Here is a 57,671-nt window from a genome sequence, read left to right as displayed (position 1 = left end):
GAAATGAGGTGCTTGCCCTGAGCCATTTTCGGTGAGGGATTGCCGGAAAACCGGACACAATGGCGCCATCTTCCAAGTCACTGGTGACACCGGATTTGGCTGCAATGGTGACCCTGTTTCCGATTTCAAGGTGACCGCTCAGAGCAGCCTTTCCTCCCATTACCACCCCATAGCCGAGACGGCTGCTCCCCGAAATTCCTACCTGGGAAACAAGGATTGAATTCTCACCAATCTCGACATTATGAGCAATCTGGACAAGATTGTCGATCTTGGTTCCACGTCGGATCCAGGTTTTGCCGAATGTGGCGCGATCCACACAGACATTGGCCCCGATTTCCACATCGTCATCAATCTGCACAAAACCGACATGGGGCCGCTTGACATGGTTCCCGTGCCGGTCATGGGCATAACCAAAACCATCGCTCCCGATCACTGTCCCGCTGTGGATAATCACCCTTTCACCAATCAGCGAACCGGCAAGTACCGTCACATTGGGATGTAAAAATGTGCCATCTCCGATACTGACACTATCACCAACAACGGTTCCAGGACCAATTGTTACCCTGGAGCCAATTCTTACATTGTTGCCGATAACAACCATTGGCGAAATCGTCACTTCAGCAGCTATGGAACACTCTGTGCCGACAAATGCTCGGTCGGAAATCCCCGCGGCGACAAATTCATCGCCAATAAAATGGCGATGAATAATCGCCGCAGCCAAAACTGGATCGTCAACATAAATAACAGGGATTTCACAATGCCCAAAAGCTCTAGGAACGATCAGGGCCGACGCATTTATTTCTCCCGCGGCCTTGTTCTTATCCACCAGGAAAGAGATTTGGCCTGCAGTAGCTGAACCGATATCCGCCAACCCTGTCAGAACTACATCCGTGCTCCCTGCCCACTCTCCATCAACCATGGCAGCAAGTTCAGATATATGCGTGGCTGTTTTACCCATAGAGATAGATACTTATAAAAATTAGTGCTATTGGGCAAGACAATTAAGTCCTATCTGCCATCTCTCAATTCTTTCAAGACTGCCCTACCCGTGCATATAATGCGAACAAATTGAAGCTTCGCGTCAAGGAATGCATCATGTTGAAGGGTGCTGTTATCAAATCATCAAATTTAAAAAATCTTGCAGGGAGACAACAAAAAACGGGCAACTCCGACAAGAAGGAGTTTACCCGTTTGGGGATAAAAATCGGAGTGTAGATGTTTATTCGTTAATCCTGTCTCTCAAAATTCCGGAAGGTTTAAACGTAACCACCTGCCTTGCATCAAGTATCAGATCATCTCCAGTCTGGGGATTACGCCCCCTTCTGGATTTTTTCTTTTTCACGTTGAATTTCCCAAAACCGCTGATAAGCAGGTCTTCTCCGGTCACCAGACATTCCTTTGCAATCTCAAGAAACGCCTCAACCGCCTCAGCTGCCTCAGCCTTGGTTAAATTGTGTTTTTGATAAACACTCTGAACAAGATCAGCTTTTGTCAGGGTCATGTCCCACCTACTTAGAAATTAATACCACAGCTAAGTTACTAGAATTACTAATATATGTCAAGAATTCACACTTGGCATCCTTTACGAATACCGGTTATTTGACAACGTTTCCCATCTCGAAAATCGGCAAATACATGGCGACAACCAGACCGCCGATCATTCCTCCCAGGAACACCATCATGAATGGTTCGATCATGGCCGTAAGATTCTCAACGGCCTGGTCTACTTCTTCGTCATAGAAATCAGCGATTTTTTCCAACATGGCATCAAGGGCGCCTGTAGATTCACCTACACTTATCATCTGAACAACCATGCTCGGGAAGACACCCGTTTCCTCAAGAGGTTCGGCGATTGACCGTCCTTCACTGATACTCTCGGCCACCCTGAAAACAGCCGTCTCAATGGTCCGATTACCGGCAGTTCTGGCAACAACACTCAGCGCTTCCAGTATGGGAACGCCACTCTGCAGCATGGTCCCCAAAGTTCGGGAAAATTTGGCAACCGCAACTTTTAAAATCAGATCACCAAAAACCGGAAGTTTAAGCATCATGGCATCAATCTTCCTGTTCCCGTAATCGGTCTTGTAAAGTTTCTTGAATCCGAAAATCAGCAGCCCGATTAAAGCGACTCCATAAATTATGTTGTGTTGCACAAATTTACTCATACCGACAACAATCTGCGTTGGAAGAGGAAGGGCCGCTCCGAAATCGGCGAACATTTTCTCAAAAGTCGGCACGACAAAGATCAGAATAACACCAAGAATAACAACTGATATGCAGAGGCATATTATAGGATAGGTCATTGCGCCCTTCACCTTCTTCTTCAGGGCCATGGCTTTTTCCATGAAAACAGCCAGACGGGCGAGAATGGTGTCAAGAATACCGCCAAGCTCACCGGCTTCGATCATATTACAGAAAAGATTGTCATAAATGTTGGGGTGTTTCTTCATTGCATCGGCAAAGGTCGTCCCGGTCTCAACATCCGACTTGATCTCCCTCAACACTCTTTTAAAAGTGGGGTTCTCCTGCTGGTTGGCAAGGATATCAAGACTCTGCACAAGAGGCAGACCGGCATCAATCATGGTCGAAAGCTGCCGGGTAAAAATCACAACATCCTTACCCGTAACCTTAGGCTGAAAAATGGGAATGTTTTCAAGGATATCTTTCGGTTTTTCCTTTACCTTGATCGGGGTAATCCGGATTTTTTTCAGATATGCATGGACTGCAGCTAAATCGTTTGCTTCGTACTGGCCACTTCGTTTATCACCGTATGAATTCTTACCTTTCCAGAAAAAAATAGGCATAAACCATTCTCCAGACCAATATACGCTAGGTTCGTCAGGGGTAACCACTGTATAGTCGCACAACAATACGTAAGAACAAATGCAGATATGTCGCTGCGCAAACTTCTTCGAAAAAAACACAGCAAAAGCACATCTCAAATTACAAACTGTTTTTCTTATATATTAATAACCCTTTAAAATCAATAGGATTTTTTTCAATAATATCATGTTAATAGATAATCTTTGGATCTCAATTTCCTCACAGCCTTTCCCCTTTAAACATAAATTATTCGAAGTCCCCAATAGCAAAACACCACACAAGACTACGCAAGTTACTAATATTATTGAAACAATTCGAAAAACAATCCGTCTTTCCCTGCTCAATATGCCCGAGATTAAAATTCCCAAAAAAACGTTGTTTATTAATTATTTAGACCGAAGCTTTTCATTGACAGATTCATATTTTTCTTTTATGAAGTTTCTTCTTTAGAAATCTCAAAGTTCAGAGCGTCTGGCTTTCCAGAATTTTTATTTACGAAGAATCAAAACACCGGGTAGAATAAATTCGTCCGGGTCATACGTCGGAGGTAGGGAAAATGGCGGCAAAATCAGAAAGCATCTCAGCTGAAGCCAATGCGAAATACACCAGCGGTCTTTTTAACCCGGTCATTGAGAAATGCGAAGGGTGCGAAAGAGTCGTTGCGGTTGAACAGACGAACTATTGTCACACTTATATATCGCCAGAAGCCAAATGGAAACTGGGGATCTGCAATTTTGCTACGCATGTGAAGCCGGAGATCATTACATCCAAGATCAAGGTCAATCCCCTTAAAGCTTCTAAAAGGGCAATGGCCAAAAAATAATCCGCTCCACTTTAGAAAAGTAATGATACACAGGGGACCTGCAAACCAGGCCCCCTTTTTTATTGTTCAGGCAATATTCAGTATCACAACTTTCCGAGTTTGGCTCATCTCCCGATAAAGCTGAGTTGAGCAGCTTGCCTGCTCGCACAAAACTTATACCCGAAGGGTGAAATAAAGGGGTTTCGGTGATTTGTTAGTGCCTGTGTTCCACAAGTATCCAGAAGCCAGGAGTCAGAAGTCAGGAGAAAAGCTTTAAAATCAGTCATTCTGGCTTCCGGCTACTGGCTTCTGGATTCTCATCATGGAATGTCACTACGACTTTGAACCATTTTGTAACAGCAAATCAACATCATAAGACATGTCGGAAAGTTGAGTCAGTATGATTCAATTTCTGAAAGCGACACCTGAATCATCTTCAGCAACAGGTTTGGCAACAGGGTAATCATCCATAGGGGCAGGACCATCTGGCGGTCGGTTTTTCATCTGGCCTTCGGATAAAGAATGCTTAAAATTTCTTCATCCATCATTATCTCTTGAAATCTCTTGTAATTCTTAGCGAACCCGTCCGGAATATCACTACTCGCAAGAACACTCTCCGCAGACCTCTCGAGAAGATCACCACCGCACTCGTTGATTGAATGGAAAACCCGATCAATCACCAGAAGAGGGCTCTTTTCATAAGGCGGGGGAACTTTTTTCAAAGCCGCCATCGCCAGTTCCCTGCTCGGTTTACAGATCATCCGGATGAGCTTGGGCACATCATAAATATCCGTACACTCCATCAGGAGCGGCAACAGCTCAACAGGAATCTTTTTAAACATCTCCTGTAAAGGTGCAAACTCCTCTCCTCCCTCTGCAAGAGCCTCTTCTGCTGAAGAGTTCGCTTCAAGAAACAGCTTTATATATGGAGTTATCTCTTCTTTAGACAGCCCATCTTTTCCGGAAAGACTCTTTTCTCTAATCCGATCAAGATTTCTTGAAAGCCATTCAATCTGCATTTCCGGGCTTCTGGCAACAAACGGCAGATACTTGTCGTACCATTTCCTCCGCCCACCATCTTTCCTGCTAGTCTCTTCCACAATTTCACCACGCGGAACAAGTGCTGAAGCCCATTTCAAATATAAAGACCTTTCCATAACTGCATCTGTCGGCAATCAAAATGTTCACGGACAGATCCTTCCTGCCTTGACCTTCCGATGTTTATCAGTCAATAATATAAAATTCAACTCCGGACATCAGTAAACTCCATGGACTTATGCCTATCACTCGAAAAAAACACATCCGTTTCATGGAACTGACTGCACAACCTTCCACCCCTCACCGCCAATTTTCTTCCATCATTGCAGACATTTCCACAGAATCCTTTTTCGCAGACAAAGCTATAACGACCTGAAGCGAGTAACACCGGGAACTGACTTAGCACTACCATAGAGCACCATACATTGAAGAGTTGAATACAGTGTGATCACTTTTCAACCGGTTGGATCCTCGTCTGTTGCAAACAACGCTCCCACCGTATTCTCTCTCTCTGCTTTCTGGCATTCATATAATCTACAACGACATTCACCGATCGGAGACACAACTCCTTAAAATACTCCTGGGAGTCATTCACACCAATTCGGCAGGAAGCAAGGAAACGTTTTTTGATAATTCTGGATACGCTTCTTTTGCAACTCTCTGGTCAACAGCAATAACATCTGGATCAATTTCATCAGCTATTTATTGGCACTAACACTTTTTTGCCAGTGGATAGAACCGGAGATCTTTTAAACCCTCTGTTTTCTCATAGAAAACCCAGGAATGTAACATATTGGACTCAACATTTCATTTGAACAAGTGTCGATAGCATGATAAGCTGGCTTTGTTTCATAAATAATTTGAACTAAAGCACTCTTCCTGCAAAAGGTTTACCATCCATAAACCTGCAAAAATTAATAACAGGGAGCAGGTTTGCTATCCCGTTCCGGCACGATCGGAGCTTAATATATAACATGCCATGTCAAGAAAAACACCTGCCGGCCCAGCCAATATAAGAACAACCCTGATTATCACCACCCTCATCCTTTCTGTCATTGGCGCCCTGTTTCTGAACTGGGAGTCAATAACCGAAACATTCTCCAACAAAGCTGCACTTGAAGAAAAAAAAGAACTTCAGGACGAGATAGAGAATTTAAGAAGAAAAAATGAAGAACTCGCGGTAAAACTTGTTGAAGCAGAAAGTCCCCCCGAAGAGGAGCCGATTGTCATAGATGAGAGATTGATCCCACCGATTAATCTCAACCAGAAAACCTGCGAGCAACTTGATGCCAGAATACAGCTTTTTTTCAGAGATCTTGACGACAAAGAATATTTTAAGTCATATGGCCTCAAAGAAAACAGCCACGATCACTTCAAAAAACTCATAGACAAACTGCTATCAAATCCGCCCATAGTTGTTCGGGAGACCGACAGCCTTTTTACCATTCTGACCAACACCGCCCATTTCTACAGGGTTCTCGGCAAAGACAATGTCCTGCTACTGAAAGACATTCTCACCCGTGAGTCCGATTCCCTCGAGCCACTTCTGGCCCTTTTTGATCAATGGTCGAGATCGGGACACACCTGCCAGAACGCAACGACCAGAATCGACCTTCCCCTTCAGGGCCTTTACGAATATGCCGGGTTCTTCATCAACACCCTGGGCGGCCAGGCTTATCTATTCCGTCGCGAATCGAATATTCGCCTGCTTATCAAATACTATTGCATTATGATACTCGACAGAGCGAATGCAAAAATTGTAAACCGACACGGGATAGACATCATCCCTCCGCTAAATTCACTTGTTAAAGAACTGGAAACTTCCGACACCCTGGTCTACCGCGAACAATATCTCCGAATACTGCACGGCCTTCAGGACAAGTATCAGGCGAGTTACAATCCAACTGACACCCCCTCTTTCATGGGAAGGGAATAATCAATGAAGTCCAACTCCCATGCGCTTCCATCATGCGGACACTTTTCACCTTGCACATTAGCATTAAATGATTAGTTTTATGTGCCGCAGCACACTGTATACGACAACTCGACAAACAAATAAATCACACTGTTTCTGTGGAGGAACAATATGTTGAACGATTTTAGCAACCACCATCAAACTGTAGCAGCGACCGCTGTATCATCTCACGAATCAACCCTGTTTCTGGCCAAAGTATTCAACTGGATGGCTTTGGGCCTGGGCCTTACTGCCCTCGTTGCCTTTATGGTGGCAAACTCAGCCGCAGCCCAGCAGATGATATTCGGGAATAAACTTGTATTCTATGGACTGATTTTCGGCGAGCTGGGGATGGTTATCTATCTATCAGCCAGGATCGAAAAAATCTCGGCGGGGGCCGCCACATCACTCTTTCTGGTGTATTCAGCCCTGAATGGAGCCACCCTGTCAGCAATCCTCCTGATTTATACGGCCTCATCGGTGGCAGCAACCTTTTTCATTGCCGGAGGGATGTTTGCCGCAATGGCAGTTTACGGCACAGTCACCAAAAAAGACCTTACCAGCATGGGTTCATTCATGATGATGGGACTTATGGGGATGATCATCGCTATGCTGGTGAACATTTTCCTCCGCAGTTCAATGATGGAATGGGTTATCTCAGCCATCGGGGTAATCGTGTTCACCGGATTGACGGCCTATGATGTTCAGAAAATATCCAATATCGGCGCCGCAGGGATTATGAATGGCGGGGAAGCCATAATCAGAAAAGGCGCGATTATGGGGGCCCTGGCTCTCTATCTTGACTTCATCAATCTCTTCCTCAGTCTGTTGAGGCTCATGGGTGATCGTCGCTGACCTGTCTCTGTTGACAAATGGTTCATTGAAGCTCCGCGGGGCAGATAAACGCTAGACTTCGAGCCACGGGGAATCTCCGTATGGAAGGTTAAACATCAGATTCACTCTCTAACCCCACAGCAGATAACGCAGACTTTGAGCTGCGGGGAATGCGTTCGCTGTGCATGTTCAAGACAAGAAAAGGCCGCCGCAAACTGCGGAGGCCTTTTCGATTGATCATCAACTATCAAATACCAGGATTTCAGGCGGATCCATTCAAGTCCGGACAGACATCTGCCGCAGCCATGCCCTTCTGACTCTCAACAAGACTGAATTCCACCTTCTGTCCTTCTTCCAGATTCTTGAACCCGTCCCCACGAATTTCGCGGTAATGAACAAAAACGTCATCTCCGGATTCTCTGGTAATAAACCCCCACCCTTTGGCTGTATTGAACCATTTCACTGTACCACTCTGACGCTCTGACATCGCTCTCCCTCATCTCTCTGAATATTAATGCCCCCTCATCACAACAAACCACAATAAATTCATCTAGCAGTTAGAAAAAATATAGGCAAGAAAAAAATATAAATCCCCCATTTTTTTGCCCTTCAAAACAAATTTCATCGCCAGAATAGACCACCGATATTTTCGCCATCGTCGAATCATTAAACTCAATGTGCAATTTTATATTCACAGTAAGGATATTTCCCCTAGTGTAATAACTTAACGAACACACCCGGATTGATAAAGATGTGCATGCTCACCGAAAAGACTCCTTTATCAAACCAAAGAAATTGTTTTAATGGTTCTTCATCAAAGCAACTTGCTGGTTGCCTTTTCGAGAGTTTTCCAGTTAAATTTCTTGGCAATTTCCATTGCCTCTTTCTCATCCAGATTAATGAATCTGAAAATTATCAAAGCATGGGTCTGACTGTTTTGGGAAAGAACAACATAGACCTCACCTACTTTCGTTTTATTATTATTGGTAGTGCTCACCCAGAAACCGTCTATCTTGCTTGTCCTTACGATCTTCTCTTCATTTTCCATAACGGACTCTTTCAGCCTATGAGCCGGTGGCGGGCCACTATTCACCAGCACATCTACAACAATCTGTTGTTTTTTTCCTTTATTATAGCTGCGGTGTGCCGTAATCATCTTCATGGTGTCACTGGCAAGACTCATTCCGGTTCCGGCATCCGCCTTCCAGCCATCAAGATTCACGAGCAGGGGGACAAGTGATTCATGGGGCTGGCCTGCCCAAACCTGGGCACCTGCAAAGGACATCCCCACCACAGCCAATAAAAACACAACACATTTTCCGAGAAATTTCATTTCACCCTCCCCGCAAGGAATATAAGGAATATAATGATCTGCAAAGCATACTGCCCATCAATCAACTTTGTGTTTCATACTGTCAGAAGTATATTCAATATCAAGTTAAAATCCACAACATTAAGATACTATTTCTCATTATACCCAATTCCCGGCCTGATAAGGAAAACCCATAGATTCGAAACAACTTTCAATTCCCGAAGTCACTTCAAATGGATTACCCCGCCCCGTCTTAAAAAAACAGTATGATTGTTCAGGAGTGAAAAGCTTGATCCAACCAGCTTCAGAGAAAGCAAGCGACGCGACGCCATGTATCCGAATCAAGCAGCATAATCACAAAATCCTGTCATTTTATCCCCCTGACAACAGGCAGTTAAAATATCCAGAAACTCTGCTGGGATCCTCCGACTAGACCCACTTTTTTATTTAATGACAATAAATATCAGCTGGTGTATTAATCTTAATGATTACATCAAGTTAAACATATTATTTTTCTGTGCGGCACTCTCTTTATGGAAAACAAGAAATCTCACATCCAGATCATTGACCAGTTGACTCTGGGATTATCATCATTGAGTTCATTGGATGACTATAAAAAACTCATCAAAGAGTTTCCCAATGAACCCCGACTGTATCGCCTGCTTGCAGATTATCTGAGCAGCAAGAAAGCATTTATCGAAGCAAGCAAGACCTACAGAAAAACTTATCACCTGTTTATGCAGCAGGGAATGAGCCTCCAGGCGATCGCAGCCCTGATGTGCACCTGGAGCATTGTCAAACCGTCGCCATATGATCTTCGTTCTCTCCATTCAAGATTAAAGCGGAAAGATTCCCATACCTCCGCCATTGCCGAATGCTTCGCCAAAATGTCTTACCCAGAACTGGTGGATGTCCTCTCTCTGGTTAATCTTGAACTGTATAATTCGGGCGAATATGTAAAAAAAACCGGCTCTCCCGACGATGCTTTATACCTGGTTGTCTCCGGCGAACTCACCGAATCTCTCACGGAAGACGACCCGGAAAATATCGACCCCAAACTCCTGATTGAAAACGATTTCTTCGGGTGCCTGATTCCCAGGGAAAAGAAGAAAGATTTCTCCTCCTACATCAGGGCTGAAACACGTGTCGAATTACTGAAAATAACCAACGAGAATCTTCTTTCCCTGTGCGGGGAACACCCGGATTTTGAAACCGGCCTGAAAAATCTCAACGATTCGAAATCTCTCCCCGATGAAGATAAACCATCAAAATTTTTCCGTAAAAGTTCCCGCCAGGAATTATCGATCATCCTGAACCTGGAGATTTTCGGACGCGAACCAGGCCTTACCTCCATCAACGTAAAAGGCTATTCCAGTGACATCTCTCTTGGTGGCGCCTGTGTGATTGTTGATCCCAAGTACCAGGACATCCCTGAAGATCTCGCCGGCCGAAATGCCAAGATCAGAATCAGCCTGCCCGGAGAAACAGTGGCCCTTGCCATAATGGGCCGGCTTGCCTGGCACAAGATTACCAGTATTGCCAATGTCCGTACCAGTGCGATCGGTGTCCAGTTCAACGAAATGCCGCCAAAGGTGAGAGGGCTCCTGATCGTCTTTGCCAATGCCGTCGGGACGATGACCCGACTCCTTGATGAAGGAGGCTTCTCTCAGGACAGCATTGAAACCAGATCCAAATGAATCCTGCCGTTACTGGCTACCACTTCAGGCATATAAGGCGTCCAGTTAACGCTCCCCGCAAAATCAGTCACCCTGCCTCCAGCCTCCTCAACCATTAGAACTCCGGCCGCTGTATCCCAGGGTTTCAGATCCATTTCCCAGAACCCGTCAAGACGTCCACATGCCACATACGCCAGATCAAGCGCTGCAGCGCCTGCCCGACGGATGTCTCTTACCTTCGGCAGCACCTTGCCGAATTGTGATAAAACTCTGTCGATTCTTTCTTCTATGGAATAGGGGAAACCAGTTGCAATCAATGATTCAAGCAGGGAAGAACTTTGTGATACGGAAATCTTTCTGCCGTTCAGGTAGGCACCGCCCCCGCGCCAGGCGAGAAAAATCTCGTTCTGCATCGGGCAATTGATCACTCCCGCCTCACACCTGCCATTTTCCTGATAGGCTATTGACACACAAAAATATGGGAACCCGTGAGCGAAATTGGTCGTCCCGTCAAGGGGATCTATGATCCAGAGTGAACCATCCCGGTCACCAATCTGATCGGAGCTCGACTCTTCACCCATGAATGAATGGTGAGGAAACCTTTCTGAAAGGATCTCCAGTATCGCTTTTTCCGCAGCCAGATCCGCTTCAGTCACCAGATCAATGGCACCTTTCATTCGGATCTGGTGTGGTTGGTCATACAACTCCCTTATAATCTCCCCCGCAGCAGATGAAGCCTCCACTGCAGCCCTGAGCATCGGTGAAATTGCAGTTGTACAGTGATCAAGAACTTTTCCCACCCGATCCATCGGCAAACCTCCAGTCTATTCGACAAACTTACTGCAATTTTTCCGCCATGTACCGAGCGAAAATCTCAATCCCATCAGGAGTGAAATCATGATCGCCACTGAAACGGACAACTTCTTCCCTCCGCATAAAACAAGCACTTTCAACCTCATCAACCTGGAGAACAAAAGGGCCATCGTGGAGACAGGAATACACCCTACCCCATACCTGATTGTGAGGTCCGGAATAAAAATGATCAAACAACCTGTTTAATGGAGGAGAAACTCCGAGTTCTTCCAGAAGTTCCCGCCTGGCAGACTCATCATAGCTCTCACCGTCAAGCACGACCCCGCCGGCTGCCAAATCGTAAAATCCCGGGTAAATATCTTTTGTCATTGTTCTTTTCTGCACATAAAGCTCTCCTCTCCTGTTGAATACCAGAATATAGGTAGCGCGGTGAATCAGTTTTTCTTCTCTCATGACCCACCGTGGGGCATGTCCGATCACCCTGTTCTCCAGATCAACAATTACAACCTTTTCATCTTTTCCCATGTCTCATTACCTTAAAAAAATTCCTGATCAGGAGCAATCGCAGTCCCAGCCTGGAATCCTAAAACAAAGACTTTTTACCATGGAACCAAGCATCTTGTCTAACTTATTGAAAATACAACATATAGACTACTTTGAGAAAAAAACCACAATATGTGGTATATTTTATTGACATCAATATTCCTCTTGTTATAAAAGGGAAGAGGTTCAAGAAGAGTAATTTCTGGCAAGGGAACAGTTCGTTTCTGTGGTTCAAAATTTTCAGGAGAATGAGGCGACATGACAGCAGACAAATGCATCAGCGTTACCCATCAAGCTCGCAACGGTGCCCAAGCCTTGATGGGGCAAATGATTGTTCTAAAGGACCGTCTTGACAACCTCGGAATTCTCGAACAGGTCGACCTCAGCGGCATTGATGTTCAGGTGCAACGGATCGTAGACGCTGTTGATCAATGCCAGCCCAGATACCCTGTATATCCGAATAGCATAAAGTAAGCGAGACACCTGCTGCACCGGACACTCCGGGGCTGGACCACACACCATTCCGACGCCGCACCTCTTTGGAGTTCAAATTTGAATTCCACGCCGGGTTGTTGTCCCCCCTTTATGACACGCCCTTCAACAACCGAGATCTTTCCGTCCCGCCTGAAGTGAGACAAATTAAGACACACTTGCCAGCCACAATCGCTTCCACCTCCCCCCAAACAAATCGCCGGGAATAATCGGAAAATTCATTAGGTGCTGCAAGTGACGGAATGCGACTTCGAGAGGAATCCGAAACCTCCTCAACGACACACATCCAGAGTCTTCACTCACTGCAGTCAACGAAAAACACCCATTAACTATATAAAGAAGTCGCAGAAAGATACGGTGAGTAGCGGTCTATATTGTGAGAAATTCTGCAGGCTGAATATTAAACACCGCCGGATGAACACTTCCGGTTACATTTCGATAGAAAAATCCTGAATCATCTGTATCGGCCAGATTCACTTCCTCACCCTTTTTAAAACTGCCATGGCCATCCGGCTCCAGCAGGATGACCGATGGTCTGTTCATAATATGGGTCGAAGGTGCTTTTGAAACAAGTCCGATATCTCCATTGTCAAGCTCCAGCAACGTCCCAACCGGATACACACCGAGCATATTGATAAAAACCTTCAAAAGAATCGGATCAAAAACCGTTCCCGACCCTTCAAGCATCAGACCGAGAGCACGGTCGGCACTCATCGCTTCAGGCCGGTAAACTCTCGGCGAAGTAAGCGCATCGTAGACGTCGCAGATGGTCAGTATCCGGCCACAGAGGCTTATGGGTCTCTTCCACCCTATCTTCGGATACCCATTGAGATCAAAACGTAAATGGTGCTCAAAGGGCGGCAACAGGATTCTGGTTTTGCGCTTGGCAGAAGCCCGGAGCCTGACGATAAGCCTGATACTGTTCAATGAATGCTTGCGGATCTCTGATATTTCATCGCTGCTGAGAGGTTTGTCATTATTCAAAATATTCTGCGGGATCAGGACCTTGCCAAGATCATGAAAAAGAGCGCTGATCCCAAGACTCTCCATCGTTTCTTTCGAAACTCCGATTTGTTTCCCAAGGTACATGCAAAGAATCGCAACGTTCACCGAATGGGTAAAGGTATAATCGTCGTAAACCCTTATGGTGCTCATGGCCAGAAGCAGCGGCTGTTCCTGAAGAACCACCTCCTCGACCATATTCTGGACCATCCTGACCGCATTCCTGACCCCAGCCCTCTGGTTGACCGATATTTTCTGGGCAACTTCCCGCATCGATTCAAGGGCATAGGCATATACTTTTCGGGGAGACCGCTGACCTGGCAGCTCAACCTCACCCCCTCCCCTATCGGTATCTGCGCCGCTTCTGTCACCACCTTTCCCCGGGCCTTTCCCGGGCCCGGACCCTTTCCCTTTACCTGGGCCTTTGCCGGGTCCTTTTCCCGGGCCTTTACCTGGACCTTTCCCACTGCCCCCCTTGCCATGACCACCACCTTCTTCTCCACCAGCCCCGCCGCCGAGGCCACCACTTCCTGAACCAGTTCCGAAACTGCCGCTTCCAGGACCGTCTCCAGAACTTTCACCTCCCGAATCCGCTCCAGCGGCGCTGCCACTCCCAGAATCGGCGAGGATGCTTCCACCTCCCACTCCAGAATCCGCCCCGGCGCCTCTCCCTTTCCCGGCAGCTTTTCCGAAACCACCAGTACCACCATCAGTGCCTTTGCCGGTTCCTTGCCCGGAATCTGAACCGATTCCCGTACCAAACAGCCCTTGCCCTGTTCCACCCGATCCGCTTCCAGAACTGATTCCGGATCCTGTGCCTCTACGCTCACCTCCACCATCACCAAGACCGGAACCTTCATAACCGGCCCCAGCGTCAGGTCCTTCACCACCTGGGCCAAAACCACCGATCCCTTTTCCCGTTTCTCCGGGACGACCCCGACCGGCTTTTCCTCCTGAATCAAAACCGAGTCCTGCCGCTGCATCTGTCGATTCGACAATCTCCGGTTGCAGTATGGCAACCCACTGAAGTTTGGCCTCCTCGAAACGGAGAACGAGCCAGTCCATCGGATTTTTCTGTTTGAGTGAATCATTCAGATATCTGGCAAAAGCCACCAGCTCCTCGGCAGGAGCTATTGCAATTGCCGGATAAATCCTGAGCCCCATCAGCCCCCTCTGGTCGAAAAACTTAAGTACGGTATCAACCATATTGGCAATGGTCCGCCGATGGGGCAGTTTCTCCTCCTGGATATAAAAACGCCCTTTGGAAACCTGAATGGTCAGATCATCCGCATCTTCAAGAAGAATCTCCACGGCCTCCATAAAACGTTCGACACAGTTTGTAACCAGTTGATTGTTAACATCGTGAATCTTGATCGTCTGGACCAGGCTGTGCAGACTTGCCAGGAGTTCTTCACCGGGAAGAAGCTGTGAATCACCAAATCTCGGTTTATCTGTTTTGGGGTTACTCATAGTTTCTTGTCGGCATTAGCTTTCAGCCACGCCCCTTTGATATGCGGTATTGCACTTTTTTCAGCTCTGTTATAAAGCATGATGCTTTTTGGAGTCTTGATCAGTTTCAATGCCAGAGCGGCTCCCTGACGATGTACAGGGGTTCCGAGTCCGATAACAAAGTTCCAGGGTTGACCAAACAAAACCTTTTCAAGAAATGGAACGGCATTGTCAGACCCGCACCTGCCGAGAGCTCTGTAACAGGAAAGGAGATGTTCCTGATCCCTCCCCTGGAACCTGTCTCCCTGCATGTATTCCTGGAGGATGCTCTCGGCAACAGGGTTTCTTTCATCTCCAAAATAATCGAGTAGATGCATCCGGATTTCCCTGTTTGAGTCATGGATCATCTGAAAAAGCTTTTCAAAATGCTGGGAGTCCCGGCTTACCAGGATGCTCAAAGCCTCTTTACGCACCCTGTCCTTGGAATGATGGATTACTTTATACAACAGGGCTTCCGCGATATTGTGATCGGGCAGCCCGCGCAAGACGTGAACCAGTCTCAAGGTAATTTCCTCTTCCGGCCGCGCCAGCATTTTTTCAAGAATCCTGAGATCCCTGCGCAGAAAACCCGCTATCATGTCGACCATGATGCGTCGCCCCTGTTCCGAATGAATCCTGCTGAACATCGGAGCAAGCGACTCGGCGGTTTTCGGCGGCAGCAACTGCATCAAAGCAGCAAAAGTCTTGAGCTTCGGCTCATCGAAGTTCTGCAGCTCCGCCCACACCGGCAGCAGGGTGTCCAAAATCTCCGGTTCGGCAATGTCATCGTAATATCTGTCAAGGATCGGCAGCGCCCATTCCTTATCATCTTTCAGATGCTCCCGCATATCCTTGAGGTTGTTCAGGAGTGCGTAAGCAAGCCGGAAATCCTGGGCGATAAGAATATTCCGGAACTCCTCTTTCATGAAATTGATGATCGACTCAAAAATATGCGGTTCTGTTTCGTCCCTCAGGACAAACATCAAAAGCTCCGTTACATCCGAACTGCTGCTCCGCTCCTCATATTCCCTGATCATCTGATCAAGCGTCCGTTTCTCCTCCTGGCTGAAGCTCCACAGGGTTTCCCCGACTTCGATGGACGCAACGCTGACACTGATATAATCGTCATCTACGGTCGGTCTTCTATCCTCCCAGTCACCACCCCGCCCGGGTCGGGAATCCGCTCCGGCCTTTTTCTGGTCGACACGGGAAGGCGGGGCGTCAGTTCCTCTACCGCCGCCAACTGTTCCGCCTTGAGGATACTTGCCACCTGCCAGACGATCCGAGATTTTTCCTGAAATCGGCAGATGCGAACCTTTCAGCCCCTTTCGCCTTCGCCCGGAGACCTTCCTGCCGATTCCATCTCCCGAACCGGATCCCGAATTCGCGCCACCCTCTGAAAAACCTTCTCCAGCCGGTCCTCTCCCCGGGCCGGGCCCTGCCCCAGGACCTGCTCCAGGGCCTGCTCCCGGGCCTGCTCCCGGGCCCGCACCTGGACCCGCGCCAAGGTCTGTGCCAGGGGTATTTCCATCACCTTTACCCGAACCGGATCCTGCACCATAACCTGGGGCGCCGCCAGCGCCGGCCCCTGCTCCGCCCATGCTGAGACCGCTTCCGGCGTCAGGGCCTCCTGAGCCGGCACCGCCACTTTTAACCGGGCCGCCCCCTGTGCCTGAACCGCGACCACTGCCACCGCCAGCTCCCCCCTTTCCAATACCGCTTCCTGCCCCAGGACCGCCACCAGGTCCGGAGTCTTGACCGCCAGCCGCAACAGACCTTTGGCCAGCCTCCCCCCCGAATCCGATGCCTGTCCCGGAACCGCTCCCCGCTCCACCAACGCCGCCGGAACCTGCACTACCGTCAACCCCGGACCCGCCGGCATCAGGGCCACTCGGGCCACCCGTCCCGGACCAGGATCCATCGCCTGTCTCCGATTCATCTCCCGCCCCGGTTCCGGTCCCACTTCCAACCCCGGTCCCTGTTCCGGTACCTCCCCCGCCACCGGAAGCAGGTTCTGCATCAGTCAGTAAATTCCAGAAGCTCAGGTCTTCCGAGCTGCCACCACCACCTTCACCGGCAGCATCACCATCACCGGTAACAAAACTGCCCGCGCCGCCACCGGTACCGCCACCGAATCCTCCATCGTTTGAGGTAAATCCGCTCCCGCCTCCATCCAATCCACCATCAACAGCATCTTCACCGGAACCATCACCTTCACCGGTTCCTTCACCGGAATCATCACCTTTGCCGCCGGTCAATATTGGTTCAAGACCCAGCATGCTCTTCAGGAGGTCGAAGCCCTTTACCGCGCCGCCACCTCGTTCGAGAAATTCCTGGGCGGCTGGATTGAGAAGCGAAAATTCAAGGACCGGTTCAGCCTCCCAGAGTTCATCCGACGCCTCATAGGCAATATGATTAAGATCGGCGCTCCAGAGGGCGGTGACGATGTCTCCATCCTCTTCTTCTCTCGTCTCCTTGTAATAATTGATCAGCCTGAAGAAGGTGACAACTTCGCTCTCCGTCAAACCTTCCTGGAATTCGATCCAGCGAATCCCGTCCCGGAAAAAAACAAAGGCCGGATTATCGTCGGAGACCTCTTCTTCAAAAATAACCTCATCGCAATAAAGAAGACGGTTTTTTTCGACTTCCAGTCGTAAATCCCCATATTTGCTTATGAAATCGATCAGATGAGAAGAGACGCCAGCCATCATGTTCAGGGTGCTGGCATGTTCGGGGGGGAAAAGGCCGTAACTTTTGAGGGCGACAAGAAAAGACGCGGTGGCATCGATGGCGGCTTTGCGCTCAACCGGATCAAGGTCCGAATCAAAACTGAAGTCTACTTTTTCTTCGCCGTAATCCATGTAGAGGGGACCTTAGTGGTTATCAGGAACTGCTCCCATAAAATATAAAAAAAACACACCAATTGCAACAGTTAAGGATTTGTGGCTCGAGTCTGGATTCATACTATCACAAAAAGATGTTGCTCCGAAAATTTTCCGCCGCACTCTGAAGCGAATGTTAGAAAGTGCATGCTGGAAGCATTAATACATATCATACCGGGCCAGCACTCCTTTCAGACCGCCATTACTCAGATCTTTCTTCCAGGCAGGCTTCAGACCGATTGTTTTCAACATTTCCCTGCGCCCGAAATAAAGATATGCCTCAGACCCCTGACACCGGTGCTTCAGAAAATCGCCGAATTCCTTCATCAGGGAAGCGTTCTCCTCCTCCCTGCCAAGTCTGATGCCGTAGGGAGGGTTTGAAATAATCACCCGGTTTTCGAGATTGACAAGCTTCTGGAAGATCGATTTTTTTATCACTACTTCCCTGCCCCCGGGGAGGGTGGCCAGATTTTCCCGGGCCGCGGCAACAGATTCCTGAGAACCGTCGCTGCCGGAAATCAGACCGGCGGGAAGTTTTCTTCGAGCCTTGTCTGCTTTTTCTTTTTCCGCCTTCCAATCGGAGGGGCTGAAATCAGGCATCGCGGCAAAGCCGAATCTATCCCTGAAACAGGCCGCCGGAATCCGGCAATATCGCATATAGGCCTCCGCCAGAATGGTTCCGGAGCCGCACATGGGGTCATAGAGGGGCTTTTCACCATTCCAGCCGGAGAATCTGACAATCGCCGCCGCCAGGGTTTCCTGCATCGGGGCCTCAACCGAGTCCTGCCGATACCCGCGCCGATGGAGAGAGCCCCCTGAAGTGTCGAGACTGATCACCGCCCGGTTGTTCTCCACATGGAGGTGAAGCCAGAGGTCCGGCTCCCGCCGGTCGACATCGGGTCTGACCCCGAACTCCTCCCTGAAGGAATCGACAACGGCATCCTTCAGGCAGAGAGCGGCATATTTCGAATGGCGGATCTTGCTGTGGGAAACGGTCGCCGAAACGGCAAAGGAGCCGTTTTTTCGTAAAATGGCCGGCCAGGGAATATTTCTGGCGGTTTTATAGAGATATTTGGTGCTGTGACAATCAAAGGTCAGGAGCGGCGCGAGGATTCTGGTGCAGAGTCGGGACTGATAGTTGATCCGGTACACCGTCGGCATATCGGCCTTGAACCGCACCCCGCGGTACACCGCTTTGACTTCCTCCGCCCCGAGTTCGGCAAGCTCCCTGCCTCCTTCTTCTTCCAGACCTTCGGCTACGAGCGCAAAAAAGAAACCATTCTTCTGGTAGGTAAAGAGTCCGTTCTCCGGTGTTTCAGTTTTCAAAATGAAGGGTGTATCCTTTGAAATTTTCGACATGAGTTGACCGCATCCCTGAGTTCTCCGTCTTGTCGTAGAATATCCGCAGCCAGCAGGAACTGGCCGACCGCCCGGTTCAGATTCTGCCCCGGGGCGTCAACCCTGAAATAATGGTCCCCTTCCAGGTGATCGGTAAAGTAACGCAGTCCGAGTTCAAAACTGATCAGACCTGTCGCCCTGGACAGCAGATCATACTCGGGATCGGCCAGATATGCACCCATCTCACCGAGATAACCGGTCAGGACCGAACGGAATACTTCTATATCAAACCTTACAGAATCAAGATCTCCCCCGCCGCCGCCGACTGGATTGCAACATGATCTGAAACAGTCGCCGAGATCATACAGCAAAAGACCTGGTTTCACCGTGTCAAGATCCACCAGGCCCACCGCCTTGCCGGTATCATCAGCAAGCATGATATTCGACACCTTGGGGTCGCCATGGATAATTCTTCTCTTGAGACGCCCTTCTGTAAATGCATCTTCAAGGACAGTGACTCCGGTCCGATTTTTTTCGATAAATTCCGCACAGAACTCTTCCTCTGCAGATCCCGGGATGAATTTAAGTGCGGTTACAATCTGATCATATCTGTTCAGGTATTGCGGGGTAACATGAAAACCGGGCAAAGTATCAAAAAACTCTGCAGGGTCAAGATCGATGGTCAACCGATGGAATTTTCCCAGGGCTCGGCCAACCTCGCGGGCCTGCCCATCCCCTTCCACCCTCTCGAAACTGGACGCATGGTCGATAAACGAAAGCATCCGCCAGACCCCGCCACCGCCATCACGATAGAGATCCTGGCCTCCGGGGGTAAGATACGGAGTGACCGTCTGCCAGCGGTCTGCATCGTGGTCCGGTTCAGGACCGATATCTTTCTCCAGATGGCGCGACAGATTCCGGAGATTGGCCATGATCTTTTCAGGCTGTCGGAAAACCCTGGTGTTTATCCGCTGCAGGACAGCTTGAGCCGGTCCTCCCCCGGCAAACTCAACCAGCCAGGTATCGTTGATCTTTCCGGAGCCCAACGGGGTTATCTTTTTCTGTATCCGCTCCGGGAAAAAAATCCTGACAATATCAGGTTTGCCGCTCATCCTTTTTTTTCAGCCATGCCACAGAGGTTTTTCCCCGTTTCCAGCTCCTTTCGTTTCTCCTCGTCAGGATCACTCTGCCCGAGATTGACCATTCGTATATCCTGGTAGCGCGCCGGATTCTCCAGCAGGGTCTTTTCAATCAGGTCGGCAAACTGCTGCCGGTCGCGGATTGAAAACAACTCCATCTTCCTTCTGGCTTCACCGAGGGTCAGAGACACTGCCCCGGCGGCATCCCTTTCCATCACCGATGAGGCGTGGGTCGGCAAGACGATCGTCCGGTCATCGATCCGGCGGAATCTCTGATGGATGGTATCAAAAAGAAGATCGGCCCACTCCCTGACCTTGCCGCCGAGATCAGGCCGCCCCAAAGCGCTTTTCATGATCGCGTCGCCGGTAAACATATATTTCTCATCGAGAACAAACGAGGTACTGCCCGGGGTGTGCCCCGGAGTGTGCAACACCCGCAATTTGCTTTTCCCGACCGCAAAGGTTTCACCATCGGCAAGAATTTTATGACTGTATGCCGCCCCGGCCGCGTCTACGGGGCTGATGCAATAATCACATCCGGCATCTGCTGCCAGCTGTCTGCCTCCGGAAATATGGTCCGCCTGCAGATGGGTATCAAACACATATTTCAAGGTCGCATTATGGTCGGCCAGGAGCTGCTTGATTTTCTCGATATGCCGGACCGCATCAATCACCACCGCTTCGCCGTCCGAGATGACCAGATGGGTGATGCAACCCTTGGCAAGTCGGTAAAGCTGAATAACAAGAGGATCGTCGACAACCCTTGTTGTTTCATAGAGAAAGCTCCACGCCTCCATCCCCCCGACCAGACCTCGGGCGTTAAGCCCGAGCTTCCGCAATTCCGCCGCAGAATATGCCGAGGCATCACCGTGGGCACAGACCACGATGATCTCCCTGTCCACCGGCAATCGATCAAGATATTTCTCCTCCTCCCCCACCAGATCGGTATGGGGGATATTCATGGTCTCGATTTCATGCCTGCCCTCAATCCGCCACGACTCGAATTCATCAGGGTTGCGCATATCCAGAAGCAGCTCCACCTTGCCGCTCTGGATTTTCGCTTCGAGTTCCTCAACAGTTATTTCTCCCTTGCCCATACTCTCTCCAGGTTCTGCACTGCAAAAATCTTCACTCAATGGCTTATCCAAAATCATCGGCAAACCGATACAATCCTATAGAGCTAAAAACAGACAAATTCTACCGGTTACAAGGTTGGATTACCATGAAAATTGCAAGTGCGGACATCATTCTTCAAAGTTAGCACCTTTTAATCCAGAATCACCAGAAAGGCGAATCTTTCCAAGCCTGGATCGGCAGTCATTCCGGCAATCTCCGGGAGATATCGGTCTTCCTCCGGGTGATCGGTACCGGTAGGACAATCCAGGAAATCGACCTGGTCGCCTGATTGTTTTGTGTAGTCCAACTCCACATCCACATTTTCCCACCCCCTAACATCCCACAACCCTGTGATGAAAAATAAATATATCTTTGACAATCACACATCTGCTCTTTAACATAGGGGAAATTATGGAGTCAGCCCGTTTCACGAGTCGATCAGAGCTTAATTACTAATAAAAAAATGGGTGAAAATCATGGGATCAAAAAGACCTTTTCTGGTCATCCTTCTCGCTTTTTATTTTGCAATTGCAGCCCCACATCAAGTCCAGGCAGTTGTTCTTGGTCCAGATGTGCTTGGTTTCGACTTCAGATTCAACAACCCCGGGGCTCGGGCTAACGCCATGGGTGGCGCCTTTATTGGTCTGGCTGATGACGCTTCTGCGGCCTATACCAACCCCGCGGGACTCACCGTCCTTACTAAGCAGGAACTCTCAGTTGAGTATAAATACGGGACCACTACCACCAGGGTCAAGGACGGATTGGGTGAGCACGACTATGAATCCTCTGACGGCAACCTTTCTTTTGTAAGCTATGCCACCCCCAAGGAAAAGGCGACCATCACCCTCTTCAAGCACAAGATGATCGACTCAACCAGCGGAACCACCTGGAAAGACGATATAACCGATTCTGGGGTCTTCTCTGAAGTGGAACTTAACGCCGACACCTACGGCTTGGGCTTTGGGATGAAAGTGGCCCCCCCTCTCTCTCTGGGACTGACGATCAACTTCTCACAGATGGATTACAAAACCATATCTACAAGAATGAGCAACAGTGACCCTGGATATATTGACAACCTGGACAGAATCAACGGTTCGGGAAAAGATGAACATGTGATCGTTTCCATGCTCTGGAACGTGTTTGACGAGTTCAATTTCGGCGCAGCCTATCACGAAGGGGCAGAATTCACCTTTGAACGCATAAGATACCGTCAGGACACCTCTGTTCCTCTTTCAGTCAACGATGACCTCCTAATTAATAAAGTCTACAACCATGTCCTTCATGTCCCCGAATTTTACGGAGTCGGTATTTCATACTCCTTCCCCATCGGACTCACACTTGCGGCAGACGCAAATCACATCAAATATTCACAGATACTTGATGACGCGCTCGATGACTCTGGCCAGCCAACAAACGCTTTTGAAATAGAAGATACTTGGGAATACCATGCAGGGCTGGAATATGTATTCGCCTTGGCATCAACTCCAATTGCCCTTCGGTGTGGCTACTTCTTCCGTCCAAACCACTCAGCCAGGGAAATTTCTAGTGGCATGGATACAGGCGGTACTGATGACAACATCTATACTGTTGGAGTCGGTGCAGTTTTAAGTGAAAACCTCCAGGTAGACGTTTCCGGCTCATTCGGTGACCTTGTCAACGAAGGGAGCTTTTCACTGGTTTACCGACTTGAATAAGGAAGAATTATTTCCTCTAAATACCTTTTCAGATAACATTTTAGCCAAATACAAATCTTAATCGCTGGAGCCATGATGAAAAAAAATCTCTCTCTCGTTTTCCTGTTAGCTGCCATAACAACACTGATTACCGGTAACGATGTCTACGCCCAGCTCTCCGGCCCCGACATGTTCGGTTTCGAATTCAGGTTCAATAATCCTGGAGCCAGATCAAACGCAATGGGTGGCGCCTTTATCAGCCTGGCTGATGACGCAACCGCTGCCTACACCAACCCCGCCGGGCTGACGGTACTGACAAAACCGGAGTTTTCAATCGAACACAAAACGGGTAGCTACACCCAGAAGATCTATGATTATCCCAATCCACCTGGAGCAAACAGAACGACCGAGTATGAAAGCAACTCCGAAGGGATATCTTTTCTCAGCTATGTCGTTCCTAAAGGGGATGCAACCTTCTCCCTGTATCGCCATCAGTTAATTGATATTAACAACGAGTATATATGGCAGCACGGGACAGACCCGTATTACATCACAAGTAATATTGATGGTGTTACTTACGGTTTAGGGATGGGCCTGAAAGTGATCGACAGTCTCTCTATAGGAATCTCCCTGAACATGACCGAGTTTGATTACAAGTCGGTCTCCACCAAACATCTCGACCCCTGGAACCCTGTTGACGGGGAAGACGAGGTCAGAATTGAAGGGGATGGGAGCGCCGGTCACTACATTGCGTCCCTGCTCTGGAATCCTTTCAGCGAGCTCAACATAGGCATGGTATACCGAAAAGGCCCGGAGTTCACTGCCAATGCAAGCTCATATGTTTTTAACGGAACATCAGACAGGTATGAACTTTATAGGCGTTTCGACAGCACATTTAAAGTACCTGATGTCTGGGGTGGCGGCATCTCATACAAATTTTCAAGCCTGACCATCAGTGCCGATGCACTTGTCATTGAGTACTCAGACATTCTCGATGGCTATATTGAGATCGATCCCACTGGTCTTGAATGGAAAATGGACGATGAAACAGAGTATCATGCGGGCCTCGAATACGTTTTAACCGTTAAAGAACGTCCCATCGCCATCCGGGGCGGTTACTATTACCGCCCTTACAGCAAAATGTATGTTCCCCCACCATATAGCCAGCCAAAATTTGACCACCTGTTCTCTGATAAGGATACAAACGAGGACATTTACTCAATCGGATTCGGCACTATGATCACAGACTTGGTTCAGATGGACCTGGCTGCATCAACCGGTGATTACAGCGATGAATACACGCTGTCTTTCATTTACCGTTTTGAATAAAATTTATAGTGGCAATTCTCGGGCAAGAACCGCATAATAAACGTTTAACCATGTAACTTATCAACCGTTTTACCGGAGGCATAACCATGATTTTCAGGAACAGAGCCATCGTCCCATTTTCCCTGATTATCCTTCTACTGCTTGGCGCAACCCTGATCTCTCCCAGACCGGCCAGGGCCCTGGAAGATTACAAGAAGCTCTATCTCGAAGGCCTTGAACTGAAAGAGAAAGGCGAGTTTGAAAAAGCTCTGGAATCATTCACCAAAGCCATTGAAATCAAAGACATGGAAGCGACAAAGATCCGGTTTTATGGAATGCGGTACGGCGAATATTTCCCCCATCGCGAGAAGGGAATAGTCCATTTCGAGCTCCAGCAGTATCGTGAAGCCTACACCGAACTGGAAAAATCCCTGAACATGTCGCCCTCAAAGGATGCCGAAAAATACCTGGCGATGGCCCAGATGGAACTGGAAAAGCTGGGGGAAACGGATATGTTCGGAGTCTACGAGATCCCTAAAGAGCTGCAGAAAATCCGCAAGGCCAGAGAGACCAACAAGTATGCGGTGGCGGTGGTTATCGGCAACGCAAAATATGACGACAAGGATATCCCGTCCGTCAACTTTGCCGTCAACGATGCCGAACTGGTCAAAAATTACCTGATCAACACCCTTGGCTACCGGGAAGGGAACATCATTTTTGAAGCCAACGCCTCCAAAGGAGTGTTCGAATCGATCTTCGGGACCAGCGATACCCATAAAGGCAAACTGTTCGAGTATCTTACCCCTCAGCAATCAGACATCTTTGTATTCTATTCAGGCCATGGCGCTCCCAGCCTGGAGACCAAGAAGGGGTACATTCTGCCGGTGGACGGCAACGCCAACAATGTAAGGATCAGCGGGTATTCGCTGGATCTCCTTTACGAAAACCTGGCCAAGATGCCGGCCAAATCGGTAACCGTGGTCACCGACGCCTGTTTTTCCGGGGCTCCGCTTTTCAAGAAAGCAAGCCCGGTGGGCATCATCGTCAACAACCCGCTGGCTGCGAGCACCAACACGACCCTTATCAATTCTTCAGCAGGGACCGAGCTTTCCAGCTGGTATACCGAGAAAGGGCACGGTCTTTTCACCTATTATTTTCTCCTGGGTCTAACCGGTGAAGCCGATCTGAACCAGGACAAGAAAGTAACCATGGCTGAGATCAACAAGTATCTTGGTGAAAACATTCCCTATATGGCCCGTACGCTCCACGGCGGCCGCAAACAATCACCCTCCGTCAATACCGTCAACATGGAAAGGACACTGGCAGAATATCAATGAAATCATACAATTACATACTAAACGCAATTTTTTTCCTGATCTGGATTCTCCTGGCAGGCCAGGCGCAGGGGGCAACCACAATCACCACCATCGGTGAGGCGGCCATCTCCAATATCACTCCGGAAGAGGCCCAGAATCTCGCCCTGCAGCGGGCCAGACATGAGGCCGTTTCCAGGGTCTGCGGGGTTCAGGTGCAGGCCGAGACCCTGGTGAAGAATTTCTCGATGGCGGGAGATTTCATCCATTCGGTCAGTTATGGCCGGATTGTGAACGAAGACGTCCTGAAGTGGGAACTGGATGTGGAACAGCCCTCCCCCACCAAACCGGCGGAAATGGTGTACCGGGTCACCCTGCGTTCTGAAGTTCAGGAAGAAAAAGGCGAGCCAGACCCGTTTTACAAGGTCAAGGTCTGGTTGAATAAACAAGTTTTCGAGAATGGTGAAGAGATGATCGTCAACGTCAGCTCGACCAAGGAAGGATATATCACCGTACTCAATTTTTCTGCAGACGGCACCGTGACCCTGCTCTATCCCAACAAACTGCGCAGGGACAACAAGGTTGAACCGAACAAGGAATATCAGATACCGGCCAAGGAAGACCGCGGCAGTCTGATGACCTTCCAGGTGGCGACTCTTCCCGGGCATAAGAGAGACACCGAGTTCATCAAGGTGATCAGCACCCGCGGCCCGGTCAATCTGTTCTCCGAGGTCAAGGCCCACGGCAATTACGGGGTGATGGATTCCACCAAATTCGCAGTGACCGAGATCGCAAGACTCATGGCCTCGATCCCGCCCAAGTCGCGGGCGGAGGACACCGCCTCATACCAGATCATCAATCCAAGGCTGCAATGATCCCGGAAAAACTCTCTCCAAACATGCATGCGCCTTTCGAACGTCTCGGCTTTGACCGGCGGATGACCAAGGAAGAAATAAACTCACTGCCGATCAGAAGCTACCCGGGAAAAATCAAGGTTATCAACACCCGTGATGGTCTCGACAAGGCGGTGCATGAGCTCAACAAGGAAAGCCTCCTGGGCTTTGATACCGAAACCAGGCCCAACTACCTGAAAGGGCAGGACCATCTTCCTTCCTTGCTCCAGCTGGCAGGAGAAAAATGTGTCTATCTCTTCCAGCTGAAGCATTTGAATTTTCCTGAAAAACTGCGAAAGATTCTGGAAACCGAGAGGATCATCAAATGCGGTGTCGCCGTTGATCAGGACATCATTCAACTGCAGAAAATCACCACGTTTATCGATGACGGTTTTGTTGAGCTTTCAAAAGTCGCCAAAGCCAGCGGAATCAGAAACCATGGCCTGCGGGGCATGACTGCAGTCCTTCTGGGTTTCAGAATCTCAAAAAGCGCGCAACGCTCAAACTGGGCAACAGACATCCTCACTGAAAAACAGATCCGTTACGCAGCCACCGATGCCTGGGTCGGCCGGGAACTCTACCTGATACTCAAGGAAATGGGAGTCATCTACCACGATATCTTCTTATAATTGACCCGGACCAAATACCAGCCCCCATTTCTCAGTTGCCCCTCAACCAAATCTATTTAACCCCCAGCAACTCCACATCGAAGATCAGGTCCGTGTTGGGCGGAATCACTCCACCAGCGCCGCGAGGCCCGTAGCCAAGTGCTGAAGGGATATACAGGGTCCTTTTACCGCCGATTTTCATCCCGGCCACTCCCTGGTCCCAGCCCCTGATCACCATACCGACCCCGAGCTTGAAGGAAAATGGCTGGCCGCGATCGACGGAGCTGTCGAACTTTTTGCCTTTGGCATCCCCGTTATTCAGCCAGCCGGTATAATGGACCTCGACCTGTTTGCCGGCAACAGCCTCACCGCCTGAGCCAACCGCATGCTCCTCATAGCGAAGACCGGAATCCGTTGTCACCATTTCCGCACCACTTTCCACTGCACACATAAAAACCCCCACCATCATCAGAATTAATAGTTTTCTCATAATAAGCCATCCTCAGCAAAATTTATCCGGAACCGGAAAAACCCTCAACACCCCTCCCTTACTCCCCCGCTCGACCACCATCCGACAACCATAATTCTCTTCCAGGAGCCCCGCAACCAATACTTCATCAAGGGTTCCGGAGGCACTGACCCGGCCATCCTTCAACAGGATCAGCCGCTCACCGTACATGGCCGCAAGATTCAGATCATGGGAGACCATGATCACCGTCGTTCCCCGTTCCCGGCGGAGCCGTTCCATGAGATCCATGATCCTGACCTGATGGGCAGGATCGAGGGAGGCGGTCGGTTCATCGAGCATAATCAGCCGCGGTTCCTGGCAGATGGCCCGGGCAATGATCACCCGCTGCCGCTCCCCCCCGGAAAGCTCATCGAGGCGCCGGTCGGCAAGCGTTGCAATATCGGTAAACTCCATGGCCTCCCGGGCAATCCGCCGGTCATGGTCTCCCTCGGATTCCAGGAGCCCAAGATGTGGGGATCGCCCCATCAGCACGGTTTCCGCCACGGTAAAGGGAAAATCTAACGCCACCTGCTGCGGCACCACCGCGACCGATACCGCCAGCTCCTTCCTGCTGTATTCAGCAAGGTTCCGGCCAAGGATCTCTATGGAGCCCGACGTCTTCACCAGTCCGACCAGAGCCTTGAGCAGCGAGGTCTTGCCGGTACCGTTCGGACCGATAATGACCACAAATTCCCCGCCGGAAACCTCGAACGCCACCTTTTTCAAAACCTGGACCTTCCCGTAAGACAGATCAAGATCCCTGACCGCAACCGCCTTCATCGGTTGGCCCTCCAGAGCAGGAAGATAAAGGTCGGAGCACCGATCAACGCAGTCACGATCCCGACCGGCATCTCGCCCGAGGCCGGCAGGCTGCGGGCGAGAAGATCACATATAATCAGGTAAGATCCCCCCCCAAGAATCGAGGCGGGGATCAGCAGTCGATGATCACCCCCGATCAGCAGTCGGAGAATATGGGGAACCACCAACCCGGCAAAACCGATCAGGCCGGAATGGCTGACCGCCACACTGACCATGAAGGTCGTGGCAATCAGCAAAAGATTGGTGACCAGTTTGACATTCACGCCCAGCACTGCGGCATTGTCCTGGCCCAGCAGCAACAGATTCATGGGCCGGGCCATGATCAGGATCACGATAAAACAGGGAAACACCGGCAGCAGCAGGGGCAGCTGCTCCCGGGAAAAAGTGGAAAGATCGCCCATCAGCCAGAAGAGAATGTGATGGACCTGAGTATTCCGGGACATGGAGATCAGAAACATGATGACCGCCCCGCACAGTGCATTCATCATCACCCCGCCGAGAAGAAGGGAGTCATTCCGTCCTTTGGACCTGCCCGTGGCCAGCATCAGGACCAGCAAGAGCACCAGCATACTGCCGGAAAACGCGGCCAGCGCAACCCCGGGAAAAGGTGCCAGCCCGGCCAGCATGGCAAGGATCGCCCCGATCGCCGACCCCCCGGAAACCCCGAGGATATAAGGTTCGGCAAGAGGATTTCGTAAAAGAACTTGAAACACCAGGCCACCGAGGGCAAGGGTCGCCCCGATCACCGCGGCCAGCACCACCCGCGGCAACCGGATCTGGCGGATAATGGCGGTCGTCACCGATTCCGGATCAGCCTCGCCGCTGAATACCCTGAACATCTCCCGGAAGCTGATCTCGGATGAGCCCAGAGCCACACCAAGGCAAATACTCAGAAGCAGAAGTATCCCCAGGGCCAGCAGAACCAGAAGCAGCTTCCGGTTTATGGAAATGAAATCACTTTGCAACCAGCTCTCCAAATATTTCCGGATGAATGATTCCGGCAAAGGTTTCCAGACCATCGATCAGGCGCGGGGTGGGCCGGTCAACCAGAGCGGCATCAATCACATGGACCCGGTTGTTTTTGACCGCTGGAATCTGCGGCCAGCGAAACCAGCCCGCCTTCAGGGCCTCAACCGAAAAGCCTCCCGCCATGGATGCCACAATAGCCACCTCGGGCTGATAGCCTAAAATATCTTCCCAGCTGAATTTCGGGTAGGAGCCGACCGCCCCCTCTCCGGCGAGATTGCGACCCCCGGCAGTGGTGATCAGCTCATGGATAAAGGTGCCGGGCCCGGCTGAAACAATCGGCTCGGCATCAATCTGAAAAAATACCCCGGGCCGGGCATGGGCCCCGGCCAGTCGCTCATGAACGGCTTTGATTCTCTTGCGCATATCAGAGGTGATCATTGCGGCTTTTTCTCCCGCGCCGAGAAGCGCACCCAATCCGGAAATCATCTCGATAATCCCGGCCAGGCTTTTCGGATCGACCACGTAGACCGGAATCCCCATTCCCATGATTCTTTCAACGGTGTGCCTTGGATTCCCGTCCTTGATCGCCAGACAGAGATCCGGTTTCAGGGCCAGTATTTTTTCCAGATCAAGCTGAACATAGGAACCGACCCGGGGCAACAGTTTCGCCTCCGGCGGGTCATCGCTGTACAGGGTTGCCCCCACCAGCAACTCCTGGCGCCCAAGCGAATAGACCACTTCGGTGATGCTGGGGGCCAAAGAAACCACCCGGGAAATCCGCTCCGGCAATTCCACTGCCCGGTCGATTTGGTCGGTTATGGTCCTGGCGGAGGACGCAACAGGAATCCACCAGAACAGCGCCAGGATGACAAATATGATTTTTACTGATGATATTTTCATTTCCAGGATTACTTCAAACTGAAACGGACCGGAACCAGCACCTTCATGGGCACCTGCCGCCCACCCTCGCGGCCCGGTTCAAAAAGCCAGTATCGAACCGCCTCTACCGCAGCCCGGTCAAGCACCTTGTGACCGCTGCTTTCAGCGATTTCCAGCCCTTCCACTTTCCCCTCCCTGCTGACCGCAACTTCCAACAGGACCGTGCCCTGCAACTGACGTCGTCGGGCCATGGCCGGGTATTCAGGTGGGGGATTTTCCTTATACAAGGGTCTCGCCAGAACCACTGCGGATGCCATCTCACGGTTGTTCTCCGCTCCCTGTACTTCCGGGGTTTGCCGGACCTCCGGAGCCGACTCGGCATTCTCAACAACCTGCTCAGGAACTACCGGAGACGCCGGCACAACCAACGGCGGAATCTCCCGGACAACGACCGCCACCGGTTCGGTAATCTCTAAAGGCGCAGCCTTCTCAACTTTTTTGACCGGGCGGGAAACAGACTTTGCCACCGGTTTCGCCGGTGCTTTTCTGGCCACCAGCCGGACCGTCACCTTCTTTCTGACCGCCCCAACCAGAGGCGCCTGAGTCTTCCCGGAACCCAAGTTCAAAATAATCACATGCAACAGCAGGGAAATAAGGATAGCGAACACAATCCTGATGCTGTTCCTGTCAATCAATTCCATAAATACCCATCAAGCCCGCTTCACGCCAGATTGTGCTTTTTTCTCGTCAGCGCCGTCCAATCTTCGACAAGCTCATCCTTCGACAGACTCACCCTTCGACATGCTCAGGGTGAGCGGAAACCACTCAGCTCCGCGCACATCCTGAGCTTGTCGAAGGGTCATCCTGATGGTGAGCCTGTCAAAGCCGCTCATCCTGAGCCTGTCGAAGGATAACATGGAGTTACGGCTCAACATCAGCCTGCAACGAAATACGACTCAACCCCGCCTGATTGATCCGGTCGAGCACCTGGAACAACTGCTGGTAATCAACCTGGCGGTCGGCAAAAAGAAGCACTCCCGGCTCCCGGCCGGACTTCTCCTTTTCAATCGCCGCCTTTTCTTTCAACACCATTGCCAGCCGTGAAAGGTCGGCAATTTCCTCATCGACGAATATCCTGCTCTCTCCATCCTGCTGCTGCTTGACGGTTACCGACAATATCGACTCTTTTTCCGGCGCCGCCGTCGAAGACACCGGCAGCTCCACCGGCACTCCCCGGTGAACGGCCATCGACAGCATGGCATAGATGAAAAAGACCAGCAGCAGGAAGACGATATCGATCAGCGGCAACATCTCGATCCTCGCCCGGCGCTTTTCCGGAAGGTTGATCTTCACGGGTTTTCCTCGGAAACCGGCGTCTGGCTTCCGGTCCGTGGCTCCTGGCTTCCGGCTCCTGTTTCCTGGCTTCTGGCTTCTGGCTTCTGGCTTCTGGCTTCTGGCTTCTGGCTTCTGGCTTCTGGAATTACCAGCTTCTCGTAGACTATCTCCAGACTGGTCGCGTACTGCTCGATGGAATGGGCCGCCTTGTTCAGCCGGGAACTGAAATAATTGAACGGAAATACCGAGACGATGGCGATACTCAAGCCCGCAGCGGTGGTGATCAGAGCCTGGGCAATGCCGCCGGTGACCGCCCGGGGGTCTTCAATTCCGGCCGCGCCGAGGATCTCAAAGGAGTCGATAATCCCGATCACCGTACCGAGAATGCCTAAGAGCGGGGCCACCGTGATCATGGTGTCGAGCACCCCCATGAACCGGCCCATCTTGCGCAGCTGCTCGGTGGCCGCCGATTCCATCGCCTTGCTCATCGAAAACTCCCGGTGGAGAATGCCGGTCACCAGAATCCGGATCACAAAATCGCGGCTTCCCCGCACCTTTTCCCGCACGTCATCCCATCTGCCGTCCTGACAGAGTTCGAGCACCTCATCAAGCAGGTCACGATTTCGCTGCAGATCAATACCGATCCAGAAGATCGCCCTTTCAATAACAACGAAAAGAACCAGAAAGGAGCAGGCCAAAAGCGGATACATTACCGGCCCGCCACTTAAAAAATAATTTGCCACCTGGACACCTCGGTTCAGTTTTTCTTCTCAGTTTCTAATGCAGTTTCCAGGAAACTATACCCGCCATGGCCGACAATAGCACCTGTCTGCAGATTGAGAGCCGATGAAAAAAGCGGGCCGTCAATCACCAGCGAATGGTATTCCCCCTCCTCACCACAGGCATCGGCCCCAGCAGCTTCAAGGGCCTCAATGGTCGGCCAGTCGATCCGGCGTCCGAGAAAGGAGCGGTCAAGACGTTTATCCTCAACAACCACGATCATTGCGACAAAACCCGCCTCAATAAATTCTCCGACCAGTTTCCGCCGCTCTTCCTGCCAGAGCGGCAGATGGGGAGTGATCCCATGTTTGTCGCACACCTTCTCGACCCACTGCCGGTGCGGCAGAAGATCGATATCGCCAAAAACGCCATCGCCCAATCCATCAGCTTTGAGACCGGCAAGATGCTCCAGAAACCTCGCCTCATAATCGTCCCACGAGGCGCTGCCGATCTCCACCGGAATTCCCAAGGCGTCGGCCTGGGCCTGGATGATCTCGCGGGAAAGAGCATGCGATTTGCTCTTCTCGCCGTCATCACCGAACATGGTCAGAAGCCGACGGGGGCGGCCGCCCTGCCTGATCGCCCGATACAAGGCGAGACAGGAGTCCTTGCCCCCGCTCCAGGATGCGAAAAAGTCCTTCCCCTTTAAATCTCCCATCATTAAAACTCGTAGGCAACCGAAGCAAATACTGTCCGCCCGGCACCTGGGTAGGGTTGCTGAGCAGAGGTGAAATCAGGATAGTAGAAAGTGGAAATATAGGTATCATATTCCTCGTCCAGCAGGTTAGTGGCCAGCAAGGAGACGCGCCAATGATCCTTCAGTTCCTGTTGCATCTTAAGATCAACAGTCCAGTAGGACTCCAGTTCGATCTGGGCCTCGAGATTCGTTTTGCCAGCGTAATAACCGGGGCGGGCACCGGTGTAGCGAGCGACGACCGATGAAGTCAGGCCAAAATCAGCATAATGAGTCAGGCCTGCCTTGAACTGGGTTTCCGGTGTATAGCGCGCTGCTCTTATCGCACCTGGAGACAGCTCTTCCTCCGCATCAAGCAGGGTCAGAGAAAGATCGACCAGCAGGGAACGATAGGGACCAATTTTAGTCCCTGCTTCCCAGCCCGAAGCTTTGTAGCTGTCAAGATTTGCCGGACTGTAGTAAAAAGTGGCCGGATCATAATACCAGCTGATCTTGTCAGCCACGTCCCATTTGAAATGAGATAAAGACGCAAAAAACTTCCCGGCCAGCAGGCTCTGCTCAACCGTTATATCACTATACCAGCCAGTCTCCGGTTTAAGATCGGGATTGCCTCTCATCCCCCATTGATCCGGCCAGAAGAGATCATTCATAGTCGGCGCCTTGAAATGCTGACCATGGCTGACCTTAACCGCAGTCATCGGCAAAGGATTCACCACTAAACCGTAACGACTCACATCCTCATGACCGAATTTGGAATTGGTCTCATAACGATAGCCCACGAAGAGCCGCACCTGTTTTATCGGACGCAGGTTCAACTCGGCAAAACTTCCCTGTGTAAATATCCGGTGTTCTTCATCGACTATACCGGAACCGGTGGGATTACCATCAGCATCGAGAGATGTTTGTTCATTTTCGTAATCAAAATTGCGGTACTCGCTGCCCAGTACCATACCAACCTGCGAGAAAGGGTGCAGGTCAAGATTCCCCTCCATTCCTCGTATCGTGTTTGTTATGGTCGACTCCGAACCACCGGAACTGTAACGCTCGTAATTACTACTCCGCAAAACCGCACAGTCACCCTTGACCCGCCAGTCCAACGAGTCGGAGGCAGTTCCTTTCATAACGATGGAGCTATGGCGATTTTCCTCTTCGTGGCGATCCAGTAAAGACGCAGACTCCCCGTTGTAGAGAAGCTGCCCATTGGCGAGGTAATAAGGGGTAATGCCGGCCGGCGGCTCAACTCCCGGCATTCCGTATTCCCGGTCGACATAGCCGAAATTAAAATCAACACCAAACGAATCCCCTTTATCGAACAGCAGGTTCAAACCTATATCATTATGTTCAAGATCACTGTTCTCCCGAAAACCATCCGTTTCCTTGCGATTTACTGTCAAGTAATATCCGAAATCCTCGGTGGCGAAACGCCCGGTCTCTGCCGCCAGATGGTACGCCGATTCTGTTCCATATCCAGCCTCAACCTTAGTTACAGGCTGGTCCCGTTTCGGTTTCTTACTGATGATGTTAACAGTGCCGCCCATGGCCCCAGACCCGTACAGCAAAGACCCAGGCCCCTTGACTACCTCGACCCGCTCAATGGTGTTCAGGGGGATCTGGCTAACATCGGCCACTCCCAAAGAGGGTGAATTCAAAACCACCCCGTCCATCACCAGCATGGTTCCTTTGCCATCCATGCCGCGAATCTGAATCTCCTGGGAAGCTCCGCCATAATTCCCGTAAGTCCGCCAGTCAATACCCGGCTCATTGGCCAGCAACCCCCCTAGGGATTCCGCCGGAGCCTCTTCGATATCAACCGCATCCTTGACCACCACACTGCTGGCAATATCCTTCCGTTTCTCCTCGGTCTTGGTGGCGGTCACCACCACCTCGTCCATCACCGCAACTGCCTCAGCGCCTGTCTCACCTGCGGATGAATTCCCGGAGAATGACAAAATCATCGCGGCAAGAAATGCTACCAGAACAATTTTTTCAGAGACTTCAACATCTTCCGCTTTCTTCGTTGTTACTTTCCGGGCAAAACGCCGCAATGAACGGAGAACCACCTGAAAGGTCTCCCACTCTTTTACTTTCAGGATGGTCAATTTTGACTGCACCTCTTCACTGAACCTCATTTTTCACCTCAAAAAATCATTCGATTCCCAGGCCCGAGGCAAAAAAAATCCCCGGACCGAAATTAATCGATCCGGGGATTCCCAATTTATCCGCAAGATCAGTCGATATATCCCTTGTCCACGGGGATACATCACCATTTTTCAAGGCAGGTCTTCTGACTCCCGGATCATCCCTCCACCAGCCTTCCCGTCCTTAACAGACAGTGGCAAAATGGTTTCAGTCCCCGGTTACAGCGGCGGGCCCGCCCCGGATTTACACCGGGTTCCCTTTTAAGCTCTGATGAGCGCCTGAAAGTTGTTTTTCTAATCAACAACGGGTCTCCGGTCAAGTGAAAACATGTGATTTCCAGCGAAGAAAATCACCTGCAAAGCGATAAGTTGCTCCCAATCGAAGAAGAGCCGAACAGAGTATCCCTTGTTTTGCCAGTTCGGAAAATTATCGCCCGGACAGATCCATTTCAGGACTTCACATTTAGAGGGTTCTCATAAAATTTCCGGCTCCAATTTTTCTTTTTTTACAAACAATCAACGACAAAGGACAGGTGCGACAATTTGCCACATTGCATCCTTAAAACTGCTTGAGTAGCTTGACTGCCACATTGTAGCAGAACGCTCGCTTGTTTCGAACACCGAAACAGGAGTACAGGATCATTCCAGACAAACGGAGAGTTATGGCAGATATAAATTCAAAGCACACCACCCGGAAAGCAAATGATGGCAAAAGAGTTGCGATCATCACACTGATCGTCCTTTTTCTGGCAGTGCCGATCTTGCTTCGAGCCGGATCAGCGCCCCGTCCGGAAATTGATCACCCCGTTGTCAAACCCCACGTCTATACCAGACATCTACGCTGTGTAAATTGCGGGATGAAACTCAATATGTGGGCCAGGACCCGCCATTCATTCACCCTTTCTTCAGGCGAATATCATACCTGCTCAATCCACTGTGTCGCCGATCTCGCCCGGCAGCACAAGGAATCGGCCAAAAACGTGAAAGTTGCCCTTTATCTGGAACCGGAGACCATGCTCGAAGCCGATCAGGCCTTTTACCTGGTAGGTTCAACGGCAGTCGGTACCATGACCGCAGTCTCCAAGATTGCCTTTCGCACAGAAAAATCCGCCACCGATTTTGCCAACAAGTATGGCGGATCAGTTATGAACTTTGCCGAGGTCCTGGCCCGGGCAAGTGAAGAGCTTTGAACCGATGAGTTAACCCCACTCTCAGATATCGAAACACGTTCCACTATCCGGGAAAGTTTCGTTCTGCGTATTCAACCTGCAAATAATTTCAAAGGAGAAAAATATGAATGTTTCATTTTGGAGATCAAGCCTGCTCGCACTGTCCATGACCATGGCCGGGATGATGCTGACCGGTTGTGGCGGCGGAAGTTCCGATAGCGCAGCAGCACCATCCACTTCAACTTCCATCTCAGGCTCGGTAGTCGCCGGACCCGTCAACGGGTGCGAGCTCACCGTTCACGATACCACCGGTAACCGGGTGGCCGGACCCGTAACTTCAAACTCCGGGGCGTTCACCGTTATGGTCCCCAACACCCGACTCGCTGAGGAGCTTGTTTTTCAGTGCACGGGAGGAACATATACCGATGAAGCTACCGGCAACACTACCACAGCCGCAACCTTAAGCGGTCGGTTTAGCGCCGGCACCCTGAGCGCAAACGCTTCAGCCATCCTCACCCCCGGCACGACTGTCATCCACGGCCTGATCGAAGCAGGTCTCACCAGAGCAGCGGCAGAAGCAGCCTTTGCCGGCGCTTTCGGCTATACGCCGGCTTCCGGTATTGCACCCAATGTTAACGGCGCCGGTACCGACGACGAAAATCTCGCCGGGCTGCGGGCAGCGGCTTTCAGTTGGCTCACCAAAAAACTCGGCCTGACACCGGGACAGCAGTTTGCAATGCTCTCTGCCATAATTGAGGATCTGGCTGCCGATTCAACCCTCGACGGAGTCGGGCCTGTTGTCATGACCCTCCCCAAAGATACATGTAACCGGTTCGGTGCCAGCCTGATCGCCCAGGGCAGTGCCATGGGACTTACGGCCAACAAACTCGGCACTCTCCCCTTCGCTAAAGTCGCCGAAACCGCTACATACCGGATCGAATATCAGCCCATGATGATGGGGGCCATGCAGGGCAAGACCGTGTTCAAGTTCCTGATCACCGATCTTAACGGCACTCCTGTTATCGGGGAAACGCCAACCATCAAGGCGACAATGGAAATGGCAACCATGAGACATGGAACTCCTGTGGACGGAGTCACAGAACAGGGAAGTGGAATTTACCAGGGAACTCTTTATTACCTGATGGCCTCAATGATGAATGGCATGTCGGCCGGTTACTGGTCACTCGATATCACCGTTAATGGTGAAACCGCCACCTTCTACCCAACAGTGGGTATGGCCATGGGCGATACCACCAGAGCCACTCTCAAGGATGCCAACGACAAGATCAGTATCATGGGCAATCAGCAGGTACGCAGCTATTACCTTTTCAAGGACAGCCTGTCTGGGACAACCGGCAATCACACGCTGGGATTATTTATTGCCACCCGCGACCAGAACATGATGACCCATCCGGCCCTTGCACTTGGCCTGGATCTGCATGACGAAAACGGAACAATCTGGACGGTAAACTCTGTTGCTGTCGAGGTTTCAACCGATGGTGGCTTAAACTGGAGAACAATGACTGATGATGCCACCGGTCATTGGAGCATTTCGGCTTTGACAGGACTGGTTGATGGACAGAGCAACGACATTCTGGTCCGGCTGACAGTGAATGGTGTTGAGAAAACCACTGATGGCACTGTGGCCGGAAATCCGGCCACTTTCACGGTAACACCATGATCATGCAGTTTCTTTCCACATCAATCAAACAGATCACCACCCTTGCCCTGGTCGGCATCGTTCTGGCAATGCCGACCGGGAGCCGGGCCGGATCCTGTTGCGGCGGGGGAGGAGGCGGCTCGCTGATTCTCCCCAAGACCGCCATCTCCGCTGTTTCCATGGATACCGCCTGGGAAAAGTATGACGGCTACTACGATCTGAAGAGCGACTGGCGTCCGGATCCTCCGGACTCAGACCTCTCCCAGTATCGGGTATCCCTTGCCCTGGCCCAACGGCTCGGTGCCGATTGGCAGGGGTCACTGAATCTGCCTTATGTATGGAACCGCAACAGATATTCGGCTGTCGATTCAACCACTGAAGGCATGGGAGATGCGAGCGTTGCAGTCACCTACGAAACTTTCAAGTCTCCCAGTTGCGTCACTAAAATATCAAGGCTCAAAGACCTGACCCCATCGATATACATCGGTACAGGTTTATTGATTCCGACCGGGGTTTCTCCATATGATGATGTGGACAACAGCTTCGATATCACCGGGAGAGGGTTTTACCGGGCTGACTTGAATATCATGATAGATAAAAGTATTTTCCCCTGGACCTTTACCCTCAACGGGGGAACGGGACACCATTTTGAACGCAAGGTAAACAGGGAGTACGGTCGATATGTAGAACCCTACAAAAAGCAGCTCGGCAATACGAGAAACGGTTCGGTGGCAGTGGGATACACCTGGGATCTACCCTGGGAGGCCACTACCGGGATGACGTTGATCACGACCATCACCTACAGCGACCGCCATGAAGATAAAGCAACCATCAATGGGATCACGGATGAAACCAGCGGGCTGCGTAAACGGAGTGTCGGTCTCTCCACAAGCCTTCTTTCCTTTGCCGACGACTGGGCCTTGACCCTTGGATACACAACGAGCCGACCAAGCGATGATTGGGGCAATAACTGCCCGGCCACGGATATTTTCTCTCTGGGAGTCAAGCATGTTTTCTATTAACAATCCCCGGCGGATTATCCGGAATCAATGGTGCCGGTTTGGAGTCATACTCCTGTTTCTCATTTTTATCGCCGGTTGCGGTGGAGCCACCGATGATCTCTTCCCTTCCGGTGACGACGAACGTCCGGTCGCAACTGATGAAACAGGTGGACTTCCCGGAAACACCTCTCCGGATTTTGCCCTGATCACCACCGATTACAACACCTTCACCCTCTCGGATTATCTGCAGGGAGGAGCAAACGAGGCCGATGCCGTGGTGATTTATTTCACCATGTGGTGTCCGGTCTGTTCGGCTCATATGGACCATATCCAGTTCCAGATCATGCCCGAATTCACCGGAAACAGAGTCGTTTACCTGGCAATTGATTACCTTTCCGGCTCCACGGCCAGCACCACTCAGGCCCAGCAGGACGCGGGATTTGCCGGGGGAAACTGGCTGGCAGCGGCTGATCCCGGCCAGGTCGTCACCGGAATCTTTAATGCCACCATGGCCACCACCGTGGTAATCGATCCAAGTGGCAAGGTGCGCATGAACGAGGATTTCCGGACCGGTGAAAACCTGCTGCAACTCCTGAGAGAACTAACCGCTGCTGCGCCCTGATCAGCAAAAGGCAGCGACACCGCTCAACAACAGGCGCCACCGCAACCATCATCATCTGCCGCTTTCTCGGAACCGGATCCACAGATAAAGGGGCCAAAATGTGAGCTTCGATCACCGATGACGGTGAAGTGTGGAGCATAACGGGTTTCCGCCAGCATTGAAGCAGTGTTTCCACAAACAAGCATCGGCTTGCCGGTAATAAACCGGTGGTGGTCGTCCAGGTCGAAGAAATGGGGAAAATCGGCAACGGTGCCGTGGTAGGTCGCGGTCTGGCCGTAGTCCTCGCAGATGTCTTCCAGACTGTCCAGCTTAAAGGCCCGAATGGTTTCCGAGTAGAAATCCACCATGCCGATTTTCGCCTCGATCTCGGGATTGCCCAAATCGATCATGCAGCTCGCGGTCTTGCGGAAGTCGAGACAGCCCAGGTCACGCAGCAACCGGCGGAAATCCTCCCGATACATCGCTCCGGCCAGGCATTCACCGTGCAACACGGGGTCGAGATAGAATTGTTCCGGCACCCTTCGTCCGGCAAATACATCGGCAAAGAGGAGTTCCCCGCCCGGTTTCAGGACCCGGAAAATCTCGGAAAAGACACTCCGTTTATCAGGCGAGAGGTTGATGACACAGTTGGAAATTACGACATCAACGGAATTGTCGGCGATATCCAGGGCTTTGAGGTCTTCGATATAGCCATTTCTGAAATCAATATTCGGTTTGGCAAAGCCAAACCTGATCATCTGGGTATCGATATTGCGGCGGGCAACTTCCAGCTGCTCCTCGGTCATGTCGACACCTATGACATACCCTGATGGACCGACAAGCTTCGCGGCAAGAAAGGCGTCCCGGCCGGAGCCGCAGCCAAGATCAAGCATGGTACAGCCCGCAAGAGCGGGAGGCAACGGCGAACCGCAGCCATAAAACCTGGTCAGGATTTCATCATTGATTTCAGTGAGCGCCCTTCGAACTGAAGGCGTCAGATTTTCGTCGGTGCAGCAGCAGACACTGGTCTGGAGATCTTTGCTGCCCTGGATTATTTTGCCGTAATAATCGCGTAGTTTGTCTTTATCGAGAGTATTCGTGGTCATTGTTTTCCTGTAAAAAAAAGTTAATTATTCACAACAATTGCAACTGTTCTTTTTGTTCATCATCGGTTCGAGAAATCGGACGAATAACAGTGAGGCTGCAGCCCCGCCTAAAATGGGCGCCGCGACATAAATAACCAGAAAGCCATACCGGTCATCAGGAAAAGCCGCACCTTTCCATCCCGCCAGCCAGGCGAAGATTCGGGGCCCTAAGTCCCGGGCCGGATTGAGGCCTGCCTGGGTAAGAGGGGCGATCACGCAGATAATGGCTGCCACTGTCATGCCGATGAACAATGGCGCCAAGGCATCATCGGGCCGTCCGACATTGCAGCCCTCGGTCAGCGCAAAAATCATCATCACCAGAATGAAGGTGCCAACAGCCTCGGCGCCAAAGGCATTCCAGTACGAAACAACCGCGTTGGCGCCGGCCCCGGGATTCGGATAATATTCGCCGAACATCATTGCAGTTTGTATGGACTCCTGACTTCCCCGCACGATCCCGTGCATGGTTTCATAGGCGGCAATTGATCCGGAAAACAGGGTGTAGAGCACGGTCGCCGCCAGAAAAGCGCCGACGAACTGCGCCGACAGATAAACCGGCAGTCTGCGCACTGTCATCCGGTGCCCCAACACCATGGCAACACTGACCGCCGGATTGAGATGGGCGCAAGAAAGATGGCGGGTGGCGTAGATGGCGAGCGTCACCCCCAGGCCCCAGACGGCGGCAACCTGAAAAAGACCGTTGTGGGCAGAAAAAAGCACGGTTACCGCTACCGAGCCGCAACCGAAAAACACCAAAATAAAGGTGCCGATCAACTCCCCGAAAAACTCAGGTGAATTCCGCATTTCTTCTCCTTCTCAAAGTCCAGGCGTTTGGTTCAAATCGCTATTGGCCACAATTCGTCCTTCTCCATGCTGTATAGTAAAACCGATCTGATCGAGATATTCCAGCACCGGCAGACCGAGGCTCCGGTTAAAGTCAAGCGCCTCCTTACAGTCCCGCAGGCAGAGTTCCCCCCTGTCGACGATCCAGGCGCCGACTTTTTTCTTGATTCCTGCCATGGCAGAGGAGGTGAGATAACGCTCGTTGTTCAAGCGGATCATTTCGCCTGTTTTACAGAAAAAATCGAGGGTTCGCTGGGTCTGTCGCAAGGTGAGCGGTATTTCCGCCGTCTTGACGAAATATCCGGCGCTGAAAGGCCGGAGGCCCTGGTCTTCGGCGTACCGTTGCAGCAGGGCGCCCACCCCGGTTAAATCTTCAGGAAGCCGCTGCCTGAAATCGGCAGGTGTAATACCCCCTTTCATTCTGTCCCACAGTCCTTTGCGGCAGAGATCATCAACGATCCGCACGGCGAGTTTCTCGTCACAGGCCGGTCGGCATTGATGGATGAGCTCCGGAACCTGCATGGGCTGCCGGTCAGGCTTGGCTGCAAATGCCGCCTTGAGTATATCGACAAAACGGCTGGTAAAAGTTTCAAGATCGGGCGCCCGAACTATTTTACCGGCGGATAAATCAACCAGGGTTTTAGCCTTAAGGCCCGAGGCAACATACCCTTCTATTCTTGCCGGCGACCAGATTGTCCTGATAGCCAGAGAGTTCACATCAATGGGGATGCCGGGGTGCAATCGGCAGAATTGTGCAACATAGGCGGCTAGGTCATCGGCCTGCAGCGCCTTGAGCCTACCGGAAATTATTGCTTTGTTTGCTTCACGTACTTTTTCGCCGCTGTGCTCAAGGACGCTGCCGCCGGCAATGACGGCGTTCCTGTTCAAGGGCGTGACCACGAAATGATCCCCTGCCGCCACCACGGCAGGCTTTTTAAGTTGCATCTGCACAAGGCTGTTCCCGGCTGTTCCGTCAGGAGGGGAGTCGATAAATTTAACGGTGGCGGTAAGGACCGAGACGCCAAGATAGAGTTTGACCTTCTGCCTCTCCTTGATGCCTGTACCTGCATGCGGTGGGATTTGCATGGTCGCGTTAAAGTGGGATACGGGGGGGTATTGTCCCGGCGCAGCAAGACACATGCCCCGACAGATGTCGTCCACCCCGACGCGGTGAAGATTGATGCCGATTCGCTGTCCGGCCGTCGCCTCGTCGATTTTCCGGCCATGCTCTTCCAGGGAACGAACCCGGGTGGTGATCCCATTCGGCTGAATCGAAAGATCATCGTTGACCCGGATCTCACCGGACAGCACCGTGCCGCTTACCACCGTGCCGATCCCTGAAAAACTTCGGATCTGGTCGATCCAGAGCCGGAAGGGCATAGCCGGTGGTTTCCCGGAAGATTGTGTCATGGCCAGGTCAAGCAAGGTTATGATCTCTTCCCTGCCGCTGCCGTTAATGGCCGAAAAACGGATAACCGGTTTTCCTTCCAGAAAGGTGCCCGCCGTCAGTTCCATGATCTCCAGTTCGGCCAGTTCCACGGTCTCGGCATCAACGCAATCCGTTTTTGACAGAACCACCATCCCGTCGTTGACCTTGAAAAAAGAGAGAATGTCCAGATGCTCTCTGGTCTGCGGCATGACGCCGTCATCGGCCGCCACCAGGAGAACGGCAAGGTCGACACCCTGCAACCCGCGCACCGTATTCTTCAGGAAATCCTGGTGCCCGGGCACATCCACAAATGAAGCAACCGTTCCATCCGGCCGCGGCCAGCAGGCAATACCCGCCTCCAACGACAGCCCGCGCCGTTTTTCCTCGGGATGCCGGTCCGTGTCAATACCGGTTATCTGTTTGACAAAGGAGGTCTTGCCGTGATCAACATGTCCGGCAACCCCGATGGTGACGTGTTTCATCTCAATACTCATATCAAGTGTGGAAGGGACAAGGGGAATCGAACCTCCTCCTGGTTTTGCAGACCAGGCGCACGGTTTTGAAGACCGCCGGGCGCACCAGCACCATTGTCCCTATCGAATTATTTGCCGGCAACCCATTCCTTATATGGCCATTGCTCCATGCCGCCGGTCAGAATGGTGAGCTTTGCCTCCGGCACCCCTTGCTCCTTGAGATAGTCATAGGTCCGTTTCGCGCCCCCCTTGCCGCGCGGGCAGACGACAACAACGGCTTCATAGTCCTTGGCCCGGTTGACCGCAGGGTCAATGGTCTGTCGCTCGGCATCCGACTTGACCGGATAGGCATTGGTCTCCAGCGACCCCTTGATATGGTGGGCAGCGAAATCCTGCTTTTCCTGGATATCCACCAGGAGCACTGTCCTTTCCGCTTCGAGCCAGCCTTTCAGCTCTTCGGCTGACACATACTGGTAATCAGCGGCCATGCCCTGCTGTGCAAAGGCCAGAAATGCGGTACAGATGATCAGAACAAATTTTTTCATGATGATATTTCTCCTTTGTTTTTTTGCTTCACAATTATTTCAACGTTGGTCAGCAATAATATCTTCCTTTCAATTCACATTTTTCAAGGGTCGGACATCTGTCACAAACTGCATAGCGCAACCGATCCTCAGCGCCCCAGAGTTGCCGGGCCGTCAAGGCACACTGCAGCACACAATCATTGCAGGAGGCCGGTTCACCATCCCGGCTCAGGATCCAGTGGTCCCTCTCCAGAAGAATCTTTTTCTTTGCATTACAAGGGCCGCAGAGAAATTGGAAATGAACCTGCCCGTCCTCGTCTTTCTTCTTCCAGGTTGGCATCTCTGACCTCCTGCTAATAGCCGGCGTGCAAGGCGGCCCCGATGGCGCCAACCAGGTCCGGGGACTCGGGTGAGACCACCCGCGCCTCGGGGAGACGTTCCCGGAGTAACTTGACAACGCAGGGGTTGCGGGCCACGCCACCGGAAAAGACGATGGTCTCACCGTGTCCCATTCGATTGAGCATGCCAACCATCCGATTAACCACCGACAGATGCACGCCCATGGCAATATCCTTTGGCGAAAAACCACGGTTCTTCATGGAAATCACCTCCGACTCGGCAAAGACCGTACACATGGAGTTGATCCCGACCTCGGTTTCAGACCTCAGGGCTTCCGACCCGAATTCATCGAGCCGGAAGCCAAGGGTGGCGGCCATAATCTCCAGGAAGCGGCCGGTGCCGGCGGCGCACTTGTCGTTCATCTGAAAATTACTGACCCGGCCCTGCCGGTCCAGGGCAATGACCTTGGAGTCCTGGCCGCCGATATCGACAATGGTCCGGCAATCCGGGAAAAAATGGCGGGCGCCGAGGGCGTGGGCCTTGATCTCGGTGATCACCTCATGGGCGAAATGCTCGGCGGCCAGATGGCGGCCGTAGCCGGTGGCCACGATCCGCCCCGCCCCATATTTGCCGACCATCTCCAGGGCCTGGCCATAGGGATCGAAGCCGCTCTCGGCCAGCTGCTGGTCGAGCAGGTTGCCGTCACGGATGACGGCAACCTTGATCGTCCGCGAACCTAAATCAATACCGATCTGCATCTCAGCCCCGAATCTGCTCCAGAAAGGCTTCTATTCTCGTCTGCAACTGGCCGACATCCTCGGGGGAATAGTCCGTCTCGATGGAGAGATAGGGAATCCCTTCCTTCTCGCACATCTCGCGGATCTTGATCTCCTCGATGTTGTAGGTGTGACAGAACTGCAAGGAGTAATGCAGCACGCCCTGGGCCTTGGAAGCGCGATATTCCTTCAGCACCTGATGGACCCGTTCGTCGTTGGGGGTGAAGCAGGAGCAGTCGATCTGCATGTAGCGATCGGTCAACACCTCAAGCTGGCGGTCCATGGCGATCTCGCCTTCGGCGATCAGGTCCTTGAAATAGCGGGTGCCGATGCAGGACTCCTCGCCCACCACCACCGCCCCGGCCGATTCCAGCAGGTTGTGGACCTTCCAGTTGGGCAGGGCCATGGGGGTGCCGGAGACCATCACCCGGGGGGCCTCGGCCGGGAAAGCCCCTGAACCTTCCGCGACCCTTCCTTCAAGCTCGTCGCAGAGTTCGTTGACCTTTTCGGCAAAGCGCACCGGCTCGTCATAGAAGGCGATCTGTTCAATGAGCAGGGCGTCCTTGCCGCTGATCGGCGCCGGATTGGCGGCACGGAGTTTGGTTAACCGCTGCAGGGCGCGGCGCTTGTCGTTGATCACCCGGATCGCCCCGGCCAGATCCTCGGCGGAAATGGCCTTCTTGCAGACCTCTTCGACCTTGGCTTTAAAATCCTTCACCTCTTCCAGCCAGAGCGCGCGGTCCCGCGCCTTTTTCATCTGGGGGATCTCCATGACGTAGGTGGGCACCAGCCGGTCGAGGATCTCCCAGGTCTTTTTCTTGGCGTCGCAGGTGGTCTCGCCGTAAACAAAATCAACGCTCTGGAAATAGGGGCAGATACGACCCGCCTTGAAGCCATAGGCCGATTTGACCATGGGGCAGATATTGCGGGGCAGAATTTTTTCGGCGTCCGGGATCGAGCCGGGCGAGCCGCCGCAGAGGCCGACGCAAACCCCGCCGGCCGCCACCACGATCTCCTCGGGGATATAGACGCAGAAGGTGCCGACCACCGGCTTGCCGCTCTTTTTTACTTCCAGCATCTCCTGGATCCGGCCGCCGAAGATTTCCGAGATCATTTGATCGAAATAGCCCATCTTTTGCGGCCGGTTCTTCTGGGCCAGAAACAGTTTGCCATAGACCTCGCCCAGCATCTGCCGCGCCTTGTCAAAGCGGGGTACGTCCATGTCAAGCCCGGCCCACATCTCGGGGTAGGCTTTTACCTCAAAAGTTGCGTTGTTCATGATGGTTTCCTTAATGTAGTAACGATCTTTTTCTCTAACGCCAGGACGCAGAGGCGCAAAGGTGGGTTTGTTGCGGGCAAACGAAATCGGCACACCAACAAAACCTCAGCGCCTTGGCGCCTTGGCGTTAAAATCTTCTTCTTACCTCGCACCTCAAGCCTATTTCTCCACCGGCAGACCGGCTTCCCGCCAGTCGGCGAAGATGGCCTGGTTGATCTTCTCGTAGCCGAGCTTCTGCAACTTCCGGTAGGCGTTGTAGCTGCGGCCCCCGGAGTTGCAGTAGACGACGATCTGTTTCTCCTTGTCCAGCACCTCGGATCCGGCCGCAAAGCCGGCCACCGGGATGTTGATGGCGTCGGGGATATGGCCGGCCTGGAACTCCTCCGGGTCGCGGACATCGACCACGGTGAGGTTGGTGGCGCCGCTGTTGATCAGACTCTGCAGCTCGGCCGGGGCGATCTTGGTGGTCTCAATCCTTTTTTCGTAATCGGGCCCGGCGTAGATCGGCAGCCCCTTCTCCTCCCAGACCGGCATGCCCTCGGCATAGATGAAGACATTGTCATAGCCGGCGGCGATGGCCCTGGCCGCCGCCTTCTTGGACTTGCCGCATTTGCTGCCATTGCAGTAGAAGACCAGGCGGGCCGACTTCTCCGCCGGCAACTGGCCGGCAAATTTATCCCATTGCTTGACCGGGATGCTGATCGCCCCTTTGATGTGGACTTCCTGATACTCCTCGGGGTTGCGGGCATCGATTACGGTCAGCGTGGCCTTGCCGTCGAGCATCTTCTTGAGCCCCTCGGTATCGACCAGACCATGGCCGTCCCTCATCTGATGGTAGAGCAGGGTGTACTTGAAGGTGGCCGGGTCGAGCCAGTCCAGGGTAGCGTCGCCCACCTGGGCGAAGGGGTACATCAGGTAGTTGAGCGGTTCCCCGGCCTGCGGCGGATTCAAGGTCAGGTCGCGGCCCTCGCTCAAGCGGAGCCGGTAGGCATCGACCCCGCCCCAGAAGTACTCGCGGTACTCCCTGGTCCTGGCCTCGTTCAGTTCCAGTTTCTCGACCAGCATCTTCTTGCGGACATCGGCCGGATCGACCGGGACCCAGCCGTAACCGGGCAGGTAGAACTCGGCCCAGCAATGCTGCCAGGTGGAGATATCCTGGCTCATGTCCTTGCCCATCCGGATGCCGAAGACCTCGCGGGCCGGCACCCCGGCGGCCCGGGCCAGGGCGATATAAACCGAGCTGATGTCGGCGCACTTGCCGCCCGGATCCTGGAGGAGCAGGCAGACATCACCCTTGCCGCAGCCCCGGGTCTCGGGCTTGCGGTAGGTGTTGTCCACCGTCCAGTCATAGACCGCCCGGGCCTTGGCCAGCACCCCTGTCTGGCCCTTGGTGATCTCGGCCGCCAGCTTGGTGATCTGTTCGGTGAAGGGGGCCAGCGAGGTGGGCGCCAGATAGAGGGCGTAATCGGCCGGGTCCCAGGCCGCTTCCTGCGCCGGGAAATTCCGGCGGGCTACCTCGTGGCGGGCGGCCGTGAAGGACAGGGACAGCTGCCGGTCGGTGGCCGTCTTGTCCCAGCGGGCATAGAGCACCGGGGTGCCGAAAACCCTGTCGGTGTAGACCGCCGCCTCGGTGTAGTCGCCCTCCAGCTTGACCCCGGTGATGTCCTGATCACCATCGGTCACCGGATAGGGTAGCCAGAGCTTGACCTCCTGCCCGGCCGGCTGGGCCGACAGATCGAAATCCATGGTAATCACCCCGGAAACCTTGTTGGCGAAGGCCGGGGAGGCAAAGACAAGAAGCATCGTCAGGATCAGGCCCAAAATGTTCTTCTGCATGATATTCTCCAAGTGCGAAGCGCGACGATCAATCGCCAGCTAGTTTAGTAAAAACTGAAATTGGCCGGGAAAGGATCTAATAGCAAGGAAAAGACCAAAGAACAAATACAAAGGTCCGATGTCGGCCAGGGAACCGATAGGGAAAAGCTAGAGGCTGGATAGGATATACCTGTCCGTTTGGAAGAAAAGCGAGGCGGGATATTAACCTTCGCTGGCGCCGGGCAGGGCGCAGGGCCCGCCGACGCAGCAGCCCTCGACATCGAAGGCGTTCAGAATTCTTAATTCCTTTTCCCGCCGCGCGGCGGGCAGGCCCGGCAGCAGCGGCTGGCTTTCGGCCAGGGCGACCAACTGGGCCCGGTCGGGTATGGCGGCCAGGCCGGGGGCGAGCACCTTGCCGCTCACCGTGTCCAGCAGCTCGGCGTCCTCGCCGTTGCTGATCACCGCCAGCGGGATGACGGTGGCTTCCTCCAGGACCCGGGCCGCCGCCACCGTGGGCCGCTCCCGGGTGACCAGGGAACCGGGCCCGTAGCGCAGGAGCAGCAGGGGCCGCCCGGCCAACCGCACCACCAGTTCGATGGTCGAAACCACGAAGCAGCCGGCGAACAGGGTCTCGATCTTGCGCCGCGGTTCCAGCTCGTCTTTGGCAAAGCCCTTCTCCTCGACCAGCAGGCGGGCCAGCTTCTGCCGGTAGCGCTCGTCGTCGGTGTCGACCAGGGCCTCGCCGGTGACGAAATCGGTCAGCGTCCCGTAGATCATGTGGTGGGAAGGGATGTCGGCCATGGGTGCTCAACTGCGAGTTGGTCACAATAAAAAAGGGGCCGTTGCCAGCCCCCAGGATAACCCATAAAACAACGAGTTATAAGTGAAAAGTTATAAGTTATAAGTTTCGGTTGTTACTGATCAGATGGCCGGCAGTGGATTCGAAGTCTGGAGCTTCAAACAGTACCTTCCACAACTTGTAACTTTAAACTTTAAACTTATAACTGTCTTTTAAAGGCTCAGCCACGACTCGGAGAAGACATTCTGGCCGGACAATACCTTGTAGGTCTTGTAATGCTCCAGGGCCTTCTGGTCGAGGGTGGCGGGATCGGGGTCGTTGCCGTCCATCATCTCGTGGACCATGCTGACGATGGTCTGGCGCTCGCCGCGGCAGAGGGCCATCAACTCGGGGTCGTAGGAGTTGACGATGGCGGTGGTCAGGTTGTACTTCATCAGCATGATCAGATAGGTGCGGTCCAGATAACCCCGCAGTTCGTGGGCCACGCCGTTACTGACGTTGGAGAGGCCGACGGTGGAGCGGGCCCCGGGGGCGATCTCCTGCAGCATGCTCAAAAACTCCAGGCCGGAGGCGATCTGGTCGGCGCCCAGGGTGATCGGGGTGGCGATGGGATCGAAGATCATCTTCTCGTTGGGGATGCCGGCCTCGTTCAAAGCCATCATCAGGTCGACGGCCATGGCGCAGCGCTCGTTGGAGTCGCGCGGCATGCCTTCCGGGCCCCAGAGCAGGGTGATGGCGTTGCAGCCGGCCTCGGCGGCCACCGGGATCAGCTTCTCCATGCGTTCGGGCTGGGCCGAGATCGAGTTCATGATCGCCCCGGTCTTGTTCTTGATCGCCGCGAAACCGGCGGCCATGGCGGCGGTGTTGGTGGTGTCGAGGCAGAGCGGCAGGGGGGTGACCTCCTCGATGGTCTGCACCACCCAGGGCAGCAGCTCGGTGCCGTCCTTGCGGGCCGGGCCGACGTTGAGGTCGAGCCAGGCGGCGCCGGCGGCGGTCTCTTCCTTGGCCATCTCCTGGATCGGGCCTTTTTCGCGGGCCTTCATGGCGGTACCGCTGCGGGTACCCATGATGTTGATGCTTTCGGCGATGCCGAGTACGAGATTCGAAGACATTTTTCTCTCCTTTGCAATCAATTGATATTTCAGATTCCTGGGAATCGGTTTAGCGGGTGGTGCCGGGAGCGCTGAAAATAAGCGCTAAAACTAGCGGTAATACAGCTGGTTGTCAACCGGGATGTGGCGGGAGGGTGATTTTGCCGGGTCACCCGAGAATTTACCGGTCAATTCGGTCTGGGAAGATCCCTCGTGGAGGAGGTCAAACGTAACCGGCACGTTACAGCTTGCATAAGTAAGCCAGGCGAATTAAGTTAATGTCAACGACATTAATTGACTACAAGGTGACTCCATGAGCCAAATTACCGCCCGACTCTCGGAAGAGATGGTCAAAGAGATAGATCGTGCCGCGCGGGTTTTGCATCGCTCCCGGGCCGACATCGTCCGCAAGGCCATCGAAACGTATCTGGAAGACTTTGACGATCTGAATACCGCCATCGATCGGCTGCGTGACCCTGCCGACTGCAGCCTGGATTGGGAGCAGGCTAAACGTGAATTACTCGCTGCAGATTAAGGAAAGTGCCTTCAAAGAGCTGCGGCGAATCGACAAGCCTCAACGTCTGCGCCTCATTGAAGCCATCGAGGCGCTGCCCGACAACCCGCTGGCAGGCAAATCCCTGAAAGGTGATCTCTCCGGCCTGCGCCGCATCCGGGTTGGCGACCATCGGGTAGTCTATGAACTGATCGAACAACAACTTCTCATCCTCATCGTGCGCGTGGCGCACCGCAAATCCGTCTATCGTTGACCGTGGTCCCACTTTTTCTTGCCCCCAAGCCAACTGCCTGACATCATTGCTTTGCAGTCTGAAAAATGGCTGTTTTTTGATCCTTGAGGCAACTTTTTAACCGCAAATGCGCGGCTCAAAGACGATAGGCATCAAAGGAAGAGAGTCCGCTTTTGCCTCCAGAATGGCTCAGGGGCCAAGAACATCAGAGCAAGAATCAAGCAAAGACGCGATCCCCCGGACATTGTTTTTATGTCCTTAAGACAGAGGCTTTTCCCAAATCCGCACGGCGTGATCCAGCCATCCATCGGCATCGGGGCCGATGCCGAGCCCGAAGCTATGCAATATGGAGTCCGGGTTTCAGGCGGCAGAGCTGATCGTGTAGACGGTCTGGGTCGGAAAGGCGAAATCCAGGCCGCTGTCCCGGAAGGCCCGCATAACGGCCAGGTTGATCGTGGTCTGGACCGCGGGGATGTCTTCGCCCTTCTTGATGTAATAGATGAAGGTGATATTCAGCGAAGAAGCCCCGAATTCGCTGAATGAAACCACCATCTGTTCTTCGAGCCCCGGGGTCTTGGCGACGATCTCGCGCAAGATCCGCATCGCCTCTTCCATCTTCTCCGGGGTGGTGTCGTAGGTGAGCCCCAGGCTGGCGACGACCTTGCGGGATGGCTCCCAGCTGATGTTTTCCACGGCCGAATCGGCAAACTTGGCGTTGGGAATAGTCACCGTGCGGCCTTCCAGGGTCTGCAGGCGGGTGCTGCGGACCCCGATCTCCTTGATCACCCCGTCGTAGCCGGCAACCTTGACCCGGTCGTGCAAGTTGAAGGGCCGGTCGGTGAAGATCGTGAAGCCCCCGAAGACATTGGAGACGGTATCCTTGGCGGCCATGGCCAGGGCCAGGCCGCCGATGCCGAGCCCGGCGATGAGCGCCCCCACGTCGTAGCCGGCGTTGTTCAACCCTACGATCACGGTCACGGACCAGATGATCAGCTTGGAGCCTTTCCGGGCGATGGGCAGGAGCTGGTCGTCCAAATCGCTCTCGGTCTTCTTCGACAAGGGAGCCAGAAATTCCCGGAAAAAAGCGTCGAGGAGACGCACCACCATCCAGCCCACCATCAGAATGACCAGGAACTGGAGTACGCCTCCGGTGACAGTCTTGGCCGCTTCGGGCAGGCTCAGGGTCCGCAGCCCGAACCAGATGCCAAAGAGGATGAAGGCGGCCACCACCGGTTCTTCCACCATGTCGATGATGATGTCGTCGAGCTTCGACTCGGTCTTGGCTGTCAGCCGCCGGGCGACGGTGGTGAAGAACCAGTAGAGCGCCTTGCCCGCCACCATCGCCACGACGATGATGCCCAGGGCCAGGAGCCATTCCTGAATCGTGTTCGAATAGTAGGTCTTGTCCAGTATGTTCATCTTTGTCCTTCTGGCGCCTGGATTTTACCGGCCCCGGGGGGCCGGGTTCAACGGTTTGCCCAGCTTACTGCTGGCCGGGATTTTCTTTTTATTCCTGCAACAACTCCACCCGGGCGGCCCTCACTCGGCCAGCTTGGCCTGCACTGTGGGAAACAGCCCCATGTCGGTATGGGGCAGGAAGAGCGCCGCCATGTAGTGGTTCATGAACTGGGGGTTCTCGGCCAGCTCCATGTTGGTCATCAGCTTGCTGACCTCGGTCCGCTCCCGGAACCGCTTGTTGTCGCAGAGGCTGATCTGGCAGCCGGTCAGCGAGGCGTTGCCCAGGTAGTAGAAGCGTTCCCGCTCGATATCGGGCAAAAGCCCGATAGTGATGGCCCGCTCGAGATCGATGTAGGCCCCGAAGTTGCCGGCCAGGATCACCCGGTCGAGATCGGTAAAGGTCATGCCCACCGATTCCAGCAGGGTCAAATAACCGGCGTACATGGCGCCCTTGGCCCGGATCAGGTTGTCGAGGTCGACCTCGGTGATGACAAGGTCCTCGCCGGTCAGCGAATCACCGCCCCAGGCCAGGACGTACTCGTAGCCGTCGTGGCCCTCGCGGATGCGGGGATGGGAGAGGGCCCGGTTGAACTTGCCCTGCTGGTCGATGACCTTGGCCTCCAGCAATTCGGAGACGATGCTGATCAAGCCGGAGCCGCAGATACCGCAGGGCTTGGAGAGATCGATGGTGACCAGCATCGGGTCCAGGGTGGCCGGGTGGATATGAAAGTTCTCGATGGCCCCGGTGTTGGCCCGCATGCCGTGCTTGATGCCGCCGCCCTCGAAGGCCGGCCCGGCCGAACAGGCGGCGCAGGCCATCCAGTCCCGGTTGCCGACCACGATCTCGCCGTTGGTGCCGATGTCGATGAACAGGGTCAACTCCTCGCTCTTGTGCATCTGGGCGGCGTGGACCCCGGCAACGATGTCGCCGCCGACGTAGCTGGCGATGGAGGGGTAGAGAAAGAGGCGCACCGAAGGGTGGGCGTAAACCCCGATACTGGCGGCCCGGGTCAGGGGCATCTGGCTGCAGGTCGGCACATAGGGGGCCTCGCGCAGGTACTTGGGATTGATGCCCAGCAGCATCTGACTCATCACGGTATTGCCGGCGGCCATGATGTAGCTGATGTCGCTGGGGCTGATGATCACCTTCTGGCAGACCGCCTCGATCACCTTGTTGATGGTCCGCACCACCTGGTCCTGCAGGTCCTTAAGGCCGCCGGGCCGCTGCGAGTAGATGATCCGCGAGATGACATCCTCGCCGAAGCGGATCTGCTCGTTGTAAGAGGTGGAGTCGGCCAGCACCTGGCCGGAGTTCAAATCGATCAGCAGGCCGCAGACCGTGGTGGTGCCGATATCGACGGCCAGGCCGTAAAGCCGGTGGGTGGTGTTGCCGGGCTCCACGGCGATGATCCGGTCCGGCTCCTCGGCCCTTTTGCCTTTCAGGAGGATGACCGTCACCTCCCAGTTCTTTTCGCGCAGGCTGAAGGGCAGTTCCTGCAGCAACTGGGGATGATCGTAGGTCGGCTCGACGCAGTCATAGCAGCCCTTGCGAATGGCCCGCAGGAGGCGCTGCAGGTCGGGAACGTTGTCATCAATGGAAGGCGGATCCAGTTTCAGGAAGCGTTTTTCCACCGGCGGGTCGAGCTGCCACTCGCCGACCAGGTCGGCCATGGAGCGGGCCGAAATGGCGTGGGTGGTCTTGGGTTTGCGCTTTAAGGCCCGGCCGTCCTTGCTGACCACCTCGGGGATGGTGACGGTGATGTCGCCGCCGATTCTGGCCTGACAGGCCAGGTGAAAACCCTTCTTGTCGGCGGGCGGCCCGATAATCGAAGCCTCGCCCTGGTCGATTTTCACCTTGCACTTGCCGCAGACCCCGTCGCCGCCGCAGTAGGCGTGGATGTAAACCCCGGCGTTGGCCGCCGCGGCCAGGAGGTTTTCACCATCCTCGACCTGGACCTTGACGTTATCGGGCAAAAAATGGATTTCGTGGCTCATTTATCGTTGCGCTCCATGGATGACAGGGACATGAACCGGTTTATTTAACATAAATGCAGGATATCGAAAAGAAGGAAAGGGGGCAAGGCGCGGGGCAGCGCTGGTTGCTTTGATTTGATGGCCGGGAAAATTCAGGGTATGCTGGGGTGTCCGCCGCACAACCCGAACCCGAAGAGGGCAAGATGACCATCGAAGCGATCTACACCGGAGAACTCAGCCCCTGCCGGGGTGGCTTTCTCCAGTTCGACGTGCAACTGGGCGACCTCGAGGCCAACCTGAGCGCCCTGCGCCGGGGGCTGGCCGCCTTAAACCCGGCCGGGCCGGGCCTGCTCGTCCTGCCCGAGTTGTGGGGAGCCGGCTTCGACTACCCGAACATGGCGCAGCACTGCAGCCGGACCCCGGAGCTCTTGGGCGCCCTGCAGGCGGAGGCGGACCGCTACAATATCCTCCTGGCCGGCTCATTGCCGGAACACGGCGACGACCCTGAGGGCTACCGGCGGATCTTCAACACCCTCTTCATCGTCGGCCCGACGGGAGTCCTGGGCCAGATCAGAAAACAGCAGCTCTTCGCCCCCATGGACGAGGATCGCCATTTTACCGCCGGCGACAACCCCCAGCCGGTGGCCACTTCCCTGGGACTGGTGGCCGGCCAGGTCTGCTTCGACCTGCGCTTTCCCGACCTGAGCCGCAGCCAGGCCGCCCAGGGCGCCCAGCTCATGGTGGTCAGCGGCCAGTGGCCCGCCGCCCGCAGGGAGCACTGGCGGGTGCTGCTCAAGGCCCGGGCCATCGAAAACCAGATGTTCGTGATCGGCTGCAACCGCTGTGGCGAAACCGGAGACACCGAGTTCGGCGGGCACTCGTTGATCGTCGCCCCGGATGGCACGGTGCTGGCGGAAGCTGGCGCTGGCGAGGAGGCGAAACTGGTCGCCCTCGACCCGGCCCTGGTCGCCAAAAGCCGCCGGCTCTTCACCGTCGTCGCCCATTCACCATACCGCTACCCGGATCGGGACAAGATCGTCACCCTGGACGAACTGCTGGCCAGCCGCGCCGTTTACCGCCGGCTGGGCCGCCGGCTGGTCTACACCAACGGCTGCTTCGACATCCTGCACCGGGGCCACGTCACCTATCTGGAAGCGGCGCGCCGCCTGGGCGACTGCCTGGTGGTGGGGCTGAACAGCGACGCCTCGGTGCGACGCCTCAAGGGGCCGAGCCGCCCCTTAAACGATGAAGACTCCCGGGCCCGGGTCCTGGCCGCCCTGGGTTGCGTCGACTTCGTGGTGCTTTTCGAGGAGGACACCCCGCAGGAACTGATCGGCGCCCTGCTGCCCGAGGTGCTGGTCAAGGGCGGCGACTGGCCGGTGGCCAAAATCGTCGGGGCGCCGGAGGTCCTGGCGGCGGGAGGAGAGGTCTACAGCATCCCCCTGGTGGAAAATTTCTCCACCACCGGCCTGATCGCCAGGATCGCCGGCCAGGGAGAGGGCTGAGGCACCATCCCCGCCAGCCCTCCCGGAAGAGCCGTGGCAACTTCCATTTCCTTTAGCGCCGGTAAATATGCTATAATTGGAGCGTTGACCGTCATCGCAGACCGAGTGAGGCGGTCCGGTTTTTTCGGGATGGAAGTCGGAGCGGAAAGGAACTGATCATGACCAGAATTATCGCCTCTCTAAGTTTGCTGCTGCTCGCCAGCCCGGCCTGGGCCGGGAGCTGCCTGAAAGGCGATTGCCGCGATGGCCGGGGAATCTACCGCTGGAACGACGGCTCCTCTTTTTCCGGCACCTTCGTCAAGGGCAGCCCCGAAGGGGAGGGGGAGTACACCGACCAGGCCGGGCGCAAATTTCACGTGCTCTACCTGGACGGGCAGCCGGTGAGCAGCACCCCGGTCACGGCCGCGGAGGAGGAACTCAGGCTCAGGCAGCTGGAGGCCGAGAGATACAACGAGGCCGGCGTCATGCACCTGCGGAAAAAGGATTACGAGTCGGCCATCTTCTTCTTCAACAAGGCCATCACCCTCTGGCCCGACAACCCCAATTTTCACCAGAATTACCTGCTGGCCAAGCAAAGAAAATAGGAAGCGCCGGGCGCTATCTCTCCGGTGCCGGACAGAGCCCCAGCCAGCCAGCCGGCAAATCCGCCGGCGCCAGACCCAGTTCCCGGGCAAAATCCCGCAGTTCGCCGCTGCCGCAATTGATCGCCGAAGAACGGGCGCCAGTCCTGGTTTCGGCGATCTCGTTGGCCAAAAAAACCAGCAGAGCCTGGGCGACTTCCCGGCGATAAGCCTCCAGCACCCAGCCCTCTTTCCGGCAAAAACAGGTCAGGCGGCGCCAGTTGACCGAAGCCCGCATCACCCCCCGATAGAGCCCCAGGTCACGATTCCCCGGGTCCAGATCACGGCGGATGATTTCCCGGTAGCGCTCCACCACCATGGCCTGCAAGGCTCGGATCTCCCGGGCCCTCAATTCGAGACCAGGACCATCGGCGGCCCGGGTCAGATAATAAAGGGAACCGTGCAGGGCGACTTCCGGAATCTCGCCGGAATGCCGGACAATCAACAACTCGTCGGCCAGCGAGGGATTGTCGGTTTCAACTTCGTTCATTGCTCCGCTCGCCGCCCCGGTCTTGTTTGTCTGCAGCGACCGTAAGCGACCAGGGCTGGGGGGTTTGCAGGGTGAAATGCAGCCAGAGCCGGCGCTGACGCAGGCTGGCCGTTGATTCCCCCGGAGGAGGGTCTGGCGCCGCCGAACCGCTATCCCCGCCCATCGACCCTCAGCTCTCCGCGGCACAAATGACGCACAGGCAGGTTTCCGGCAACAGTCTCAGACGGGCCAGGGGAATGGGCTCACCGCACTCACGACAGAAACCGAACTCCGGGCCATCGCTGGCCGCCAGAGCCCGCTCCAGTTGCACCAGGCGGCTTCTGGCATCCTGGAGCTTGGCGCCATTCAGGTTGCGGGCGCTCAAGGCATCCAGCCGGGAGAGGCGGCCGATGGCATCATCCGGGGCCACCGGGCCGGAAGACGCCCGCAGGGAGATGATATTCTCCTGAACCCGAACCTTTTCCGCCGCCAACAGTTCCTGCAGGGCCCGCCTGTCCGCCTGGTTCATGGTGCCGCTTATTTCCAGATGGCCCGGGGCGGCTCGGATTTATCGCGCCGGCGGCGTTCGTCCCGACGCTCGTCACGACTGTCCTGCTCGTCACCTTCCGGCTCCGGGGTCGCCTCTTCCGGTTCACTCTGGCGACGTTTTTTGGCCTTTTCCTGCTCGCGCTTTTCCTGCTCCTGGCGGTTGCGTTGGCGGGCGTCATCTTCACGGCGCTGCTGCTCCCGCGCCTCGCGCTCTTTTTGCTCCCGCTCACTGCGCCG

The 57,671-nt window shown here is 53.6% G+C and carries 55 protein-coding genes, 1 tRNA gene, 1 pseudogene and 1 riboswitch (1 of these 58 running past the window's edge); of the genes and pseudogenes, 17 read left to right on the top strand and 40 right to left on the bottom strand.

Going from position 1 to position 57,671, the window contains the following annotated elements; translation table 11 throughout:
• The 3 genes from lpxD to KKG35_10740 form a co-directional block, all read right to left on the bottom strand.
• Positions 1-958, bottom strand: the 5' portion of a protein-coding gene (gene lpxD / locus KKG35_10750) for a UDP-3-O-(3-hydroxymyristoyl)glucosamine N-acyltransferase (protein MBU1738606.1). Its footprint begins 83 nt before the window's first position; 958 of the gene's 1,041 nt are visible here — the first part of the coding sequence; its start codon is at positions 956-958; its stop codon lies off the left edge, out of view.
• A 261-nt stretch (positions 959-1,219) separates the two neighbouring features.
• Positions 1,220-1,501, bottom strand: coding sequence for an integration host factor subunit alpha (locus tag KKG35_10745; protein MBU1738605.1), 282 nt, complete (start codon positions 1,499-1,501; stop codon positions 1,220-1,222).
• 94 nt (positions 1,502-1,595) lie between these two features.
• Entirely contained in the window at positions 1,596-2,804 is a 1,209-nt protein-coding gene (locus KKG35_10740; GenBank protein MBU1738604.1) for a type II secretion system F family protein, read from the bottom strand.
• A 575-nt stretch (positions 2,805-3,379) separates the two neighbouring features.
• Here KKG35_10740 and KKG35_10735 point away from each other — a divergent pair.
• Positions 3,380-3,646 carry a PxxKW family cysteine-rich protein gene (locus tag KKG35_10735; protein MBU1738603.1) on the top strand — a complete coding sequence of 89 codons (267 nt, stop codon included), beginning with the start codon at positions 3,380-3,382 and terminating at the stop codon, positions 3,644-3,646.
• Between the two features lie 479 nt (positions 3,647-4,125).
• Here the strand turns inward: KKG35_10735 and KKG35_10730 are convergent, their stop codons facing one another.
• On the bottom strand, positions 4,126-4,800 hold the full coding sequence (locus KKG35_10730; GenBank protein ID MBU1738602.1) for a hypothetical protein: 675 nt from the start codon (positions 4,798-4,800) through the stop codon (positions 4,126-4,128).
• Positions 4,801-5,642: 842 nt separating this feature from the next.
• Here KKG35_10730 and KKG35_10725 point away from each other — a divergent pair.
• Both KKG35_10725 and KKG35_10720 read left to right on the top strand, forming a co-directional pair.
• Positions 5,643-6,599 (top strand): hypothetical protein, encoded by a 957-nt coding sequence (locus tag KKG35_10725; protein MBU1738601.1) that lies wholly within the window; start codon positions 5,643-5,645, stop codon positions 6,597-6,599.
• A 150-nt stretch (positions 6,600-6,749) separates the two neighbouring features.
• Entirely contained in the window at positions 6,750-7,472 is a 723-nt protein-coding gene (locus KKG35_10720; protein ID MBU1738600.1) for a Bax inhibitor-1/YccA family protein, read from the top strand.
• A gap of 241 nt (positions 7,473-7,713) precedes the next feature.
• Here KKG35_10720 and KKG35_10715 read toward each other — a convergent pair whose 3' ends face one another.
• Positions 7,714-7,938, bottom strand: coding sequence for a cold-shock protein (locus KKG35_10715; GenBank protein MBU1738599.1), 225 nt, complete (start codon positions 7,936-7,938; stop codon positions 7,714-7,716).
• 327 nt (positions 7,939-8,265) lie between these two features.
• On the bottom strand, positions 8,266-8,784 hold the full coding sequence (locus KKG35_10710; GenBank protein ID MBU1738598.1) for a hypothetical protein: 519 nt from the start codon (positions 8,782-8,784) through the stop codon (positions 8,266-8,268).
• 512 nt (positions 8,785-9,296) lie between these two features.
• Between KKG35_10710 and KKG35_10705 the strand changes: the two genes are divergently transcribed.
• Positions 9,297-10,460, top strand: a complete 1,164-nt coding sequence (locus tag KKG35_10705; GenBank protein MBU1738597.1) for a cyclic nucleotide-binding domain-containing protein — start codon at positions 9,297-9,299, stop codon at positions 10,458-10,460.
• Here the strand turns inward: KKG35_10705 and KKG35_10700 are convergent.
• The 8 genes from KKG35_10700 to KKG35_10665 all read right to left on the bottom strand — a co-directional run bounded on the left by KKG35_10700 (position 10,430) and on the right by KKG35_10665 (position 21,559).
• Positions 10,430-11,248 carry an inositol monophosphatase gene (locus KKG35_10700; protein ID MBU1738596.1) on the bottom strand — a complete coding sequence of 273 codons (819 nt, stop codon included), beginning with the start codon at positions 11,246-11,248 and terminating at the stop codon, positions 10,430-10,432. The genes KKG35_10705 and KKG35_10700 overlap by 31 nt on opposite strands.
• A gap of 28 nt (positions 11,249-11,276) precedes the next feature.
• Complete coding sequence (gene yfcD, locus KKG35_10695) at positions 11,277-11,777, bottom strand: NUDIX hydrolase YfcD (protein ID MBU1738595.1); 501 nt, start codon at positions 11,775-11,777, stop codon at positions 11,277-11,279.
• A gap of 879 nt (positions 11,778-12,656) precedes the next feature.
• On the bottom strand, positions 12,657-14,759 hold the full coding sequence (locus KKG35_10690) for an HD domain-containing protein (protein MBU1738594.1): 2,103 nt from the start codon (positions 14,757-14,759) through the stop codon (positions 12,657-12,659).
• The gene (locus KKG35_10685) at positions 14,756-17,638 is read right to left on the bottom strand and encodes a HEAT repeat domain-containing protein (protein ID MBU1738593.1); all 2,883 of its coding nucleotides are present in this window, start codon (positions 17,636-17,638) and stop codon (positions 14,756-14,758) included. The genes KKG35_10690 and KKG35_10685 overlap by 4 nt, the downstream gene beginning before the upstream one ends.
• Before the next feature lie 180 nt (positions 17,639-17,818).
• On the bottom strand, positions 17,819-19,018 hold the full coding sequence (locus KKG35_10680; protein ID MBU1738592.1) for a class I SAM-dependent RNA methyltransferase: 1,200 nt from the start codon (positions 19,016-19,018) through the stop codon (positions 17,819-17,821).
• Positions 18,982-20,109, bottom strand: a complete 1,128-nt coding sequence (locus KKG35_10675; protein ID MBU1738591.1) for an aminoglycoside phosphotransferase family protein — start codon at positions 20,107-20,109, stop codon at positions 18,982-18,984. Before KKG35_10675 ends, KKG35_10680 begins: the two co-directional genes overlap by 37 nt.
• On the bottom strand, positions 20,106-21,233 hold the full coding sequence (locus KKG35_10670; GenBank protein MBU1738590.1) for an MBL fold metallo-hydrolase: 1,128 nt from the start codon (positions 21,231-21,233) through the stop codon (positions 20,106-20,108). The genes KKG35_10675 and KKG35_10670 overlap by 4 nt, the downstream gene beginning before the upstream one ends.
• A 170-nt stretch (positions 21,234-21,403) precedes the next feature.
• Complete coding sequence (locus KKG35_10665) at positions 21,404-21,559, bottom strand: hypothetical protein (GenBank protein ID MBU1738589.1); 156 nt, start codon at positions 21,557-21,559, stop codon at positions 21,404-21,406.
• A gap of 169 nt (positions 21,560-21,728) precedes the next feature.
• Between KKG35_10665 and KKG35_10660 the strand changes: the two genes are divergently transcribed.
• The 5 genes from KKG35_10660 to KKG35_10640 all read left to right on the top strand — a co-directional run bounded on the left by KKG35_10660 (position 21,729) and on the right by KKG35_10640 (position 27,068).
• Positions 21,729-22,946 carry an outer membrane protein transport protein gene (locus KKG35_10660; protein ID MBU1738588.1) on the top strand — a complete coding sequence of 406 codons (1,218 nt, stop codon included), beginning with the start codon at positions 21,729-21,731 and terminating at the stop codon, positions 22,944-22,946.
• Positions 22,947-23,018: 72 nt separating this feature from the next.
• Entirely contained in the window at positions 23,019-24,254 is a 1,236-nt protein-coding gene (locus KKG35_10655) for an outer membrane protein transport protein (GenBank protein MBU1738587.1), read from the top strand.
• A gap of 86 nt (positions 24,255-24,340) precedes the next feature.
• Positions 24,341-25,570 carry a caspase family protein gene (locus KKG35_10650; protein MBU1738586.1) on the top strand — a complete coding sequence of 410 codons (1,230 nt, stop codon included), beginning with the start codon at positions 24,341-24,343 and terminating at the stop codon, positions 25,568-25,570.
• A complete protein-coding gene (locus KKG35_10645) occupies positions 25,567-26,421 on the top strand; it encodes a DUF4384 domain-containing protein (GenBank protein MBU1738585.1) in 855 nt (284 codons plus the stop codon). Before KKG35_10650 ends, KKG35_10645 begins: the two co-directional genes overlap by 4 nt.
• A gap of 23 nt (positions 26,422-26,444) precedes the next feature.
• A complete protein-coding gene (locus KKG35_10640; protein MBU1738584.1) occupies positions 26,445-27,068 on the top strand; it encodes a 3'-5' exonuclease domain-containing protein 2 in 624 nt (207 codons plus the stop codon).
• Between the two features lie 52 nt (positions 27,069-27,120).
• Here KKG35_10640 and KKG35_10635 read toward each other — a convergent pair whose 3' ends face one another.
• The 9 genes and pseudogenes from KKG35_10635 to KKG35_10595 form a co-directional block, all read right to left on the bottom strand.
• Positions 27,121-27,537, bottom strand: coding sequence for an FKBP-type peptidyl-prolyl cis-trans isomerase (locus KKG35_10635; GenBank protein ID MBU1738583.1), 417 nt, complete (start codon positions 27,535-27,537; stop codon positions 27,121-27,123).
• Between the two features lie 12 nt (positions 27,538-27,549).
• On the bottom strand, positions 27,550-28,335 hold the full coding sequence (locus KKG35_10630; protein ID MBU1738582.1) for an ABC transporter ATP-binding protein: 786 nt from the start codon (positions 28,333-28,335) through the stop codon (positions 27,550-27,552).
• On the bottom strand, positions 28,332-29,393 hold the full coding sequence (locus tag KKG35_10625; GenBank protein MBU1738581.1) for an iron ABC transporter permease: 1,062 nt from the start codon (positions 29,391-29,393) through the stop codon (positions 28,332-28,334). Before KKG35_10625 ends, KKG35_10630 begins: the two co-directional genes overlap by 4 nt.
• A complete protein-coding gene (locus KKG35_10620) occupies positions 29,329-30,243 on the bottom strand; it encodes a cobalamin-binding protein (GenBank protein MBU1738580.1) in 915 nt (304 codons plus the stop codon). Before KKG35_10620 ends, KKG35_10625 begins: the two co-directional genes overlap by 65 nt.
• Positions 30,244-30,251: 8 nt before the next feature.
• Complete coding sequence (locus KKG35_10615; protein ID MBU1738579.1) at positions 30,252-30,923, bottom strand: energy transducer TonB; 672 nt, start codon at positions 30,921-30,923, stop codon at positions 30,252-30,254.
• 220 nt (positions 30,924-31,143) lie between these two features.
• Positions 31,144-31,575: a biopolymer transporter ExbD gene (locus tag KKG35_10610; protein ID MBU1738578.1), complete on the bottom strand. Its 432-nt coding sequence runs from the start codon at positions 31,573-31,575 to the stop codon at positions 31,144-31,146.
• 134 nt (positions 31,576-31,709) lie between these two features.
• Positions 31,710-32,300: pseudogene (locus tag KKG35_10605) on the bottom strand (MotA/TolQ/ExbB proton channel family protein).
• A gap of 14 nt (positions 32,301-32,314) precedes the next feature.
• A complete protein-coding gene (locus KKG35_10600) occupies positions 32,315-32,995 on the bottom strand; it encodes a diphthine--ammonia ligase (protein ID MBU1738577.1) in 681 nt (226 codons plus the stop codon).
• Positions 32,996-32,997: 2 nt separating this feature from the next.
• The gene (locus KKG35_10595; protein MBU1738576.1) at positions 32,998-35,160 is read right to left on the bottom strand and encodes a TonB-dependent receptor; all 2,163 of its coding nucleotides are present in this window, start codon (positions 35,158-35,160) and stop codon (positions 32,998-33,000) included.
• A gap of 127 nt (positions 35,161-35,287) precedes the next feature.
• A riboswitch (cobalamin riboswitch) is annotated at positions 35,288-35,467 on the bottom strand.
• Between the two features lie 364 nt (positions 35,468-35,831).
• On the opposite strand from KKG35_10595, the gene KKG35_10590 reads away from it, so the two are divergent.
• The 4 genes from KKG35_10590 to KKG35_10575 all read left to right on the top strand — a co-directional run bounded on the left by KKG35_10590 (position 35,832) and on the right by KKG35_10575 (position 39,621).
• Positions 35,832-36,359: a nitrous oxide reductase accessory protein NosL gene (locus KKG35_10590; GenBank protein ID MBU1738575.1), complete on the top strand. Its 528-nt coding sequence runs from the start codon at positions 35,832-35,834 to the stop codon at positions 36,357-36,359.
• Positions 36,360-36,462: 103 nt separating this feature from the next.
• Positions 36,463-38,019 carry a hypothetical protein gene (locus tag KKG35_10585; GenBank protein MBU1738574.1) on the top strand — a complete coding sequence of 519 codons (1,557 nt, stop codon included), beginning with the start codon at positions 36,463-36,465 and terminating at the stop codon, positions 38,017-38,019.
• Positions 38,016-39,020, top strand: coding sequence for a hypothetical protein (locus tag KKG35_10580; protein MBU1738573.1), 1,005 nt, complete (start codon positions 38,016-38,018; stop codon positions 39,018-39,020). The genes KKG35_10585 and KKG35_10580 overlap by 4 nt, the downstream gene beginning before the upstream one ends.
• Complete coding sequence (locus tag KKG35_10575; GenBank protein MBU1738572.1) at positions 39,007-39,621, top strand: peroxiredoxin family protein; 615 nt, start codon at positions 39,007-39,009, stop codon at positions 39,619-39,621. Before KKG35_10580 ends, KKG35_10575 begins: the two co-directional genes overlap by 14 nt.
• A gap of 23 nt (positions 39,622-39,644) precedes the next feature.
• Here KKG35_10575 and KKG35_10570 read toward each other — a convergent pair whose 3' ends face one another.
• The 11 genes from KKG35_10570 to KKG35_10520 form a co-directional block, all read right to left on the bottom strand.
• The gene (locus KKG35_10570; GenBank protein MBU1738571.1) at positions 39,645-40,706 is read right to left on the bottom strand and encodes a methyltransferase domain-containing protein; all 1,062 of its coding nucleotides are present in this window, start codon (positions 40,704-40,706) and stop codon (positions 39,645-39,647) included.
• Between the two features lie 24 nt (positions 40,707-40,730).
• Complete coding sequence (locus KKG35_10565) at positions 40,731-41,549, bottom strand: aquaporin family protein (protein MBU1738570.1); 819 nt, start codon at positions 41,547-41,549, stop codon at positions 40,731-40,733.
• 12 nt (positions 41,550-41,561) lie between these two features.
• The gene (gene selB / locus KKG35_10560; protein MBU1738569.1) at positions 41,562-43,499 is read right to left on the bottom strand and encodes a selenocysteine-specific translation elongation factor; all 1,938 of its coding nucleotides are present in this window, start codon (positions 43,497-43,499) and stop codon (positions 41,562-41,564) included.
• A 20-nt stretch (positions 43,500-43,519) separates the two neighbouring features.
• Positions 43,520-43,611, bottom strand: a tRNA-Sec gene (locus KKG35_10555).
• A gap of 7 nt (positions 43,612-43,618) precedes the next feature.
• Positions 43,619-43,978 carry a rhodanese-like domain-containing protein gene (locus KKG35_10550; GenBank protein MBU1738568.1) on the bottom strand — a complete coding sequence of 120 codons (360 nt, stop codon included), beginning with the start codon at positions 43,976-43,978 and terminating at the stop codon, positions 43,619-43,621.
• A 106-nt stretch (positions 43,979-44,084) separates the two neighbouring features.
• Positions 44,085-44,354, bottom strand: a complete 270-nt coding sequence (locus KKG35_10545) for a hypothetical protein (protein MBU1738567.1) — start codon at positions 44,352-44,354, stop codon at positions 44,085-44,087.
• Positions 44,355-44,367: 13 nt separating this feature from the next.
• Entirely contained in the window at positions 44,368-45,111 is a 744-nt protein-coding gene (locus KKG35_10540) for a 3-hydroxyacyl-ACP dehydratase (protein MBU1738566.1), read from the bottom strand.
• 1 nt (position 45,112) lies between these two features.
• Positions 45,113-46,408, bottom strand: coding sequence for a 2-hydroxyacyl-CoA dehydratase family protein (locus tag KKG35_10535; protein ID MBU1738565.1), 1,296 nt, complete (start codon positions 46,406-46,408; stop codon positions 45,113-45,115).
• A gap of 159 nt (positions 46,409-46,567) precedes the next feature.
• On the bottom strand, positions 46,568-48,244 hold the full coding sequence (locus KKG35_10530; GenBank protein ID MBU1738564.1) for a hypothetical protein: 1,677 nt from the start codon (positions 48,242-48,244) through the stop codon (positions 46,568-46,570).
• 201 nt (positions 48,245-48,445) lie between these two features.
• Positions 48,446-49,024: a type I restriction enzyme HsdR N-terminal domain-containing protein gene (locus KKG35_10525; GenBank protein MBU1738563.1), complete on the bottom strand. Its 579-nt coding sequence runs from the start codon at positions 49,022-49,024 to the stop codon at positions 48,446-48,448.
• Between the two features lie 210 nt (positions 49,025-49,234).
• Positions 49,235-50,134 (bottom strand): dihydropteroate synthase, encoded by a 900-nt coding sequence (locus KKG35_10520; protein ID MBU1738562.1) that lies wholly within the window; start codon positions 50,132-50,134, stop codon positions 49,235-49,237.
• Positions 50,135-50,426: 292 nt separating this feature from the next.
• Here KKG35_10520 and KKG35_10515 point away from each other — a divergent pair, with 292 nt between their 5' ends.
• A complete protein-coding gene (locus KKG35_10515; protein MBU1738561.1) occupies positions 50,427-50,648 on the top strand; it encodes a ribbon-helix-helix domain-containing protein in 222 nt (73 codons plus the stop codon).
• Entirely contained in the window at positions 50,626-50,880 is a 255-nt protein-coding gene (locus KKG35_10510; protein MBU1738560.1) for a type II toxin-antitoxin system RelE/ParE family toxin, read from the top strand. The genes KKG35_10515 and KKG35_10510 overlap by 23 nt, the downstream gene beginning before the upstream one ends.
• Before the next feature lie 339 nt (positions 50,881-51,219).
• On the opposite strand, the gene KKG35_10505 is transcribed toward KKG35_10510, so the two are convergent.
• Both KKG35_10505 and KKG35_10500 read right to left on the bottom strand, forming a co-directional pair.
• The gene (locus tag KKG35_10505; GenBank protein MBU1738559.1) at positions 51,220-52,278 is read right to left on the bottom strand and encodes a mechanosensitive ion channel family protein; all 1,059 of its coding nucleotides are present in this window, start codon (positions 52,276-52,278) and stop codon (positions 51,220-51,222) included.
• A gap of 120 nt (positions 52,279-52,398) precedes the next feature.
• Complete coding sequence (locus tag KKG35_10500) at positions 52,399-54,312, bottom strand: DUF4445 domain-containing protein (protein ID MBU1738558.1); 1,914 nt, start codon at positions 54,310-54,312, stop codon at positions 52,399-52,401.
• A 182-nt stretch (positions 54,313-54,494) separates the two neighbouring features.
• Between KKG35_10500 and rfaE2 the strand changes: the two genes are divergently transcribed.
• Both rfaE2 and KKG35_10490 read left to right on the top strand, forming a co-directional pair.
• Entirely contained in the window at positions 54,495-55,796 is a 1,302-nt protein-coding gene (gene rfaE2, locus KKG35_10495; protein MBU1738557.1) for a D-glycero-beta-D-manno-heptose 1-phosphate adenylyltransferase, read from the top strand.
• Between the two features lie 158 nt (positions 55,797-55,954).
• Positions 55,955-56,380, top strand: coding sequence for a hypothetical protein (locus KKG35_10490; protein MBU1738556.1), 426 nt, complete (start codon positions 55,955-55,957; stop codon positions 56,378-56,380).
• Positions 56,381-56,393: 13 nt separating this feature from the next.
• Here the strand turns inward: KKG35_10490 and KKG35_10485 are convergent, their stop codons facing one another.
• The 4 genes from KKG35_10485 to KKG35_10470 form a co-directional block, all read right to left on the bottom strand.
• Positions 56,394-56,906, bottom strand: a complete 513-nt coding sequence (locus KKG35_10485) for a hypothetical protein (GenBank protein ID MBU1738555.1) — start codon at positions 56,904-56,906, stop codon at positions 56,394-56,396.
• Entirely contained in the window at positions 56,893-57,069 is a 177-nt protein-coding gene (locus KKG35_10480; GenBank protein MBU1738554.1) for a hypothetical protein, read from the bottom strand. The genes KKG35_10485 and KKG35_10480 overlap by 14 nt, the downstream gene beginning before the upstream one ends.
• A gap of 6 nt (positions 57,070-57,075) precedes the next feature.
• Positions 57,076-57,414: a TraR/DksA C4-type zinc finger protein gene (locus KKG35_10475; GenBank protein MBU1738553.1), complete on the bottom strand. Its 339-nt coding sequence runs from the start codon at positions 57,412-57,414 to the stop codon at positions 57,076-57,078.
• Positions 57,415-57,422: 8 nt separating this feature from the next.
• Positions 57,423-57,671 (bottom strand): hypothetical protein (locus KKG35_10470; protein ID MBU1738552.1); only part of this gene is annotated, 249 nt, incomplete at its 5' end.

This window comes from Pseudomonadota bacterium, assembly GCA_018823285.1.
In the GTDB taxonomy this organism is placed as follows: domain Bacteria; phylum Desulfobacterota; class Desulfobulbia; order Desulfobulbales; family JAGXFP01; genus JAHJIQ01.
Note: the sequence above shows the minus strand (reverse complement) of the source record. Positions and strands in the feature narration are given on the sequence as shown.

Coding starts and splice junctions, on each gene's coding strand:
- KKG35_10520 (MBU1738562.1), bottom strand. CDS start 50,134: ATGTCTTCGAATCTCGTACTCGGCATCGCCGAAAGCATCAACATCATG.
- yfcD (MBU1738595.1), bottom strand. CDS start 11,777: ATGGGAAAAGATGAAAAGGTTGTAATTGTTGATCTGGAGAACAGGGTG.
- KKG35_10515 (MBU1738561.1), top strand. CDS start 50,427: ATGAGCCAAATTACCGCCCGACTCTCGGAAGAGATGGTCAAAGAGATA.
- KKG35_10580 (MBU1738573.1), top strand. CDS start 38,016: ATGATCATGCAGTTTCTTTCCACATCAATCAAACAGATCACCACCCTT.
- KKG35_10500 (MBU1738558.1), bottom strand. CDS start 54,312: ATGAGCCACGAAATCCATTTTTTGCCCGATAACGTCAAGGTCCAGGTC.
- selB (MBU1738569.1), bottom strand. CDS start 43,499: ATGAAACACGTCACCATCGGGGTTGCCGGACATGTTGATCACGGCAAG.
- KKG35_10640 (MBU1738584.1), top strand. CDS start 26,445: ATGCATGCGCCTTTCGAACGTCTCGGCTTTGACCGGCGGATGACCAAG.
- KKG35_10645 (MBU1738585.1), top strand. CDS start 25,567: ATGAAATCATACAATTACATACTAAACGCAATTTTTTTCCTGATCTGG.
- KKG35_10690 (MBU1738594.1), bottom strand. CDS start 14,759: ATGAGTAACCCCAAAACAGATAAACCGAGATTTGGTGATTCACAGCTT.
- KKG35_10710 (MBU1738598.1), bottom strand. CDS start 8,784: ATGAAATTTCTCGGAAAATGTGTTGTGTTTTTATTGGCTGTGGTGGGG.
- KKG35_10525 (MBU1738563.1), bottom strand. CDS start 49,024: ATGGCCGACATCCCTTCCCACCACATGATCTACGGGACGCTGACCGAT.
- KKG35_10715 (MBU1738599.1), bottom strand. CDS start 7,938: ATGTCAGAGCGTCAGAGTGGTACAGTGAAATGGTTCAATACAGCCAAA.
- KKG35_10545 (MBU1738567.1), bottom strand. CDS start 44,354: ATGCCAACCTGGAAGAAGAAAGACGAGGACGGGCAGGTTCATTTCCAA.
- KKG35_10745 (MBU1738605.1), bottom strand. CDS start 1,501: ATGACCCTGACAAAAGCTGATCTTGTTCAGAGTGTTTATCAAAAACAC.
- KKG35_10675 (MBU1738591.1), bottom strand. CDS start 20,109: ATGAGCGGCAAACCTGATATTGTCAGGATTTTTTTCCCGGAGCGGATA.
- KKG35_10540 (MBU1738566.1), bottom strand. CDS start 45,111: ATGCAGATCGGTATTGATTTAGGTTCGCGGACGATCAAGGTTGCCGTC.
- KKG35_10630 (MBU1738582.1), bottom strand. CDS start 28,335: ATGAAGGCGGTTGCGGTCAGGGATCTTGATCTGTCTTACGGGAAGGTC.
- KKG35_10475 (MBU1738553.1), bottom strand. CDS start 57,414: ATGAACCAGGCGGACAGGCGGGCCCTGCAGGAACTGTTGGCGGCGGAA.
- KKG35_10505 (MBU1738559.1), bottom strand. CDS start 52,278: ATGAACATACTGGACAAGACCTACTATTCGAACACGATTCAGGAATGG.
- KKG35_10650 (MBU1738586.1), top strand. CDS start 24,341: ATGATTTTCAGGAACAGAGCCATCGTCCCATTTTCCCTGATTATCCTT.
- KKG35_10685 (MBU1738593.1), bottom strand. CDS start 17,638: ATGGATTACGGCGAAGAAAAAGTAGACTTCAGTTTTGATTCGGACCTT.
- rfaE2 (MBU1738557.1), top strand. CDS start 54,495: ATGACCATCGAAGCGATCTACACCGGAGAACTCAGCCCCTGCCGGGGT.
- KKG35_10485 (MBU1738555.1), bottom strand. CDS start 56,906: ATGAACGAAGTTGAAACCGACAATCCCTCGCTGGCCGACGAGTTGTTG.
- KKG35_10615 (MBU1738579.1), bottom strand. CDS start 30,923: ATGGAATTGATTGACAGGAACAGCATCAGGATTGTGTTCGCTATCCTT.
- KKG35_10700 (MBU1738596.1), bottom strand. CDS start 11,248: ATGGATCGGGTGGGAAAAGTTCTTGATCACTGTACAACTGCAATTTCA.
- KKG35_10655 (MBU1738587.1), top strand. CDS start 23,019: ATGATGAAAAAAAATCTCTCTCTCGTTTTCCTGTTAGCTGCCATAACA.
- KKG35_10720 (MBU1738600.1), top strand. CDS start 6,750: ATGTTGAACGATTTTAGCAACCACCATCAAACTGTAGCAGCGACCGCT.
- KKG35_10635 (MBU1738583.1), bottom strand. CDS start 27,537: ATGAGAAAACTATTAATTCTGATGATGGTGGGGGTTTTTATGTGTGCA.
- KKG35_10530 (MBU1738564.1), bottom strand. CDS start 48,244: ATGCAGAAGAACATTTTGGGCCTGATCCTGACGATGCTTCTTGTCTTT.
- KKG35_10570 (MBU1738571.1), bottom strand. CDS start 40,706: ATGACCACGAATACTCTCGATAAAGACAAACTACGCGATTATTACGGC.
- KKG35_10705 (MBU1738597.1), top strand. CDS start 9,297: ATGGAAAACAAGAAATCTCACATCCAGATCATTGACCAGTTGACTCTG.
- KKG35_10620 (MBU1738580.1), bottom strand. CDS start 30,243: ATGAAAATATCATCAGTAAAAATCATATTTGTCATCCTGGCGCTGTTC.
- KKG35_10590 (MBU1738575.1), top strand. CDS start 35,832: ATGGCAGATATAAATTCAAAGCACACCACCCGGAAAGCAAATGATGGC.
- KKG35_10490 (MBU1738556.1), top strand. CDS start 55,955: ATGACCAGAATTATCGCCTCTCTAAGTTTGCTGCTGCTCGCCAGCCCG.
- KKG35_10550 (MBU1738568.1), bottom strand. CDS start 43,978: ATGGCCGCTGATTACCAGTATGTGTCAGCCGAAGAGCTGAAAGGCTGG.
- KKG35_10575 (MBU1738572.1), top strand. CDS start 39,007: ATGTTTTCTATTAACAATCCCCGGCGGATTATCCGGAATCAATGGTGC.
- KKG35_10735 (MBU1738603.1), top strand. CDS start 3,380: ATGGCGGCAAAATCAGAAAGCATCTCAGCTGAAGCCAATGCGAAATAC.
- KKG35_10600 (MBU1738577.1), bottom strand. CDS start 32,995: ATGGGAGATTTAAAGGGGAAGGACTTTTTCGCATCCTGGAGCGGGGGC.
- KKG35_10625 (MBU1738581.1), bottom strand. CDS start 29,393: ATGGTCTGGAAACCTTTGCCGGAATCATTCATCCGGAAATATTTGGAG.
- KKG35_10725 (MBU1738601.1), top strand. CDS start 5,643: ATGTCAAGAAAAACACCTGCCGGCCCAGCCAATATAAGAACAACCCTG.
- KKG35_10595 (MBU1738576.1), bottom strand. CDS start 35,160: ATGAGGTTCAGTGAAGAGGTGCAGTCAAAATTGACCATCCTGAAAGTA.
- KKG35_10480 (MBU1738554.1), bottom strand. CDS start 57,069: ATGGGCGGGGATAGCGGTTCGGCGGCGCCAGACCCTCCTCCGGGGGAA.
- KKG35_10660 (MBU1738588.1), top strand. CDS start 21,729: ATGGGATCAAAAAGACCTTTTCTGGTCATCCTTCTCGCTTTTTATTTT.
- KKG35_10535 (MBU1738565.1), bottom strand. CDS start 46,408: ATGAACAACGCAACTTTTGAGGTAAAAGCCTACCCCGAGATGTGGGCC.
- KKG35_10565 (MBU1738570.1), bottom strand. CDS start 41,549: ATGCGGAATTCACCTGAGTTTTTCGGGGAGTTGATCGGCACCTTTATT.
- KKG35_10740 (MBU1738604.1), bottom strand. CDS start 2,804: ATGCCTATTTTTTTCTGGAAAGGTAAGAATTCATACGGTGATAAACGA.
- KKG35_10680 (MBU1738592.1), bottom strand. CDS start 19,018: ATGTCGAAAATTTCAAAGGATACACCCTTCATTTTGAAAACTGAAACA.
- KKG35_10585 (MBU1738574.1), top strand. CDS start 36,463: ATGAATGTTTCATTTTGGAGATCAAGCCTGCTCGCACTGTCCATGACC.
- KKG35_10670 (MBU1738590.1), bottom strand. CDS start 21,233: ATGGGCAAGGGAGAAATAACTGTTGAGGAACTCGAAGCGAAAATCCAG.